Below are 57,671 nucleotides of genomic sequence, written 5' to 3' on the forward strand. Positions count from 1 at the left end.
GCTCAAGATCGCCGATATCTCGGTGCAGTCCGGCAACTATCTCGCCGCCATCGATATCTATCATAAATTACTTCAGAAAAATCAGTTTGATACGGATGTTCTTTACGCGCTTGGGTCAACCTATCTGAAGGCCGGCGCCGGGGAGGAGGCGGTGTCGGTTTTTGAGACTCTCGAGGAGTTGTCGCCGGAGGATATCCGGCCCCGGCTCGGGCTTGGCCGGGCGCAGCTTTCTCTCTACCGGCCGGAGGCGGCGGCGCTCTATTTCGCCAGTGCCGCCGAACTCGAGGCGGAGAATATCGAGGCGCTCGGCGGTCTTGCCATCGCGAAGGATATGGCGGGCGCGCATGGGGCGGCGCGCGATCTCTATCATCGGGCGCTGGCCGTGGCGCCGGAAGATACCGCGCTTCGCAACAATCTCGCGCTGTCCTATCTGATGGCGGGAGAGTATGAGGCGGCGGTGGACGCCCTTTCCGACCTGGCCTTTGCGCCGCAATCGACAGCCGCCATCCGGCAGAATCTGGCCATGGCCTATGGTCTCAAGGGCGACCGGGAGGCGGCGGCGCGGATCGCGCGCATCGATCTTGACGCCGCGACGGTGGAAAACAACCTCAAATTCTACGGCCTGCTCCGGCGGATGCAGGACAAGGATCTGCTCCGGCGCTATCTGCTGCGGTCGGCACCGGACGGCGTGGCGGGATCATGAGGATTGACCACCAGTTGATCCGCCGGGCCATGGCGGATAGCCGCGCATCCCTGCCGGTGGAGCTTGCGGTGATCCTGCCGCTCGTTTTCGCGCTCATTTTCGCTATTGTGGACGCGAGCCGGTTGCTGCTCGCGCGCAGCCTCGCCGATGCCCTCGCGGTCGCCCTGTCGGAGGATATAAAACTGGAGACCCCGCCGGCGGTCCGCGCCGGCCTGACGGTCGCGGCGATCGAGGGGGAACTCGCCGCCCTGGTGCCCGCCTTCGCCGGGACGTTGATCGATGCCTCGCGCGTCCGCCTCACCGTGCAGAGCTATGACGATCTCGCGGCGCTTGCAGGGGGCAGTCCGAACGCCGGGGCGGCCCCCGGTGCGGCCGGCGGGATTACCGCCTACCGGCTGGATTATACCGTGCCGCTCATCACGCCCTTCGTGAATTATCTCTACAACTCCGGCGACGTGACCGGGACGGCTACCGTGGTGGTGAAGAATGGCCCGTGAGACGCCGCGGATCGGCCTTTCGTCCTTCCCCGCCGATCGCGGCGGCAGCGTCATGGTGGAGGTAGCGCTGTTCGTCCCGGCGATCATGTTCCTCCTGCTGGCCGGGGTGACGATGGTGAATGCGGTCATGCTTGTCCGGGCGACGGATCGCGCCGTCGCGCTGATTGCCGATGAATTCAGCCAGCGGCCCGCCATCGCCGACGCCGATATCGATGACGCCCTGACGGCGGCGATGGGGATGACCGGAACGGGAGGGTATCCGCTCGGCCTCCGGCTCGATATCCGGGCGGTCGAAATCACCCCGGACGCGACCTCTCTTCTCTGGTCCCGCAGCCGGGCGAGCGGCGGCAGTGCCTGCGCGCCCGCCGATGCGGCTTTTTCCGCGCCGGAGGGGGGCTATTCCGGCAGCGGGGTGCTGTATCTGCTGCAGGTCGATCTCTGCGCGACGCCGGGCGTCGGATTCTATCTCGCGGGCGCGCTCGGCGCTGCCGGTTTTACCGCTCACGGGCGCGCCGTCGCCATTGGCCGGACGGCGGCGCTTCGCGCCCTGAATTAGGCCTTCCATATGCCTTTTCTCGCCCATATCCGGAGATTTCAGCGCGCGGAGGACGGCACCGCGCTGCTGATTTTTGCGCTCGCCCTTTTTATCGTCATCGGGGGAATCGCCTTTACCCTCGATATGTCGCGCTTTCTCGCCGTCAAGTCGCGGCTGGCGATCGCGAGCGAAATGGCGGCGGTGGCGGCGGCGAAAAACCTCCGTTTCCTTGAGGCAGCGGAGGTGCAGCAGCTGGCGATCGAGACCGTTCAGGCCAATTTCCGGAATGTCAATCTGCTCGGCTATGCGGGCGAGACGCCGCCGCCGCCTGTCGTTCTCGTGACACCCGATCTTGCAAGCGGGGAAGTGACGGTGAGCGCGCAGGCGGCGGTGACGACGACCCTCCTGCGGGCGCTCTATTTTTTTGATGACGTCACCGTCGCGGCGGCGGTGACCGCGCGGCAGGACCGGCCGGAGGCGGAGATCGCCCTTGTGATCGAGGCATCGGATGCCTTTGCCGCCTCCGGCGCACTCACCGAAGTAACATCGGCGGCGCGCGACGTCATTGCCGCGCTCGAAGCCGGGACGGCAACCGGCGAGGCGATAAGCTGGGCCCTCGTGCCCTTCGGCAATGCCCTGGTCAATGTCGCCCCGCATAAGGAGTGGGTGACGCCGGGATTATGGCCGCTCAGTCTCCCGCCCGATATCCCGGGAACGACGGCCTGGACGGGCGACCTTGCGGAGGATCGCTGGTGCGTGGCGCCGCGCGCGGGCGCGAGCGGGGAGGAGGCGACACCGCCCGCCGGCGCGCCCTTTCCGCTGATCCTGACGCTCGATAGCGAGATCGATGCCGCTACGGGGCTTCCACATTTCACCAATGTAACGACGGCGGACTGCCGGGCGGAGCCTATTCTTTCGCTCGGCGCTGCGGCGGCGGTGAGTGCGGAACTCGGCCTCCTTGGCGGCAACGGCGATGCGGCCTATGGGCGCGCGATGCTGTGGGCGGAACGGCTGCTGTCGCCGCTCTGGCAGGGGATCTGGACCGCCGATCCGGCCCATCCGGCGGCCTATGACGCCGCGGATATATCAAAGGTTGTTTTGCTCATCGCCGGGTCCGCCGCGACGGATACGACGGAGAATGCCCGGCTCGCGTCGGTCTGCACCCGGATGAAGGGGAACGGCATCACGATCTATGTCATCGACTATCTGGCGCCGGAGCCGGCGGCCACGGTGTTTGCCGCCTGCGCAACGACGGCGGGGCATTATTTTCGCGTCTCCGATGCCGCAAGCCTTCGAAACGCCGCCTTTTCAATCGCCAAGTTTCTGACTGTCGTGCGCTTTCCGGGCTAGCGCGGGCCAGTCGTTGGGGGTGATGAAATAGCGTCCGGCGTTGGCGAGGATTTCACCGCCCTCATCACGGAACAGCGCGACAAGTTGCGGCGCGGACCGCCGTCCGAACGCCGCCTGCATGGCGGTGGCCAGCCGGTCCGGGCCGCCGGACATCGCCTCGTCCCGGTAAAACCAGGGGGTGATCCAGCGTTTCTTCTCCAGCAGGAGGAAGTGATCGAACCCGGGCAGGGCGCCGCTCCCAATCTCCGGCAAAGTCAGCCAATGGCCGGAAAAACTATCGGGCGCGATGCGGTCGGGCATTTGCGGCGCTGCGCGCAGGCGGGCCAGCGGATGGAAGAGGCACCCCTTGACGAAGGGCTGCGAGAGAACCGTTTCGATCCCGAGGCGCGAGAGGGTGGATTTCGTCGCCGCGCGTTCGGGAAGTGTGAGCTGATGGCCGAACAGCCGGTCGAGTTTCCGATCCAGCCTGTCCTTCAGCATCGGGCCCATATAGCTCGCCTCGTTCCCGCCATTCCCGATATTGAGGTAGAATTTGACGGCCAGCTCCCAATGATAGGCGACGGCGCCATGAAGAAACAGGAGATCGATCTCCCCAAGGGTCCGCTTGTCGTCCGAGATGCGGATATTGCTGCCGAGAAGCGTGACGGCCGGCAGGTTTTCCAGCCAGAAAATCATCAACCTCTCGAAATAGCGCCCGAGATTGAGCGGGCCCGCCGCCTCGAGATATGCGAGCAGGGGCGCGGGATCGGCGGTGAGGCGGGCCAGGAGTTCCCCGGTTTCCGGCAGCGCTGCAAGGGCGGGCTCTGGCGGGGATTTCAGCAAAAAGGGCGCGGAAATCACCCATTCAAGATCGCGAAGGGCGAAGGGAACGAGGGTGCCGGGCCGCTCCGTCATCATCCATAAAGGCTGTAGAACATGCGGAGCGAAGTGACGAACAGGAAGAAGGCGAAAGCCTTTTTCAGCAGGTTCGCATTGATCTGATGGGCGATTTTCGCACCCAGCGGCGCACAGAGGGCGGCGAGCGGAAAGATCATCAGAAAGCCGAGGATATTGACATAGCCGATATTCCCGGGCGGCAGGTTGTCCGCATCCAGCCCCGAGATCAGGAAACCGATGGTCCCCGGCACCGCGATGATCAGGCCGATGGCCGCGGCGGTGCCGACGGCCTTGCGGATAGGGTAGTTGAAGATCGTCAGTACCGGAACGGTAAAGGTGCCGCCGCCGATCCCCATCATCGCCGAGAATCCGCCGATAAAGAGGGCAATCAGTTCCTTGATCGGGGATTTCGGCAGGCCGTCGGCGAGATGCGCATTTTCGGGGCGGAACGCCATATTCGCGGCGACCAGCAGCGCGAGGACCGCAAAAACGAGGGTCAGTACGCCCGCGTTCGAAAAGCTCGCCGTCACCGTGCCGATGATGACGCCGATGAAGATGACCGGCCCCCAGCTTTTCAAAAGCGCCATGTCGATCGCGCCCTTCTTGTAATGGGAGCGCGCGGAGGAGATCGAGGTCGGGATGATGGTCGCGAGCGAGGTGCCGATGGCGACATGGATGCGGATCGCGTCGTCAACGCCAAAAAACGGCAGGATATTATAGAGCACCGGCACGATGACGATGCCGCCGCCGACGCCGAGCAGCCCGGCGAGCAATCCCCCGAGAATGCCCGTCGCCGCCATCCCGGCAAGAAGACCGATCAGCAGCGGCGTCGAGATATCCGCGAAGATGGTCATGAGCTTTTCAACAGGTCGCGGATCACCAGCTCCAGCTTGTTGAGGCTATTGCAGGTCTCCGCCTTCGTGCAATAGGGCGCGATGCGGAGCATTTCCGAATCTCCCGAACCCCAGATCGATTTCCGCTCCGGATTGAGCCAGATGACGCGTTTCGCCCGCTGCTTGATCTCCTTCAGGATATCGATGCGCGGATCGGCGCCATTGGACCGCCCGTCGCCGAGGAAGATGACGGTCGTGCGGTTGTCGATATCATCGAAGCAGAGTTCCTTGAAATCCTCGAGCGCGCGGCCGTAATCCGTGGAGCGACCGCCGTATTTGTCGATGGCGAGGGGTATCGCCTCTTCCGGTCCGAGGCGGTCGAATTCGCCGGTAATCTCGCCGAGATCGCCGGAAAAGGCGAAGGAGCGGACCTTCGGCAGCACCTCGTTGAGGCTGTAAAGGAAGAGCAGCAGGAAGCGGGCGACCGAGGCAACGGAGCCGGAAACGTCGCAGATCGCCAGCACCTTCGGGCGGTCCTTGTGCTTCTGCTTCCAGTGGGTTTCGAACAGGATGCCGTCATAGGCGACATTGCGCCGCATCGTCTTGCGGATATCGAGATGGCCGCGGTTCTTCACCTTGCGCACCCGCGAATTGAGGTCGGTCAGCCGCTTCGCCATGCGCCGGACCAGATCGCGCATATATTTGAAATCGCGATGCTCGACCGCCGACAGCCGGACATTTTTGAGGATATCCTGACGGAACTGCTTGGCCTTGCCGCTGCTGGTGAAGGCGAGCTGCCGGTCGACCAGATCGCGGACGGAATCAAAGAGGATTTCGAGCCGGCCGGCGAGGCCATCGGCGCCGTCCTCATCGCCCTCCTTGCGGCGGCGGAAGATTTCCCGGTTAACCTCCTCAAGGCCCATGCTCTCCATAATGCGCCGGGTAAAGAGCCCGCGCTGGGTCATGAGAACGATATTACGAAGATTGACGGCGTTGGCCGCCGCCGTCATCGCCAGGGTGAGTTCCGTGCGGTCGTTGCGTTCCAGCATAACGAGCAGGGACGCCGCTGAGGCGCCCTGGCTCTGCTCGCCTGAGAGGCCGCCGCCACCTTCACCGCCGCCCGATACCGGATTGGCGCTTGCCGGATCGTTGTTCGGATCGCTGCCCTCCGGCGGTGTCTCCCCGTTTTCGGGCGAAGGCGGGCTGTCCTCCGCCGTGTCCTCCGCCTGCGCCCCGGGGGCGAGATCGGGATCGATATTGTAGCTGAAAAACTCGTCGAAGCAGCGGTCGAAATTCTCGTGCTCCTCGATGGTTTTCGCCATCACCTGGGCAAGCGCCACCTTCAGGAGGCCGCGATCCTTGTAGCCGAACAGCCGCACCGTCTCGGCGGCATCGACGCTCTCGCTGATCGATACCGGCACATCGGAATAGCGGAGCATCTCGACAAAATCGGCGAGCGCCTTGTCCATCAGCGGACTTCTTTTTGCGCCGCCGCGATGAATTTCGGGACTTCGCTATGCATATTGTCGATATCCTCCTCGAACTTGAGCAGCATATTGAGCGTATTGCGCACCAGATCGGTGTCCAGCTTCTCCGCATGCAGAAGGAGCAGCGTGCGCGCCCAATCGATTGTCTCGCTGACCGCCGGAAGTTTTTTGAGATCCTGCGTGCGAAGCTGCTGGACGAAGGAGACGAGCTGGTTGCGCAAATTCTCTTCCAGTTCCGGCACCCGCGTCTGGATGATCCGCCGTTCCAGCGCCGCATCGGGGAAGGGGATATAAAGATGCAGGCAGCGGCGTTTCAGCGCGTCGCTCATCTCGCGGGTATTGTTACTGGTGAGGAAGACGAGCGGCTTGGTTTTTGCCTTGATCGTGCCGATCTCGGGCACCGAAATCTGGTAATCGGAGAGGATTTCCAGCAGATAGGCCTCGAACTCATGGTCCGACTTGTCGATCTCGTCGATCAGGAGGACGGTCTTCACCTCCGATTTCAGCGCCTGCAGCAGCGGCCGCGCCTCCAGGAATTTTTCCGAATAGAAACTGTCGCCGAACTGGTGCAGCTTGTCCATGGATTGCTCGAGCCCGACCGCATCCTCTAAAAGATCGCCGAGTTTTTCCTTCAGGATCTGGGTATAGAGCAGCTGCTTGCCGTATTTCCATTCATACAGCGCCTTGGATTCGTCCAGCCCCTCATAGCATTGCAGGCGGATCAGCGGCGCGCCCAGAATTTCCGACGCGGCCTTCGCGAGTTCCGTCTTGCCGACGCCGGGCGGCCCCTCGACCAGGATCGGCTTGTCCAGCTTCTGCGATAGATAGATGGACGTGGCGATATGACGATCGCAGATATAGCCTGCTGTCTCAAATCCGTCTTTGATCAGGTCGATGGCGGTTGTGGGGTCTTTATCTATGAATGTCACGTCGCAGTTCCGTTGTTATTCTTATTGTTCGTTCTGTAAAAAAGATTACCTATTCCATAGCAGGCTCGCCCGCGCTTTGCCAGTGCTATCCAACTGGACAGGCGGGGCGGGGCGCTGTAAAACAGCGGGCCTGACTTGATTAACGGAAAAATTGGCGCCCCGGCCCAAGGTGATGGTGTTCGCAAGATGAGTACAACTAAAGAAATCCGCAGCTCCTTTCTGGACTATTTCGCGAAGAACGGCCATGAAAAGGTGGAGAGCTCGCCGCTGGTGCCGCGCAATGATCCGACCTTGCTGTTCACCAATGCCGGCATGGTGCAGTTCAAGAATGTCTTCACCGGACAGGAAAAGCGGCCCTATAACCGCGCGGTAACGACGCAGAAATGCGTCCGCGCGGGCGGCAAGCATAACGACCTTGAAAATGTCGGTTATACCGCGCGCCATCACACCTTTTTCGAGATGCTGGGGAACTTCTCCTTCGGCGATTATTTCAAGGATCGCGCGATCGAGCTTGCCTGGAACCTGCTCACCAGGGAATTCGGCCTGCCCAAGGATAAGCTGCTGGTCACCGTCTATCATGACGATGACGAGGCGGCGGGGCACTGGAAAAAGATCGCCGGCCTGCCGGACGAGAAAATCATCCGCATCGCCACCTCCGATAATTTCTGGTCGATGGGCGATACCGGTCCGTGCGGGCCTTGCTCCGAGATTTTCTTTGATCACGGAGAAGGGATTCCCGGCGGCCCGCCCGGCAGCGCCGATGAGGATGGGGATCGCTTCATCGAGATCTGGAACCTCGTGTTCATGCAGTTCGAGCAGTTCGCCGAGGGGCGCCGCGAGAATCTCCCGCGTCCGTCCATCGACACCGGCATGGGGCTGGAGCGGATTACCGCCGTCCTCCAGGGCAAGCATGACAATTACGATATTGACCTGATGCGCCATATCATCGAAGCCTCGGCGGAGGTATCGGGCGTCGATCCGGACGGGGAGTTCAAGGTCTCCCACCGGGTGATCGCCGATCACCTGCGCTCGTCTTCCTTCCTTGTCGCCGATGGCGTGCTGCCATCGAACGAGGGACGGGGATATGTGCTCCGCCGGATCATGCGCCGCGCCATGCGCCATGCGCATATGCTGGGCGCAAAAGACCCGATGGTCTATAAACTCGTGCCGACGCTGGTGGACGAGATGGGCGATGCCTTTCCCGAACTCAAACGCGCGCAGTCGCTGATTACCGAAACCTTGAAGCTGGAGGAAAGCCGCTTCAAGGAAACCCTCGATCGCGGTTTGAAACTGCTCGGCGATGCGACGGGCAAGCTGGGCGGGAATGATCCGCTTCCGGGCGATGTCGCCTTCAAGCTCTATGATACCTACGGCTTCCCGCTTGATCTCACGAAGGATATCCTGCGCGGCCAGAACCGCGACCTTGATGAGGCCGGCTTCGATGCCGCCATGAAGAAACAGAAGGAGGCCGCCCGCGCCGCCTGGTCCGGCTCCGGCGAAGCCGCGACGGATGCGCTCTGGTTCGACCTCCATGAAAAGCTCGGCGCCACCGAATTTCTCGGCTACCAGACAGAGGTTGCCGAGGGCAAGGTCCAGGCGATCATCAAGGACGGCGAAGAGGTTGAGAAGGCCGCCCAGGGTGATGAGGTGAAAGTCGTCCTCAACCAGACGTCCTTCTACGGCGAGAGCGGCGGTCAGGAAGGCGACCACGGGATGCTCAAGATCCAGGACGGTTTCGCCATGGTCGTCAAGGACACCCAGAAGAAACAGGACCTGTATATCCATGTCGGCCAGATCGCCAAGGGCGAGCTGACGGTCGGCGACGTCGTCGAAACCCATGTCGATCACCGCCGCCGGTCGCGCCTGCGCGCCCATCATTCGGCGACCCATCTGCTGCATGAGGCGCTGCGCCAGACGCTTGGGCCCCATGTGACGCAGAAAGGCTCGCTGGTGGCCGAGGACCGCCTGCGCTTCGACTTTTCGCACCAGAAGCCGGTGACGGAGGCCGAACTGGCGGAGATCGAGCGGGCGGTGAACGACCGCATTCGCCTCAATGCCGATGTCGAGGTTCAATTGTCGACGCCGGAGGAGGCGATCAAAGCCGGTGCGATGGCGCTGTTCGGCGAGAAATACGGCGATGAAGTGCGCGTTGTCTCCATGGGCGGGCCGGATGCGCACAAGGGGGCGGGCCGGAATTACTCGACGGAACTCTGCGGCGGCACCCATGTCGGGCGCACCGGCGATATCGGCTTTCTCAAGATCGTCAGCGAAGGCGGCCTTGCCGCCGGCGTCCGCCGGATCGAGGCCGTGGCAGGAGAAGCCGCACTCGACTATGTCAATGCCCGCGAGAAACTGCTGAGCGAGGCGGCGGCGACCCTGAAAATCGCGCCGCAGGAACTTGGCAACCGCCTTCACGGCCTTCTGGAAGAACGCAAGAAGCTGGAGCGCGAACTCGCCGATACCCGCAAGAAGCTGGTGAGCGGCGGGGGCGGCGGCGCAGCGGAGGCACCCGAGCAGGTCGGTGATGTCGCCCTGATGGCGCGGCTGCTCTCCGATGTGCCGCCGAAGGACCTGAAGCCCATGGCCGACGAGATCAAGAAGCAGCTGAAAAGCGGCGTCATCGTCCTGATCAGCAGCAACGAGGGCAAGGCCTCCATCGTCGTCAGCGTGACGGAGGATCTGACCGGGCGGATAAGCGCGGTCGATCTGGTGCGCGCGGGCTCCGAGGCGCTGGGCGGCAAGGGCGGCGGTGGCCGTCCCGACATGGCGCAGGCCGGCGGACCGGACGCAAGCAAAGGCGAGGATGCCGTCACCGCAATCAAGGGCCTGATCGCGAAACAGGCGTCCGGCGAAGTTGCGGCGGGCTGACGCTCAGGAATAATGGACAAATAAAAAAATCCGGCAGGCGCGTGTCCCGCCGGATTGTACGCGACCGGTTAATCGACAATGCTGCCCCGCGTCCATCGGGGTAGAATGGGGCGGGGCAGCACGCCTCCCTTTGACTTGCCGGCAGCCAGTAACTCTCTGACTAACCGGTAAAGCGCCATTTGATGGTTGGTTGTGGCCAAAAAGGGGCGTTTTCGAGGTTATTTTATGACGCCCAAATTTCGCGACGCCGCTTGATATCGGGCGAAATCACTACATATAAAAGACGCCTGTAAAGGGTTGTTTGGGGTTGTGTGATGAACTATTTCAAGACCGGATTACTGATTGCCGCGATAACGGCGCTGTTCCTGGCTGTCGGCTTTCTGCTCGGCGGGGCGCAGGGCATGCTGATCGCCCTCGTGATCGCGATCGCCATGAACGGCTTCGCCTACTGGAATTCCGACAAGATGGTCCTCAAGATGTATGGCGCCCGACAGGTGACCATGAGCGACGCGCCGGAGCTTGTCGGCCTGGTCAAGGAGCTGGCGGATCGTGCGGGCCTGCCGATGCCGAAGGTCTTCATCATGGACAATCCGCAGCCCAACGCCTTCGCGACGGGGCGGAACCCGGAGAATGGTGCCGTTGCCGTCACCCGCGGTATCCTGAAAATCCTGACCCGGGAGGAGCTCGCCGGCGTTCTCGCCCATGAGCTTGCGCATATCAAGAACCGCGATACCCTGACCATGACGGTGACCGCGACGATCGCCGGCGCGATCAGCATGCTCGCCAATTTCGCGTTTTTCTTCGGCGGCAGTCGCGATAACCGCGGCGGGATCATCGGCACCCTCGCCATCATGATCCTCGCGCCGCTCGGCGCCATGCTGGTGCAGATGGCGATCAGCCGGACGCGGGAATATTCGGCCGACCATACAGGCAGCGAGATTTGCGGAAATCCGGAATGGCTGGCAAGCGCGCTTCAGAAACTGGAGCGGGGCGCGCGCGGGATCGAGAATGTCCAGGCGGAGCGTAATCCGGCCTCTGCCAGCCTGTTCATTGTCAATCCGTTGCATGGACAGGGGGCGGATAACCTGTTCTCGACCCATCCCGCGACGGCGAACCGCGTCGCCCGGCTGATGGAGCTGGCGAAAACGATCGTGCCGACCCGGACAAGCCGCCCGTCGGCAAGCCGCTACGCGAGGCCCGACAGCGGCGGAACATCTGCGCCGCGCGGAACGACGCCCTATACGGACAGACCGGCGGGCAAGGCACCGAAGAAGGGGCCCTGGGGCTGATTACTTGATTGTTTTCGGCGATTTCACGAGCGCGCGCGTCAGGAAGCGGCTTAAGTGGTTGACATATTCCTCCCGGCTCTGTCCCTTGCGGTAGGCCATCGGCGCGGAGAACTGGATCAATCCCATCATCGCATGGCCGATCAGGTCCGGATCGATATCCTCATATAGTTCGCCATTCTTGCAGCCATTTCGCAGTTGCCCGATAAAGCCGGCGGCGAAGCGGCTGCGGACTTCCTTCGAGGTCGAGTCCGTCGGGTCGAACACCTTGGTATCGACAAGGGCGGAGCGCAGCAATCCCGGGTTCTGTTCGGCAAACTCCTGAATGGCGGTCAGGCTGTAGCGGATATATTCCTCGAACGTATCGACCTTCGGAATGCGCGAATGCACATAGGAATGCAGATCCTCCTGCGCGCTACTGGCGAAGGCGAGGAAGATTTCCCGCTTGTCCGTATAATGACTGTAAAAGGTGCCATGGGCGACATCCGCCTCCTTGGCGATATCCTGCGGCCGCGTTTCGTGATACCCTTTACTGACGAAGAGCTTGCGGGCCGCCGCCAGCAGCCGGTTGCGCTTCTCTTCTTTTCTCTTGCTGGCTCGGTCGGTTGCCACCGCGACGTCTGTAGAATGGTTCATGGCGCGTTCCACCTTGTTATTTTTTTATTTTTTTCGCGTCTACTGCTGGCAATTGTGACGACAATTTGTCAATATTCCAACAATAACAGTCCGAACTATAAAATAGAACAAAAAAAACACGGAGTTTGTTCACCATATGCCGTCAACTATACCATTTCGGCCATTTCATCGGCCGTCGCCGGATATTTCGGTCACCAGTAACCGCGATGGAAGCCGGGTTGTCAAGAGCAATATCCCGCTTGGCGAGTATGAATCCAACATTGCCATGTATTTTCGGCGGGCTGCGTCGGCGTTTCCGGACCGCGCCTTTCTGGTGCAATGCTCGCCGGACGGTAACTGGCCGGAGCTGAGCTACCGGAAAATCAGGGAGGAGGCGGACCGCATCAGCAGCCATCTGCTGGCCCGCGGATTCGGGCCGGAGAAATCCGTGATGATCCTTTCGGGCAACAGTTTCGCCCATGCGGCGCTGAAAGTCGGCGCGGTGCAGGCGGGCATTCCCGTGACCGCCGTTTCCCCCTCCTATTCGCTGCTTGGCGCCGATTTCACGAAGCTAAAATATTCCGTGGAATTAACTGAGCCGGGCCTGATCTTCGCCGAGGATGGCGATATGTATGAGGCGGCGCTGTCGGCGCTCGATCTTTCCGGGATCGAGGTGGTGACGGTGACCGGCAATCCCCATGGCGGCCTCCGCTACAGCGATATGCTCGGCGCGCTTGACGCGGCGGCGGTCGAGGCGGCCTTCTCGGCGGTGACGCATGATACGCTCGCCATGATCCTCTTTACCTCCGGCTCCACCGGCATGCCGAAGGCGGTGCCGAACACCCACCGGATGCTCTGCGCGGCTCAGAAGACGCTGGAACTGATCTCGGAGGCGCCGGACCCGGTAAACGATCCGGCCCGCGTGCTCGACTGGCTGCCCTGGCATCATACCTATGGCGGCACGGTCAATTTCTTCAGCATTGCGCGTTCCTGCGGGACTTTGTTCCTCGATGACGGCAAGCCGACGCCGGGCCTTTTCGGCCGCACCATCGAGAATTTGAAGAAGATCTCGCCCTCGCGCTTCAGCACGGTGCCGGCGGCCTACAGCTATCTCGCCGACCGCATGGAGGAGGATGAGGAACTCGGCCATGCCTTCTTCAAGAACCTCAAGATTTGCCAATATGGCGGCGCGGCGCTGTCGCAGGAAATGTTCGAACGGATGCAGCAGCTGGCCATCAAATACACCGGCTTGCGTATTCCCTTCGGTACCGGCTGGGGCTCGACGGAGACAACGGGGACCGGCACGGCGGTGCATTGGAACAGCGAGAAGGTCGGGCTGATCGGCCTGCCGACGCCGGGCATTACCGTGAAAATCCTCCCCGTCGGCGAGAAGCTCGAAATCCGCATCAAGGGGCCGAATGTCCATACGGGATATTACAAGCGGCCCGACCTGACGGCGCAATTTTTTGATGAGGAAGGCTACTATTGCATCGGGGATGCGGTGAAATGGGTCGATCCCGACAAACCGGAGGCGGGCATGGTGTTCGACGGCCGCGTCGCCGAGGATTTCAAGCTGGCGAACGGCACCTGGGTCAGCACGGGCTCGCTCCGGCTGTCGCTGATCGATGCGCTCAATCCGCTCGCGCGCGACGTGGTGATCGCCGGGCATGACCGCGACGAGATCGGCATCATGATCCTGCTGACCGAGGCGGTGCAGGCAAAATATACGGCGCGCGACGGCGCGATTTCCGCCGATGGCAAACGGATTATCGCGCCCGCGCTGATTGAGGCTGTTCAGGAGAAACTCAGTCGCTATAATCAGGACAATCCGTCCCCGAGCCGGCGGGTGGGAAAAGCCCTGATCATGGCGGAACCGCTTTCGGTGGATAAAAACGAGATAACGGACAAGCAATATATCAACCAGGGAGCCGTTCTTTCACATCGTGCCGATCTTGTCGCCCGCCTGTTCGTCGATACCCTCGACCAGGATATAATTAACCTAAATAAAAACATAGAGATGAAAGGCATTTCAAATGTCAGCAATGAACAAGCAAATCCTGCTTAAATCGCGCCCCGTCGGGGAACCGACTGCCGATAATTTCCAATTGGTGGAAACGCCGGCGCCGACGCCCGGTCCGGGCCAGTTCCGCGTCAAGGTCATCTATATGTCGCTCGACCCCTATATGCGTGGCCGGATGGGCGCGGAGAAAAGCTATGCCGCCAATGCGGAGCTTGGCCAGGTCATGGTCGGCGGCGGCGTTGGTGTTGTCGAGGACTCCAATAACGACCAGTTCAAGACCGGTGATTATGTGATGTGCGGAACCGGCTGGCAGAGCTATTGCCTGTCCGACGGCACCGGGGTGATGAAGCTCAATCCGGATCAGGCGCCGATCTCGACCGGTGTCGGGGTTCTCGGCATGCCGGGGCTTACCGCCTATTACGGCCTGCTGGAGATCGGCAAGCCGCAGGCAGGCGAGACGGTGGTGGTCGCCGCCGCATCGGGCGCGGTCGGCAGCGTGGTCGGCCAGATCGCCCGGATCAAGGGCTGCCGCGCCATCGGCATTGCCGGATCGGCGGAAAAATGCGCCTTCGTGGTCGATGAACTCGGCTTCGATGCCTGCCTCAACTACAAGGACGCGGATTTTAAGGAAAAGCTCGCCGCCGCATGCCCGGACGGGATCGACGTCTATTTCGAGAATGTCGGCGGCAAGGTGTTCGAGGCGGTGCTGCCGTTGCTCAATGATGATTCCCGCATGCCGGTCTGCGGCCTGATCTCGCAGTATAACATGACGGATTTGCCGCAGGGCACGAACATGCTGCCGGCGCTGATGCGCTCGGTTCTGACCCATCGGATCCTGATCCAGGGTTTCATCATTTCCTATCACTTCCATCATCTGCCGGCCTTCCTCAAGGATGTCAGCGGCTGGATCCGGGAGGGGAAACTCAAATACCGCGAGGATATCGTCGAGGGCATCGAGAAGGCGCCGGAGGCCTTCATGGGCCTGCTCAAGGGCAAGAATTTCGGCAAGCTGCTGGTCCGGGTCTCCGACGATCCGACACGAAAATAACTGGTCAGACAAGAAACCGTAAAAAGAAGGAATAGAAAAATGACGGCCATCAATGAGTTTGTGACATATGAGGCGAAGGGAACGGTCGGCGTCGTCACCGTCAACAGTCCGCCCGTGAACGCGCTGAGCCAAGGGGTTCGCGCCGGGATCAAGGGCGGGATCGAAGCGGCGGTCGCGGACGGGTCGGTCAATGCCGTTGTGCTTGCCTGCGCCGGGCGGACCTTTATCGCCGGGGCGGATATCACCGAATTCGGCAAGCCGCCGAAAGAGCCGGGGCTGAATGTGGTGATTTCCACCATCGAAAGTTCCAGCAAGCCGGTGGTCGCCGCCATTCATGGCACGGCGCTCGGCGGCGGGCTGGAGACGGCGCTCGGCTGTCATTACCGGGTTGCGGTGCCGTCCGCGAAAGTCGGCCTGCCCGAAGTGAAGCTTGGCATCCTGCCGGGGGCTGGCGGGACGCAGCGGCTGCCGCGCGTTGTCGGCGTGCAGAAGGCGCTTGAATTCATCACTTCGGGCGTACATGTGCCGGCGAAGCAAGCCTTTGCCGCCGGGCTGATCGATGAGATGATTGACGGTGACCTGACCGAAGGCGCCATTGCTTTCGCCAAAAAGGTCGTTGCGGAGGGTCGCCCGCTGGTCAAGATCAGCGAGCAGAATGACAAGCTGGAGGAGGCCAGGAAGAACCCGGCCATCTTCGATGAGTTCCGCAAAGCCAACGCCCGCAAGTTCCGGGGGTTCGAAGCGCCGGAAAACTGCATCAAGGCGATTGAAGCCGCGGTAAATCTTCCCTTCGCTGACGGCCTGAAGCGGGAACGCGAGCTGTTCATGGAATTGATGAGCGGCGAGCAGGCCAAGGCGCAGCAGTATTTCTTCTTCGCCGAACGGCAGGCCAACAAGATCCCGGATGTGCCGAAAGACACCCCGCTGATTGATATCAAGACGGCGGGCATCGTCGGCGCCGGCACCATGGGCGGCGGCATCGCCATGAACTTCCTGCAGGCCGGCATTCCGGTGACGATTGTGGAGACGTCCCAGGAGGCGCTCGACAAGGGTATCGGCGTCATCAAGTCGAACTATGCGGCGACCGTCTCCAAGGGTCGGCTCAAGCAGGAGGCGATGGATAAATATATGTCCCTGCTGACGGGCTCGACCAGTCTTGAGGATTTGAAAGACGCCGATATTGTCATCGAGGCGATTTTCGAGAATATGGACGTCAAGAAAGAGGTGTTCGGCAAGCTCGACAAGATCTGCAAGCAGGGCGCTATCCTCGCGACCAACACCTCGACCCTCGATATCGACGAGATCGGCACGGCGACGAGCCGTCCGGACTATGTCATCGGCCTGCATTTCTTCTCGCCCGCCAATGTGATGCGGCTGCTTGAGGAGGTGCGGACCAAGAAGACCAGCGCCACCGTCATGGCGACCTGCATGGCGCTTGCCAAGAAGATCGGCAAGGTGCCGGTGATGGTCGGGGTCTGCGAGGGCTTCGTCGGCAACCGCATGCTGGCGAAACGCGGCGAGCAGGCAAGCCAGCTGATCCTCGAGGGCGCGAAACTCGAGGATGTCGACCGCGTGCTCTATGATTTCGGCTTCCCCATGGGGCCGTTCGCCATGTCGGACCTTGCGGGCAATGACGTCGGCTGGCGCATCCGCCAGGGCAAGGGCGTCAAGAGCCCGGTTGCCGATGCGATCTGCGAGCTTGGCCGCTTCGGCCAGAAGACGGGCGATGGCTATTATCACTATGAGAAGGGCAGCCGTACACCGCAGCCGGACCCGATCGTCGAGGAGATTATCGTCAAGGCGGCCCGCGACGCCGGGATCAACCGCCGTCAGGTGTCGGATGAGGAAATCCTCAAGCGCTGCGTCTATCCGATGATCAACGAGGCGGCGAAAATCCTGGAAGAAGGGATCGCGACCCGCGCCAGCGATATCGACGTGATCTGGGTTTATGGCTACGGCTGGCCGATCTATCGCGGCGGGCCGATGCGCTACGCGGATCATATCGGGCTTGAGAATATCTATAACGACCTGCTGAAGTTCAAGGCGGAGCATGGGGATGAATGGACCCCGGCGCCGCTTCTTGAACGGCTGGTCAAGGAAGGTAAAAGCTTCAAGGACCTCTAGGCCTTCACGCGACGGAAAAGCCCCGCCCTGGTGCGGGGCTTTTTTATGTCGCCGTCGTTCCCCCTGATTTCCGCGCCAGGTAAAGCACCGGGATCAGCGCGAGCGCGAAGAAGAGGCAGGCGATCAGGAAACAGTCATGGAAGGTGAGCGTCATGGTTTCCACCAGCTGCGCCGGGGTCAAGGCTGCGCCGGCGTTTCCGGCGAGGAATTCGCTCCCGTAATGGGCGGAGCGGGCGGTGATCAGCAGGGCGATGATATTCACCCCGATGGTACCGCCCAGCATGCGGCAGAAGTTGAGCGCGCCGGAGGCCTGCGGCACCTGCGGACCCTGTACGCTGGAGAGGGCGAGGGTGCTGTTGGCCGGCAGCAGAAGCCCGAGCGCCCCGCGGCTCACGACCACCCAGCCGGCAATCATCCAGAAGCCGCTGAGCGCATTGGCGTAGGTGAGGGCGTAGGTCGAGATGACGAACAGGATCACCCCCGCGAGCAATAGCCGGTAGGCGGGCATCCGGTCGACGAGGCGCCCGGCAATCGGCGAGACGAGGGCGAGCACGAGCCCGCCGGGCAACAGCAGGAGCCCGGCCTCCGTCGCGTCGCTGAGCTGCACCGTCCGTGCAAAAAGCGGCAGCATATAGATGCTGGAAAACATGCCCGCGCTGACGATGGCGCCGATGATAACCGTCGCGGTGAACTGCAGGTTGCGGAACATGGCAAGATGCAGGAGCGGTGCCTTGCTTTTCCTCTCACGCAGGATAAAGAGCGCGAAGGCGACGAGCGCGGTCGCGAGGAAGATGACCACCCGGACATCGAGGAAGGAATAGAACTGGCTGTTCGAGAGGCCGGTCAGCAAAGCCCCGACGGTCACCGCGATGAGCAGGAAGCTGATATAGTTGAACCGGGTCGATCCCTGGTTGTCGTCGCGGTCGGGGAGGAATATCCATCCGGCAATGGTGGCGAACAGCGACAGCGGCAGCGCCGCCGTAAAGGTGAAATGCCAGTCCAGGTTATCGGTAATAATGCCGCCGATGGTCGGCCCGAGGGCGGGGCCGAGAACGATAACCATGCTGAAGACGCCAAGGGCGGAGCCGCGCCGGTTCTCCGGGAACAGCATGAAGACGAGCGCCATGGAGAGCGGCTGGATAATGCCCGCGCCCGCGCCCTGCAGAATCCGGGCGAAAATCAGCAGGTTAAACGCCGGGGCGAACTGGCCGATCATGCAGCCGGTGAAGAACAGGATGGAGGCGATCAGGAAGGTTTTCCGCGCGCCGATATTCTGCAATAACCAGGCGGAGGCCAGCATGCAGACCGAATTCGCACAGAGGAATCCCGTCGACATCCATTGCGCCGAGGCCTGCGTCACGTTGTAGTCCGCCATGATGTTGGTCAGCGCCACGTTGATCATGGTGGAGGAGAAGATCGCCGCAAGCAGGCCGAAAATCACCGCAAGAACCGCGAACCATTTGTAGCGCGCGCCGTGTTTTTGCTCCAGTCGTTCCGTGCGCTCGCTCGGCATCTTAGTCGGCAAATTCGTCGCGGATTTTCTGGTTATGCTCGCCGAGAGCCGGGATCGGTCCGAATTCCTGCGCCTGGCCTTCAAGATGGATCGGCGAGGCGGGCATGCTCACCGGCCCTTCCGGGCTTTCGACCACGATACGGTCAAGCTGCGGATGCGTTGAGAGGTCGGCGACTGAATTGACGGCACCGAAGGCGATGCGCCCTGCCTTGAGCCGCTCGACGACCTCGTCGCGTGTGAGGGTTTTGAAGACCGAGTTGATCGCCTCATGCAGCGCGGGTCGGTTCGCTACCCGAAGATTGTTCGATTGAAATCGCGGATCGGTCGCCAGCTCAGGCTTGTGAAGTCCATGCTCGCAGAGGTTCCGGAACTCGGTCTCGTTCTGGATGGAGATAACGACGGCACCGCCCTCGCGCGTCTCGAAGGCTTCGTAAGGCGCGATGGACGGATGGGCGAGACCGACACGGCCCGGCGCCTTTCCGCCGTAATCGTGATGGAGGAGGGGGACGGCCATCCAGTCGGCCATGCCCGCAAACAACGTCGAATTGACGGCGCGGCCCTTGCCCGTCCGGTCGCGCTCGTAAAGCGCCTCGAGGACGCTGATAAGACCATGCATGCCGGTCGCGATATCGCAGACGGAGACGCCCGCCCGGCTCGGACTGTCCGCCGTGCCGGTAATCGAGGCAAGGCCGGATTCGCACTGCACCAGCATGTCATAGGCCTTCATCTTGGCATAAGGGCCCTCCGCGCCATAGCCGGAGATATCGACGGTGATCAGGCGCGGGTTGGCGCTGCGCAGTGTCTCGTGGTCGAGACCATAACGCCCGACAACGCCGGGCGCGAGATTCTGGATAAAGACATCGGCCTTTGAAATCATTTTTTTGAGAAGCGCGAGATCCTCCGCTTCCTTGATGTCGAGCTGGACCGATTCCTTGCCGCGGTTCAGCCAGACGAAATAGGCGCTCTGGCCGTTGACGACCGAATCCAGCGTGCGGGCGAAATCGCCCTCCGGCCGTTCGATCTTGATAACGCGCGCCCCGGCATCGGCGAGGCGGCAGGAGAGATAGGGGGCGGCAACCGCCTGTTCGAGGGAGACGACGAGAATTCCGTCAAGTGGGCCGGACATGATACTCTTCTTTATTGTTTGTTTGAGGCTCCCCTATCTATGCCCCGCAATCGGGATTTAATCAATAGGGGCGCGCACCTATCCGGTCCAGATGGCAAGCGTCCGGCTGAGATGCGCGTAGGGCGCGCCGTTCTCCTCATGCCAGGCGTTGAACGCGGCCTGCACCGCCGCCTGGTCTTTCTTGGAGGTCATTTTCCCCTTGGCGACGCCAAGCCTGTTGAGCGCCGTCACCACGTCCGCCGTCAGGATAAAGCCGTCCTTGCCCATCATGCGGACGAAATAGGGGCCCGAATTGCCGCCGAGCTGCTTGAAGCGTTTCTTGATATCCTCATAGAGCCCGATGATGTCACTCGACGGCCAGTCGGCAAGATAATTGCCGATGGAGCCGAACTCCTTTTGCAGCTCGACCATGGCGAGGGCGTTATGATGGGTCGCGCGGATCTTGCCGAGATGGCGGATGATCGCCGGGTTGTCCATCAGCCCCGCGATATCATCCTCGCTCATGAAGGCGACCTTGGCGGGCTCGAAGCCATGAAAGGCATCCTCGAAGGCCGGCCATTTGTTCCGCACCATGGTCTGGTTGAGGCCGGTCGAGAAAATGCGAAAAGACATGTCGGAAAAGCTTTGCGCGGGATTTATTTTTCTAAGCTCCGCGTCCGGTTTGATGTCCGGCATCCGGGCCGCGAGCTCAGACGCCCCGCCCGCATTCTCTTGCGCTTTCGCGCGGATTTCCGCAAAGGATATCATCCATAGCCTCCCGCTCGCTTTCATCCCGCGGCCAGCTTATCGATTTCCCGTCAGGCGATAAAGCCGTTTTTGCTGATCGGCAATTCGCGGATGCGTTCCCCGGTCGCCGCGAACAGGGCATTGGCGAGGGCCGGGGCTATGGGCGGGGTTGCAACTTCGCCGATACCGCCCAGCCGCCGCCCGCTCTGCGCCAGATGCACCTCGATCTCCGGGCAGCCCGCAAGGCGGACCATCTCGTAATCGGGGAAATTGCTGTTGACCACGGCGCCCCCCTCGATCTCGATCTCGCCGTAGAGCGCGGCGGTCAGGCCGAACAGGATCCCGCCCTCCATCTGCGCGGTTACCGTGTCGGGATTGACGACCGCGCCGCAATCGACGACGCAATAGACCTTGTCGACCGTCACTTCCTTGCTGCCGTTCGCCGTCACCTCGACGACCTGACCGACGATGGAGGAGAAGGATTCGTGCAGCGCGACGCCGCGTCCGCGCCCGGGTGGCAGCGGTTCCGACCAGCGGCTCACCTCGGCGAGCTTTCTCAGGACATCGGCGAAATCCCGATGCCCCTCAAGATGGGCGAGGCGGAATTCAATCGGGTCCTTGCCGGCGGCATGGGCCATTTCATCCATAAAGGATTCGGTAAAAAAGGCGTTATAGGAATGGCCGACGCTCCGCCAGAAGCCGACCGGGATGGGCAGCTTGACCGGCACATGATCGACCATGCGGTTGGCGAATTCATAGGGAATATCCGCCGCGCCCTCGCTCGTTGTGTTGTCCGGCATGTCCATTGCCGCCCAGGGCAGCAGCCGTTCGGTGAAGGAGCCGGAAACCGACTGGCTGGCTATCCGGTTCGCCCAGCCGGTAATCCTGCCGTCCGGGCCGAGTGCCCCGTCGAACCGGCTGACGGCGGCGGGGCGGTAGATATCATGCTGGATGTCATTCTCCCGCGTCCAGATCAGCTTGACCGGACGCCCCTTCACCGCCTTGGCGATGGTCACCGCCAGATAGACAAGATCGATCTCGGCGCGCCGCCCGAAACCGCCGCCGAGCAGCGTGGTATGCACGGTCACATTCTCCGCCGGGACATCGGCGAATTTCTCGGCGAACCATTTGACGAGGGTCGGCGCCTGATTGGGCATCCAGATCTCGACGCCGGTTTCCGTGACCTTCGCCGTGCAGTTCATCGGCTCCATGCAGGCATGGGCGAGGAAGGGGGCTTTATAGACCGCGTGAACCGGCTGGGCGGAGGCCGTGATTGCCGCCGCCGCATCGCCGTCTTCCGAATAGACGCGCGCATCGTCGCTGTCGAGGCTTTCTTCCAGAAGCGTGAGGATACCGGCGGAGGAATAGTCCTTCGCCGGACCGTCGTTGAAGCTGGCGGGTAGCGCCTCGACGGCGGTTTTCGCCCGCCAGAAACTGTTGGCGACGACGGCAACGCCGATATCGAAGGGCACGACCGCGATCACGCCCGGCATCCCCCGAACCGCCTCTGCGTCATGGGAGGCGAGGGTGCCGCCGAAGACCGGCGCTAGCTTGACGGCGGCATGGGCCATGCCCTCCACCTCGACATCGACGCCGAAGACCGCCGTCCCGTCGACCTTCTCCGGGATATCGACGCGCATTTGCGGTTTGCCGATCAGTTTGAAGTCGCGGCTGTCCTTGAGTGTCGGGGTGGTCGTCACGGCCTCGGACGCGGCCCGTTCGACGAAATCGCCGAAACCGCCCGAGGCGCCGCTTGCTGCATGGCTGATCACGCCGTTCTCGACCGTTATCTCACCCGCCGGCACATCCCAGTCGCGCGCGGCGGCCTGCACCAGCATCGCCTTCGCCGTCGCCCCTGCCTCGCGCATCGGGATCCAGGCATCGCGCACCGACGTGCTGCCGCCGGTCGCCTGAACGCCGAGGGTGCGGGCGACTTTCGCCATGCCCCAGGCGCCGACCGTCTCCTCGCCCTGGTGATGTCCGTCGGAGAAGGGAAGGGAATCCTTGATCATCGTGATATTGGCGTAGATATCGGCGATGGGCGCCTGTTCGACGACGATATCATCGAAATTCGCCTCCATTTCCTCGGCGACCAGCATGGCGAGCGCCGTATAGACGCCCTGTCCCATCTCGGCGCGCGGGACGGCGACGGTGACGATCCCGTTCCGGTCCACCTTGACCCAGGCGTTGAGCGCAATCTCCCCCTCCTCGGTGGTGGCGGTGAGGGCGGCGTTGTCCGGTTCGCCCTCGCGGAGGAAGCCATAGCCGACGGCGAGGGCGCCGCCGACAAGAATGCCGCCGACCAGGAATTTGCGCCGGGAAACGTTAAGCTTGGCCATGTCAGTCCCCTCCCTGCAGTTGGGCGGCGCGCTTTATCGCCTTCTTGATGCGCGGATAGGTGCCGCAGCGGCAGATATTGGTGATGCTTTCAGCGATGTCGTCATCGCTCGGCGCGGGATTTTCCGCGAGCAGGGCGGAGACCGCCATGATCATGCCCGACTGGCAATAGCCGCATTGCGGGACCTGTTCCTCGATCCAGGCCTGCTGCACCGCCGAAAGTTTATCGCCGCCGATGCCTTCGATGGTGGTGATTTTCGCGCCCACCGCGTCGGCGACGGGATAGCTGCAGGAGCGCACGGGCGCGCCGTCCAGATGCACCGTGCAGGCGCCGCAGGCGGCAATGCCGCAGCCGAACTTGGTGCCCTTCAGATTGACGGTGTCGCGGAGCACCCAGAGCAGGGGCGTGTCGTCTTCCACGTCGACGTCATATGAGGCGCCGTTGATGTCGAGTTTCAGCATGATCTCTCCCGTAGTGGCCGGTGGCGGCTGGTCCTTAAGGGCAATATAGGAAGATTTTGCGCGAGCGGTAATGCTAATTCACGATTGCCCGGCTCAGGAAGCGGTCTCGCCGATCGCCTTCAGGAAGGCGGGGCCGTATTTTTCCTGCTTGCTGCGCCCGACGCCCTGAAGCTCGCCAAAGGCGGTCAGCGACTGCGGGCGCAGTTGCGCCATCTCGATCAAGGTGCGGTCATGGAAAATGACATAGGGCGGCACATTCTGTTCCTTGGCGAGATTGAGCCGCACGGACTTGAGATAGGAGAAGAGCGCCTCCTCCTCCTTGCTGGCGAATTTGCGCGAGGCGGCGGCGGGTTTCTGTTTTGGTGCGCGCGCCGGGCTCTTCTTGAGCTCCAGCGGTATCTCGCCCTTGAGGACGGGCCGGCAGCTTTCATCGAGCGACAGGCCGCCATATCCTTCCGCATCCACGTTGATCAGGCCGAGGGCGAGCAGCTGGCGGAAGATCGACTGCCAGTCGGCGCGGCTGACGCTTTTGCCCATTCCGTAGGTGCTGAGCCGGTCATGGCCGAATTTTGCAATCTTGTCGGTTTCCGCGCCGAGCAGGATATCGATGATATGGCCCGCGCCGAACATCTCGCCGCTCCGGTAGATGGTGGAAAGCGCCATCTGCGCCGCCTCGGTGGCATCGAACAGCGCCGGCGGCTCCAGGCAGTTGTCGCAATTGCCGCAGGTTTCGGGCGGCGATTCGCCGAAATATTTGAGGATCAGGTGGCGGCGGCAGAGCGCGCTCTCGCAGAACTGCAGCAGCGATTCGAGCTTGCCGCGGTCGAGCTGCTGTTGCTGAAGCGTCTTGTCCGGATTGCGCATCAGCGATTTCAGCTTGGCGACATCCTGCAGCCCATAGGCGAGCCAGGCATCGGCGGGCAGGCCGTCGCGCCCTGCGCGCCCCGTCTCCTGATAATAGCTTTCCATATTCTTCGGCAAATCGAGATGGGCGACGAAGCGCACGTCCGGCTTGTCGATGCCCATGCCGAAGGCGATGGTGGCGACGATGATGACTGCATCCTCCTTCAGGAAGCGCGCCTGCGTCTCGCGCCGGACCTCCGGGTCGAGCCCGGCATGATAGGGCAGCGCGATGCGGCCACTCGCCGCGATTTTCCCCGCGACCTGCTCAACTTTCCGCCGCGACATGCAATAGACGATGCCCGCATCCTCCGCATGTTCGGACTTGATGAAATCAAGCAGTTGCGAGACCCCGTTCGTCTTCGCCGTCAAGCGGTAGCAGATATTCGGCCGGTCAAACCCGGCGCGGAAGATCCGCCCGTAGCCAAGGCCGAGACGCTCGATGATATCCTTTTCCGTCGGCGCATCGGCCGTCGCGGTCAGCGCCAGCCGCGGTACATTGGGAAAGGCCTCCTTCAGCACGGTGAGGCGAAGATATTCGGGGCGGAAGTCATGCCCCCATTGGGAAACGCAATGCGCCTCGTCAATGGCGAAGAGGGATATCTCAATGCGCGAGAGAAGCTCGAGGAAGCCGCCAGAAAAAAGCCGCTCCGGCGCGATATAGAGAAGCTTGAGCTCGCCCTTCAGCAGCTGTTCGCGCACCAAAGCCTGTTCCTCCGGCGCATGGGCGGAATTGAGTGCCGCTGCGGCAACGCCGAGTTGCTGCAAGGCCTCCACCTGGTTCTGCATTAGCGCGATCAGCGGCGAGATGACGATGGCCGTCCCCTCCATGCAGAGCGCCGGGATCTGGTAGCAGAGCGACTTGCCGCCGCCCGTCGGCATCAGGACGAGGGCGTCGCCCTTGTTGATGACATGATCGATGATATCGGCCTGCTCACCGCGGAAGGCGGGATAGCCGAAAACAGTGGTGAGGAAATGAACCGGATTACGCGACATACCCCTTTATACAACCATCCGCCCGTTGTTCAATGGACGAATGGAGGCGGAGGGTCATTCACGGTCGTCCGCCGGGCGCCAGCCGCGCTGCTTGAGCTGTTCCTTGAGCGCCTGGATCTCGAGCGCGGCCTCGGCCAGCAGATGCTTGAGGCGCCGGTTCTCCTCATCGACCTTTTTGAGCCGGTCCATCTCCTCGGCGCCGCTTCTCTCCGCCCGCTTTTTCCAGCGGTAGATCGTCGCCTTCGATATCCTGTGTTTTCTGGCGGCCTCCTCGACCGTCTGGCCGTCGGCCAGTTCCTGAAGGATCATCCTGACCTCCTGCGGGGTGTAGTATTTGCGTTCCATGAGAGAACGTCCTCAATTGAAGGGTTTCTAGCGTGCCATCATGTCTCGGCTTTCCGGCTCCGTTTCATGTCACTGTCCTCTAGGTTTCTCTTCTCGCTATTGCTGCTGCTTGCCAAGTTCGTTGACGACCGCCTGCAGCGCGGCGAGGTTTTCGGGGATTGCGCTGCCCGCGAGAAGTTCCTGCGAGGCCTTGGCCGCCGCCGCCGGATCGGTGCTCAGGAGCTGCTTGGAGGCTGCGATGGTAATGGCGTTATGGATGGAATAGCTGTGCTGCTGCTGGGAATTCACGTTTTGAAGGGCCAGCCCGATGGTATGGGCCATCTGCTGATAGAGGATGGCCATTGCCTCGGCAGGTGCATCGCCCAGCACGCTCAAGTTCGTCTGCGCGATGGATCCTGTTATCTGGCTGTTCACATAGGACTCTGAGGTCATTGCCGCTCTCCTGGCTGTCTTCTTGAAAATCCGGATCTTCTGGCGTTGTCAAAGCCTTATTTCCGTATCGGTGTCTGCGGTGGTGCCGGGGTTGCCGGCGCCGCGGCGGCCATATGCGCGGCATGGATATGGGCCGGGGCATGGCGGCGGTGCAGGCCGGCGTGGGATCCGCCGCCCGCGAGCAGCCCGGCCGTATTCCGCGCCGCCGACGCGGAGGAGAGCGCCAGGAGCGACTGCAGGTTCTGCGCAGTCGAGGCGAGGCTGAGGCTGTACATGTTCTGCTGGTTGGCGACGGCATTCTGCATGGCCGTTCCGGCGGCCTGCGCCGTCGTCTGGTAGAGCGAGCCGATCGACTGCGCCGGGGCAAGGCCGATGTTCATCACATTCGCCTGGGTTATGGCATCGGTGATCTGGCTGTTCACCGATCTGACATGGCCTGAAGATTTTTGTGCTGTCATGGAACTATCCTGTTATCAAGGCGTCCGGCGGGTCGGATACTGCGCGCGAGGCGGCTGGCAATGCGCGCAGTATCCGGAAACCCATGGAGAAGACGGGGCTTCTCACGCCGTCGGGATCATGTGTTAAATTTCGGGGCGTTGGAATTCTGGTCCTTGAAGCTGGCCAGAACGCCCTTCAGCGACGCCATGGTTTCCGCGACCGGGTTGCCGCTCAGGATTTCCTGGGTCGACTTGCCCTCCGCCGCGACGTCGAGCGTGTAGAGCAGGCTGACGGCGCCGGTGACGACGGCGGAATCGATGGAATTCTTGTGCTGCTGGTTGGCGACCATATTCTGCATCGACATACCTGTTGACTGGGCCATCATCTGGTAAAGCATGCCCATGGATTCGGCGGGCGCATCGCCCAGAACCTTGACGTTCGTTTGTGTGACAGCATCCGTAATCTGGCTGTTCATCCAAGTGTTGTCCGCCATTATTCAACTCCTTTAGTTTTCAGTTCGTGAGAAAATTCAAATCAGAATGCGCGGGCGGCGGCCTGAAGTGAGGTGAGCGCCTCGGCGACCGGGTTGCCCCCGAGAATTTCCGAGGTGGCTTTCGCGTCGGTCGAGGTGGCCATGGCGTAGAGCACGTTCGTGCCCTGCGTCGTCACCGCCAGATCGACGGTGTTGGCGCCCTGCTGGTTCGAGACGGCATTCTGCATACTGGCGCCGACCACCTGGGCGAAGACCTGGTAGGCATTCGCCATGGCGATTGCGGGTGCATCCCCCAGAACGCCAACATTTGATTGGGTAACTGAATCGGTTATCTGGGCATTGACTGGTGTATCCCCTGGCATGGGTCATTCTCCTTTGCAAATATCAGGACAGGTTTCCTGTTAAGTGGATTGTTGGGGTTTAGACTGTTGTTCGGATTGCGCTTTCTTCAACTCGACGATGATAGCCCGAAGCGCGGAGACTATTTCGGCGTTTACATTGCCTGACAGGATTTCCTGGGTCGCCTTCGCCTCGGACGAACTGTCCATGCTGTAGAGCCTGGCGATTCCCTGGGTGACGATGGCGTTGTCGATGGTGTTCATGTTCTGCTGGTTGGCGACCGCGTTCTGCATGGACACACCGACGGCCTGCGCCATCATCTGGTATACCGTGCCCATCGACTGGGCCGGCGCACCGCCGATCACCGCAAGGTTCGTTTGTGTCACGGCGTCGGTTATTTGGCTGTTGACGGGTGTGTCGTTTGCCATCGGCTATACCTCTTTCCTTCCTGTCATTGACGATCGAGAGAGGGGGTTCCTCTTTCAATATGCTGAAGACGCCCGCTCTTGAGAAAATGTGACGCGGGCATGAGATTTTCTTGCGATGGATGCGAATTCTCGCACCTCACATGAGACGAATTCGCATCGGAAAGCTGCGGCGGCGCGGGCGGTGCGCGCAGGTTCCGGCGCGGTTGCGGGCGCCGGGTAATCGCCATGCGGGGCGGATAACTGGCGGAATTCCGGGGGTTTTCAGGCCGCTTCGGTGCGGGAGAGGCGGGCGGCTGCACTCCGCCGGGCGGGTCCTGTCCGGCAGGGGCCGCGCGCGGGCGGCGGAATGGGGCAGGGGCCGCGTGTCACGCTGTACCTGTCAAGGCAACCGGCCGCAGGGGCCGGGGAAAGAGGCGCGGGGTGCCGCTTTCCCGTGTCCGTCGATTATCCGCCCATCTGTTTGACGATCTGGTCCATGGCGGCGGCGGTGGCGGCGACGGCATCGGCGGTGATGCCGGCGATTTCCTGGCTGGTTTGCGCGGCAAGGGCGGTGCCGCCCGCGCTGGTGACCGCGTTGAGGCTGGTGACGGCGGCCTGGGTCTGGGCGTTCAGCGCCTGGGTGATGGCGGCGGCCTGCGCATTGTAGGATTCGCCGATCGTCGCCTTCTGGGCGCTGATCGACACCGCCTCGGCGTTCTTGAGCGCCGTCAACGCTGCCGCGCCGGCATTGGTGACGCTGTTCATCAGGTTCGAATTCGCCGTTGCATTTTCCAGCGCGAGACCGGAGGAATGGGCGACGAACTGGTACAGAAGTCCCATGGCGAAGGTCGCGCTGTCTTCGATTTTGGCGGGGGCGGGGGATCCGCCGGAGGAGGAGGAAGTGGCCATTGTTGTTATCCGTTAAATAAATGAATGAAATATGCTTACTTAAAGTTGTCAAAGTGATTTTACGCCGCCGGCGTCGTGCTCGTCTCGCCGCCGGTTTCCTTGGCGCTGTCGCCGGTGGCTTTGGCGTCCGTGGATCCGTCCGTCGTGGCCGGTGATCCCGACGCGGCGCCGGTGGTTCCGGTCCCGCTGGCGGCATCGCTCTCTGCGGACGGTGCCGGGGCGGCCGCCGGATTGGTTGCAAGGGTGAGAAGCTTCTGCAGATAGTCGAGCCGTTCCGTCGGCGTCAGCTTTTCAACCTGGTCGGCAAATCCGTTGCGCAGCAATCCCGACGTTCCGGCGGCCACGGCGGCCGCGCCGAGAATATTGAGATGCTGCTGGTTGGCGACCGCATTTTGCGACGCCATTCCGGCGGCATGGGCAAGATTAAGATACATCGTCGCCATGGATTTCGCAGTAGAACTGCCGAGCAGTATTTCGTTGGTTGAAATAATAGAGTTTTTTATTTGGTCATCGGAGGCGGAATCGGTCATTTTCTAAATCCTGTTTAAATATGGTTTTAATTATAATTTACAAATATAGATTCTTGCCGTGAAAATACAACTAATAATATTATAATTAGGAGAATAATATCAACTAATATTTCTATTTTTACTATTTTATTCTTAGGCGCGCATACACCCGTAATTAATAAATAAAAAAGTAAAATGCACTTTAAAAGTGCTGAATTACCGCCCAAATGAAAGAGCATCGACGGGTGGAAAGAGTGACAGGCCGCCCTTTAGTCAGTTTTGCATTTACAAAAATCCAATTCTTCTAGGGGGGGCAGCCGTGAATCCGCTGAGGCATCAAATTCAACCTGAACCGGAACTTTCCACACCAAAAAACTGCATCACCAACAACCTGCCCTTTCCCGTCCGACTGTCCGTCTCGACCTTGAGCGCCGAAGTTCCTGTGCCAGCCCCATGTGATGCCGAACATCCGGAGGGGACCACAGACTCTCCGGAAACGGACGGCGAGATCATCGATTTCTGGACCGCCTGGCACTCTCATAAGGATTATTTGCTTCGCCTCAGCATGATGTGGATGAATGTCAGTGCCGCCGATGCGGAGGACGCCTTCAGCGATGCGACCATCCGCGCCTATGAGAAATACGCCGCCCATGCGCCGCAGATCAGCAACGAAAGGGCCTGGTTCGCCCGGCTGCTCCATAACATCTGCATCGATCGCCACTGCGCCAACAAGCGGATCCGCAATCTCTATGAGAAGGTGAAGGAAATCAGCGCCATCGACCTCGCCGCCGTCGAGACCCGGCAGATGACGCCGGAGGGGAGCCTGCTCAATTCGGAACTCGGCGCCCGCCTTCGCGCGGCGATCGAGGAGTTGCCCGAACGGCTGCGGGTCCCGGTCATTCTCCGGCTTGTGCAGGGGGAGGATTATGACGATATCGCCCGCAAGCTCGGGATTTCCAACGATAATGTCCGAAAACGGGTGCAGCAGGGGCGGTTTCTCTTGCGCGAAATGCTCGGGTCCCTTCGCGACTGATTGTTGTTCGCCGACGAAATTTTTCACTTCCCTATCGACAGCGCCCCGCCAAATCGGGTAACGATTAAGTGAGTACTTTCGGCCTTGCGCCGTTCTCAAGTAGCTGGGGAGCTATTTTCAATGACAGAAGGTATCGGTCTGCGCGACAAACGCGCGGACACTTCGCCCATTGTCTCGGACGAAGTCAAATACACGACCTGCTATATGTGCGCTTGCCGTTGCGGGATAAAGGTCCATCTGAAGGACGGCCAGGTTCGCTATATCGAGGGCAACCCCGATCATCCGGTGAACCGCGGCGTTCTCTGCGCCAAGGGCTCGGCCGGGATCATGCAGCAGAATTCACCGGCGAAGCTGCAAAAGCCGCTGCTCCGTGTGGGCGAGCGGGGCGAGGGACGGTTCCGCGAAATCGAATGGGAAGAGGCGCTTTCGCTCGCCGCCGAATGGCTGGGCGAGGTGCGGGCAAAGGATCCCGCGCGGCTCGCCTTCTTCACCGGGCGCGATCAGTCGCAGAGCTTTACCGGCTGGTGGGCAAAACAGTTCGGGACGCGGAATTTTGCCGCCCATGGCGGCTTCTGCTCGGTCAATATGGCCGCCGCCGGTCTCTACAGCATCGGCGGTTCCTTCTGGGAATTTGGCGAGCCGGACTGGGACCTGACGAAATATTTCCTGATGTTCGGCGTCGCCGAGGATCATGACAGCAATCCCATCAAGATCGGTCTTGGCAAGCTGAAGACGCGGGGCGATGCGAAGTTCGTCTCCGTCAATCCGGTGCGCAGCGGCTATTCCGCCATCGCCGATGAATGGATCGGCATTACGCCGGGCACCGACGGTCTGTTGGTCATGGCGCTGATCCATGAACTGCTGGCCGCCGAGAAGATCGACTGGGATTATCTGAAGCGCTACACCAACGCGCCCTGGCTGGTCATCCAGGCGCCGGGCGCCGAGAATGACGGCCTGTTCGCCCGTGATCGGAACGGAAGCCCGCTGGTCGCGACGAAAGACGGCGGCCTCGTCGCCTCCGACGATCCCGCGGCTGATCCGGTTCTCGTCGGTGACTATCGGCTTCCCTCCGGCGAGAGGGCGGTGCCGGCCTTCCAGCTGATGGCGGCGCGCTATCTTGGCGAGGACTGCTCCCCCGACGCTGTCGCCGACCGGACCGGGGTTCCGGCCGCGACGATCCGGCGGCTTGCCGCAGAGATCGCTGAGGTGGCGTTCGCGCAGGAAATCACCCTCGATATCCCCTGGACCGACTGGGCGGGGCGTCGCCAAGAGAAAATGATCGGGCGACCGGTCTCCATGCATGCGATGCGCGGGATTTCCGCCCATTCGAACGGTTTTCACACCTGCCGCGCCATTCATCTATTGCAGATGATCCTGGGCACCGTTGATGTGCCGGGCGGCTTCCGCCACAAGCCACCCTTTCCGAAGCCCTGCCCGCCGGGACCGACCCCAGCGGGCAAGGAAACGCGCGCCAACACGCCGCTTGACGGCATGCCGCTCGGCTTTCCCAAGGGGCCGGAGGATCTGCTGGTCGACGCGGAGGGCAATCCGCTCCGCATCGACAAGGCCTATAGCTGGGAATATCCGATTGCCGCCCATGGCCTGATGCACAGCGTCATTCAAAATGCCTGGGCGGGCGATCCGCAGGAAATCGACGTCTTGTTCATGTATATGTCGAACATGGGCTGGAACAGCGCCATGAACGTGCCCGATACCGTCCGCAATCTCACCGACAAGAACCCGGACGGCAGCTATAAAATCCCGAAATTCATCTATTCCGACGCCTATTCGTCCGAAACCGTGGCCTATGCCGATCTGGTGCTGCCCGACACCACCTATCTGGAACGCTGGGACTGCATTTCCCTGCTGGACCGGCCGATCTCAAGCGCCCATGGCGCGGCCGATGCGATCCGCCAGCCGGTTCTGGCGCTCGATCGCGATGTCCGTCCGTTTCAGGATGTGTTGCTCGATCTCGGCGTCCGGCTGGCGCTGCCGGGCATGGCGGCGGAAGATGGTTCGGCGCTCTATCCCGGCGGCTATGCGGATTATATGGTCCGCCATGAACGCGGCGACGGGATCGGCCCGCTCGCCGGTTGGCGCGGGGAGGGCGGATCGGGGCAGGGGCGCGGCGCGCCGAATCCGCATCAGCTCGACGCCTATATCGCCAATGGCTGCTTCTGGGAGAAGAAATTCACGCCGGAGCAGTCCTACTACAAGTTCGCCAACCGGGCCTATCTGGCGGAAGCGAGCGAGATGGGCTGGATTCCCGATGCCGCGCCGGTAGTGATGGAAATCTACTCTGAGACATTGCAGAAATTCCGCCTTGCCGCGCGCGGGGTCGGCAAGGTTCAGCCGCCCGATCATCTGCGCGCCCGCATCGATGCCGTCTTCGATCCGCTGCCGATCTGGTATCCCGCGCTCGAGGAGGCGGGGATGGAGACGGAAGACTATCCGCTGCATGCGGTGACCCAGCGGCCGATGCATATGTATCACAGCTGGGGCAGTCAGAATGCCTGGCTCCGCCAGATTACGGCGCGCAACCCGTTGTTTATTCATGCCGCGACCGCGCGGGCAAAAGGCATCGAGGACGGCGACTGGATCTGGATCACCTCGCCGCATGGCCGGGTCAAGGGGCAGGCGAAGCTGATGCAGGGGGTCAATCCGCAGACGGTCTGGACCTGGAACGCCATCGGCAAGCGCAAGGGCGCGTGGAACCTGAAGGAGGATGCGCCGGAGGTCTCCAAGGGCTTCCTTCTCAATCACATCATTTCCGAACTCCTGCCCCCGAGGGAGGACGGCTATCGCTATTCCAATTCCGATCCGGTGACGGGGCAGGCGGCCTGGTACGATTTACGCGTCCGGATCGAGAAATGCGCCGCCGCCGACTGCGGCGAGACGGAACCCATGTTCGCGGCGCAGGACTGCGGCGGCCTTGCCGCGCCGCCGGACATGCTGCGCTACGGCGCCGATCTGAAGGGCGCGGCGAGCGGTCAGGCACCGCTTCCCGCGACGGACTGGATCGGTAACCGCCGGGAAAATGCCGACGACGGCGGTGTCCGTCCCGGCCATGGCAACCGGCTTCACGACCGGGAGAAAGAAGAAGAAAAAGAATGACGTCACTTCCCAAAAACCCGCCGAAAAAGAAGCTCGGCCTTGTCATCGATCTCGATATCTGCGTTGGCTGCCACGCCTGCGCGGTCAACTGCAAGGAATGGAATACGGGCGGCCATAGCGCGCCGCTGACCGACAGCGATCCCTACGGCGCCGATCCGACCGGCGTCTGGTTCAACCGCATCCATAGTTTCGAGGTGGAGAATGACCAGACCGGCGGGCGCACGGTCCATTTTCCGAAAAGCTGTCTGCATTGCGACGATGCGCCCTGCGTCACCGTCTGCCCGACCGGCGCATCCTACAAGCGCGAGGAAGATGGCATCGTGCTGGTCAATGCCGATCACTGTATCGGTTGCAAGCTTTGTTCCTGGGCCTGCCCCTACGGCGCGCGGGAATATGACGAGGATGCGGGGGTCATGAAGAAATGCACCCTCTGCGTCGACAAGATCTATAACCCGAACCTGCCCGAGGAATCCCGCGTTCCGGCCTGCGTCTCGACCTGCCCGGTGGGCGCGCGGTCCTTCGGCGATCTCGGCGATCCCGAATCGGACGTCAGCCGGCTGGTCGCCAAGCGCGGCGGCTATGACCTGATGCCCGAGCAGGACTGCAAGCCGACCAATAAGTACCTGCCGCCGCGCCCGAAAAGGACCGGCGCGGAGGGCGGATCGGCGGCCGCGCGCCTCACGCCCGTCGCCGACAGTTCCGCCGGCGTCCTCGCCCGCTGGGTCGACAAGTTTCTGTCCGCGTAAAGAGAGTTCCCGATGCATCCGGCAAAATCCGTTATTTTCTTCACGACAGCCTCCGGCGCGGGCTATGGCCTGCTGTTCCTCCTGATCGCCGGGGACCTCCTCGGTCTTGCGCCCGGCGGCTTCTGGCCGGCCTTCACCGGATATGCGGTGAGTTACGCCCTGATCACCGGCGGGTTGCTGTCCTCCACCTTTCACCTTGGCCATCCGGAGCGGGCCTGGCGGGCCCTGACGCAGTGGCGTTCCTCCTGGCTCAGCCGGGAAGGGGTGATGGCCGTTCTGACTTTCCTCCCGACCGGGCTCTATGCGCTGCATCAGCTGTTTTTCCCGGAGAGGATGCCGGGGATAACGGGGGTGATCGGCGTGATCGGGGCGATCTGCTGCATCGTCACGGTCTATTGCACGGCGATGATCTATGCCAGCCTCAAGCCCGTGCATGCCTGGTCGAACCGCTTTGTGCCGGCGGGATATCTGCTGCTCTCGCTGATGACCGGCGCCCTCGTTCTGAACGCGCTCTTTGCCCTTTTCGGGCCACCGAGTCCGGTCTTCCTGATCCTCGCGCTTCTCTCGCTGATCGCCGCCCTTGTCTGGAAGATATCCTACTGGCGCTTCCTCGATGGCACGAAAAGCCTCTCGACGCCGGAAAGCGCGACGGGCCTTGGTGAGTTCGGCCGGGTGAAACTGTTCGAGGCCCCGCATACGGAAGCGAACTACCTGATGAAGGAGATGGGCTTTCAGATCGCCCGCAAGCATGCGATGAAGCTGCGCCGGATCACGCTCACGCTCGCCTTCGTCCTGCCGCTCCTGCTGACGCTCCTCGCGCTGTTCGTGGGTGGAAGTCTGGCGGCGGCGGCGCTTATCCTCGCCCTCCTGAACGCCGCCATCGGCATCGTTACCGAACGCTGGCTGTTCTTCGCCGAGGCGCGGCATACGGTCGGCCTTTACTACGGCGCGGCCCACGCATAAAAAAGGCCGGCAAAGCCGGCCTTTTCCGCATTACTGCCAGTTGTCGCCGCTGCTAGCCAGCGCGTTTAAATTTCTGCTGGCGAGAAGGCGCAGATTTATGCTTCGCATTTGCAACCGGGTTCGCGGATTTGCGAGACTTAAATCCCGGTTTGCCTTTATTCTTGCTGACGGTATTCTTCGCGCGTTTGCGAAATGGCTTAACATCGCCCTCTGGTACCGCGTCACGGCGCCCGCCCGCAGGCCGTCCTTTTCGCCCCGGATGATACTTTTTCTGTTCGGGTTTGCTCGCGGGTGCGGGGAAAGGATGATCTTCATCGATTCGTACCTTTTGCTTGAGGATCTGTTCAATATTGCGGAGCAGGTTACGCTCGCGCGGCTCGCAGATGGAAATGGCGACGCCGGTTGCCCCGGCGCGGCCCGTACGTCCGACGCGGTGGATATAGTTTTCCGCTTCCATCGGCAGGTCATAGTTGATGACATGGGTGATGCCGGAAACGTCGATCCCGCGCGCGGCGACATCGGTCGCCACCAGAACCGAAAAACGGCCGTTCTTGAAGGAGCGGAGCGTGCGCTCGCGCGCGCGCTGATGCAGATCGCCATGGATCGCGGCGGTCTTGATTCCCTCGACCTCGGCCTCGATCTCGTTTGCGAGAACATCGCAGGTCGCCTTGGTGCGGACGAAAACGAGGACCCGTTCCTTGTCGCCAAGGGCGAGCAGATGCATGAGCAGGTCTTTCTTGTCATGCGCGCGCACCATCAGGACCGAATGATCGATCCCCTCGGCGACGGCGGTTTTCTGCTTCACCTCGACATATTCCGGCTCGCTCAGGAGTTTTTCCGACAGCTTGCGGATCCCCGGGCTCATGGTCGCGGAGAACATCACGGTCTGGTGTGCCTCCGGGAGTTTGTCGGAAATCAGCGTCACATCGTCGATGAAGCCCATGTCGAGCATGCGGTCCGCCTCATCGAGAATGAAGGTCTCGACATTATCGAGCTGAACCGTGCCGCGCTTCATATGGTCGAGCAGGCGGCCCGGCGTCGCGACAAGGATATCAACGCCGCGGACAAGCTGCTGGATCTGCGGGCCATAGGGCGCGCCGCCATAGACAACGGTGTGAAACAGCTTCATGCCGCGTGTGAAGACACGGATGCAAAGCCCGATCTGGTGGGCAAGTTCGCGTGTCGGGGCAAGAATTACGGCGGTCGGCTTGTTGGCCTTCGGCTTGCGTCGGTCATGCTGCAACCGCTGCAGGAGCGGGAGCACGAAGGCGGCCGTCTTGCCACCGCCGGTCTCGGCGATTCCCATCAGGTCGCGCCCGTCCATCAGCGCCGGAATGGTGCGCTTCTGAATCGCCGTCGGTTCGGTAAATCCCTGCTTGTCGATGGCACGCAGGAGCGGCCCAACCAGGTTGAGCTCGGTAAACTCGGTCATAAAACTATCGTCCTCACAAAAAACTGTCATTCGCCGCCACTCGGTGCAGGGCAGCCTTCAGGGCCAAAAAAGGTGAGAACCGTCTCTCCTTGACCCCGAGCCGATCATCTTTGACGAGGACCAGACTGTCAGCGACGCCTTCGCGCCGTGGAAATACCGTTCATATACCCGATGTTTGGTTCGCGCGGCCAAGGCCGTCGGCACCAGTCGCCAACACTTTCGTATTGTGCACTGCACATATGATTGGATTTGGCTAAAATGTCAAGGAATTATAAGGCACATGGTTAACAGCACCGCGCCGACCGGCGGTGCGGAAATAGCCCTTTTCATGGGGCGGCCAGTTTCCTAGTATGGCCGGACTTAACCATGTCGATATCCCGCGCATTACCGCCGGGAAATCGGAACCAAAGGGGTATTTATGGATTTACAACAAATAACGGACGAAATCGTCCTCATCGTCACGCAATACGGCCTCGATGTGATCGGCGCCCTGATCATCCTGATCGTCGGCTACATCATCTCGAAACGGGTGCCGAGCATCCTGATCCGCCTGATGGGCAAGCGCGGCATCGATCCGACGGTGAGCGGCTTCCTCGGCAGCCTGGCGCGGTTCGCGATCCTGGCGATCACCCTGCTGCTGGTGCTAGCGCAGTTCGGCGTGCAGACGGCCAGCCTGATCGCCGTTCTCGGCGCCGCCGGCCTGGCCATTGGTCTTGCGCTTCAGGGCACGCTCAGCAATGTCGCGGGCGGGGTGATGCTGCTGATCTTCCGGCCGATGAAGGTCGGGCAGTATGTCGAGGTGGCGGGCCATGGCGGCACGGTCAAGAGCATCAGCCTGTTCACCTCGGAACTGGCGACGCCGGATAATATCCAGATCATCATTCCCAATGGCTCGGTCTGGGGCAGCGCCATCCGCAATTTCAGCTTCCATCCGACGCGCCGCATGGACCTTGTGGTCGGCATTTCCTATGACGATGATATCGACAAGGCGCGGGGCATCATCGACCGGCTGATTCAGGCCGACGAGCGCTCGCTGAAGGAGCCGGCGCATGTGATCGAAGTGATCGAGCTTGCCGACAGTTCAGTCAATTTCACCGTCCGCGTCTGGTGTGAAAACGCCAATTACTTCCCGCTCAAATTCGCCCTTACCAAGGCGATCAAGCAGACGTTCGACAAGGAAGGGATTTCCATTCCCTATCCGCAGCGCGACGTGCATCTGATCAAGGAAGACTGACCGGCAGACCGCTCCGGGCGTTCCGGGGCGGTTTTCTACCCCTCGTAATGGCTCATCCCGTATTTCTTCCAGAAAAAGGTGCGGGCGCTGACCAGGAAGGCCGTGCTCCAGCCGAAGAGGATAATCCCGCTCACCGCCTGAAGCGAGGAGGTCAGGTTCCATCTGTCGCTGAGCACGACATCCCCGTAGCCGAGCGTCGTATAGGTCACGGTGGAGAAATAGATCGCCTCGCTCATCCCGCTGAGCTCGCCGCTCATATAATAGAAAAATCCCCAGATCCAGGCTTCGATCGTATGCGCCGCAAACAGGCCGATCACGATCACAACCATGATCGCCACATGGCCATATATCGGCAATCGCCGGTCCCATTTCGGGCCGATATTCTTCAACCGGCGGAGCAACAGCTCCAGGCAGATCGCATGATTGATCACGCAAAGGACGATCAGCACGGTCCCGACGAAAAGCTGGATGAACATGAGGCTTTCTCCTGTGACGCATTAATGACGGGTGAGTTTACCCTGCCGCCCGGATCATGTCCGCCGCTTTTTCGCCGATCATGATGGTCGGCGCGTTGGTGTTGCCGCCGATCACCGTCGGCATGATCGACGCATCGGCAATCCGGAGGCCCTCGATCCCGTGGACCTTCAGCGACGGATCGACCACCGCCAGCGGATCGGTGCCCATCTTGCAGGTGCCGACCGGGTGGTAGACCGTGTCGGCGCGGCTGCGGATCGCGTCGATGATCGCAGCATCTGAGGCCATGTCGACGGGATAGAGGGGCTTGCCGCGATAGGCATCGAAGGCGGGCGCGTCGAAAATCTTCTGCGTTATCTTGACGCCCCTGACCAGCGTATCGACATCCTCCTGCTCGGCCAGGAAGTTCGGATCGATGAGCGGCGGGGCGAGGGGGTCGGCGCTGTTGAGCTCGACATGGCCGCGGCTTTTCGGCCTGAGCACGCAGACATGGCAGCTATAGCCATGGCCGAGAAGGGTTTTGCGCGCATGATCATCGAGCGGGCCGATGACGAAATGAAGCTGGATATCCGGGCGTTCCAGCGACGGGTCGGTTTTCAGAAAGCCGCCGCGTTCGGCAATGGGGGAGGAGATCATGCCCGTGCGCCTCTTGCGCCATTCGAAAATACCGGCGATGAGATCCAGGCCGCCACCCAGGGAAATCCCCATGGTCTCGCGGGAGTTTGATTTATACGCCACTATATAGTCGATATGATCCTGCAGGTTTTGCCCAACCCCGGGCAGCTCATGCAGGACCTCTATGCCGTGCTTTTTTAATTCCATCGCCGGGCCGATGCCGGAAAGCATCAACAGCTGCGGGGAGGCAAAGGCGCCGCCCGCGAGGATCACCTCTTTTGCCGCCCTGACCTCCGCCGTCTTGCCGTCCTTCACATAGGTGATGCCGGTGGCCTTCCTGCCCTCCATCAGGATTTTACTCGCCTGCGCGCCGGTCATCACATGCAGATTGGGGCGCTTGAGGTTGGGCGTGAGATATCCCTTTGCCGCGCTCCATCGCTCGCCGTTCTTCTGCGTCACCTGATAGGCGCCGAGGCCTTCCTGAACCGGGCCGTTGAAATCCCGGTTCGTCGGCATCTGCACCTGCATCGCCGCATCCATGAAGACATCGCTGATCGGCATGTTGGCGCGCAGGTCCGCGACATTGAGCGGCCCGCCGGTGCCGTGATAGTCATCGGCGCCGCGCTCGTTATTCTCGGCCCGTTTGAAATAGGGGAGCACGTCTCTATAGGACCAGCCGGGATTGCCGAGCGCCGCCCAGTCGTCATAATCGCCGGGATGGCCGCGCACATAGAGCATGGCGTTGATCGAGCTCGACCCGCCGAGGGTTTTGCCGCGCGGCTGATATCCCTTGCGGCCCTTGAGGCCCGGCTGCGGTACGGTCTCGAATGCCCAGTTGTACATCTTGCGCGGCAGGATCGCGGCGACGCCGATCGGCGCATGGATCAGGATGCTCTTGTCCGGGCCGCCAGCCTCGAGCAGGCAGACCTGCGTCTTCGGGTCTTCCGTGAGGCGGCTGGCGACCACGGATCCGCCCGAGCCGCTTCCCACCACGATATAGTCATACATATTTCCGTCCCTCCCTGTTTATTTGCGGGTTTGGACCCGCGTTTTTTATTTCTCCTCCGCCAGGTTGCGGAGCTCGCTGATCACGGCGCGGGCGAATTCATTGATGCGCAGTTCCGGATAGTCCGCCGTCGCCTCAAGCAGTGAATTCACGTCCTTCTCCAGGATGCCGATGGTATTGACGATGGAATAGCCTTCCTTCGCCCAGGAGATTTTGCCGATATTATCGCCGAACCAGGTGGCGCCGGAGCTGGTCTTCGCAACCTCCAGCAGCGTATCGCGCGAAAAGCCGAGGGCGTCCGCCGCCTCCAGTACCTCGCGCACCGCGATTGTCGAGGTGGCCGCGAGCATATTGTTGAGCACCTTGCACATCATGCCCTGACCAAGCGGGCCGAGATGATTGATGTCGTTGCCCATGGCCTTGAAGGCTGGCATCAGCGGATCGATCGCCGCCCTATCGCCGCCCAGCATGAAGGTGAGCGTGCCCTGCACCGCGCGATAGGGCGCGCCGGACATCGGCGCATCGATCAGGGCCGTCTCGGCGGGTATCCGCGCGCGCAGTTCGGCGATCATCTTGGGCGAGAGGGTGGAACTGATGATCAGGGTCCGGGGCGGCGTATCGCCAGAGAAAAGCCCGTTGGCCCCGAAACAGAGGTCCTCGGTCTGGGGGAAATCGCGGACGACGGAGATCACCGCCGGTGAGCGGGCGGCGAGGGTGGCGGCGTCCGGCGTCATGCGGGGGGCGAAATCGCCGAATTCCGCCGCCGGCCGGATATCGTAACCGACGACGTCGAAGCCCGCCTTTACGAGACATCTCGCCATCGGCAATCCCATCGCGCCGCATCCCGCTACACCGATTGTTCCTGCCATGATACTCACTCCCCTGCTTTTTTGGACTATACCCCTTTGAAGGGCGCGCGTCATCCGTTTGTAAGGTGATCCCGCGCACGGTATGCCGATAAATTGGACCCGTCATGATGATCAAACTGGCTCTTTTTTCCGGACCAATTCTGCGGCATTATCAGGCTGACCATATTTTGCGTTTTTGCCACAAGGATGATGTGATGACCCAAGAACTTGCCAGCGTCTGCCCGTTTGACTGCCCCGATACCTGCAGCCTCACCGTCACGGTCGAGGCGGGCAAGGTCGCGAAGGTGCGCGGCTCCATGGCCAATCCGATTACCAACGGGGTCGTCTGCAACAAGGTCGCGCGCTATTACCCGGAATTCGTGCATGGCAAGAACCGCCTGACCCATCCGTTGAAACGGGTTGGCCCCAAGGGCGGGGAGGAATTCGAGCGGATCACCTGGGACGAGGCGCTTGATATCATCCATGAGCGCATGTCCGCGATCATCGCCGAGCATGGACCGCAGGCGATCATGCCCTATAACTATGCCGGGCCGCATGGCCTGCTGGCGATGGGATCGATGGATATGCGGTTTTTCCATCGTCTCGGCGCGACGCTTCTGTTCCGCCGGGCACTCTGCGGCGGCGTCAAATCGGAAGCCTTCCGGGGAACCTTCGGCCTTGCCGGCGCGATGCAGCCCGAGCAGGTCGAGGCGGCGAAGCTGATCGTCGTCTGGGGCAACAATGTCACCTACTGCAACCTTCATCTCTCGCCGATCATCAAGCGGGCGAAGGCACGGGGGGCGAAGCTGGTCGTCATCGATCCCAAGCGCATCAAGATCGCCGAGCAGGCGGATATGTATCTCGCGGTGCGCCCGGGCATGGATATCATCCTTGCTTTTGCGATCGCGGTGGAGCTGGAGCGCATCGGCGCCTTCGACCCCGCCTTCATCGATGAGCATGTGTTGGGCGCAGAAGAATTCATGGCGGAGGCGCGCAAATACACGATTGAGGAATCGTCTGAGCTTTGCGGCGTATCCGTCGATGAAATCAGGGCTTTTGCACAGCTTTACAAGGACGGTAATCCGGCGGCGATCTCGGTCGGCAACGGGATCGAGCGCAACCGCAACGGCGGCAATGGCATCCGCGCCATTTTCGCGCTGCCGGCGCTCGCCGGAAAATTCGGCGTGCGCGGCGGCGGCATCGTCGGCGGGTCTGGCAACCTGTTCCCCAAGACCATCGCCAAATTGCAGCGCCCGGACCTGCTGCCCGAAGGGACCCGCACGCTCAACATCATCGATATCGGCCGCCATCTGGTCGAGCAGGACCTCGATATCCCCTTGAAGGGCCTGTTTATCTATAACCATAACCCGGTCGTTGTCGCGCCGGACCAGAATGTCACCAAGGCGGGGCTGGCGCGCGAGGATATTTTCTCCGTCGGCTGCGATATCGCTATGACCGACAGCATGAAATATTGCGACGTCATCCTGCCCGCGGCGACCCATTTCGAACATGAGGATATCTTCTGCGCCTATGGCCAGCCTTATTTGCAGCGGGCGGAACCGGTGATTGATCCGGTTGGGGAATCGCTCCCCAACACCGAGATTTTCCGGCGGCTCGCGGCGCGTTTCGGCTTTAACGAGGATATTTTCAAGGCGACCGACAAGGAGCTGATCGACGATGCCATCGATAATGAGGATCCGCGCCTGAAAGGCTATCGCCCAAGCGAAATTCCCGTCGGCACCGCGCTCTCCATGGAACGTGGCGGCGAGGAAACCATCCTTTTCAAGAATGCGATGCCGGCAACGCCGAGCGGCAGGATCGAGCTGAAATCAAGTTATCTCCGCGAAACGTTCGGCCAGGAAATCCCGGTCTATCATCCGGTGGAGACAACCTATCCCTTCGCGCTTGTCACGCCCTCTTCGAACAAGATGATCACCTCGACCTTCGGCGGGGTGAAGGCGAATGACGACACGCCCGAGCTTGAAATGCATCCCGAGGATGCGACGGCGCGCGGCTTTACCGACGGCATGCGGGTGAAGGTATATAATGACCTTGGCGAGGTGTTCCTGCCGCTGAAAATCAGTGACAATGTCCGCCCCGGCGTGCTCTATTCGCCGAAAGGCTCCTGGTTCAGGACGACACCCAACAACCAGACCGTCTCGGCGCTCGCCCCGACCTTCAAGGCGGACCTGTCCGAAGGGGCCTGCTTCAACGACTGCAAGGTTGAGGTTGTCGCGGCCTGAGACGATGTGAAGGACGAAGTATCGATGGAAACCAAGAAACTCCGGGCCAGCGGCGGCTGTCTTTGCGGCGGAATCCGCTTCGAGATTTACCAGCCGCTCCGCCCCGTCGTCGTCTGCCATTGCAAGCAGTGCCGGCAGACGGCGGGCTATCTGAACGGCTTTACCGTTTGCCTCCCGGAAAATCTGATCCTCACGCGGGAGGAGACGCTGACCTGGTATGAAAGCTCCGCCGAGGCCAAGCGCGGTTTCTGCAACAAATGCGGATCCAGTATTTTCTGGACCTACAAGGCGGGCGGCAATATGGGGATCGCGCCGGGATCGCTCGATGAGCCGACGAACCTCAGGACCGCCATGCATATCTATACCGAGTTTGCCGGCGATTATTATGAGCTGAACGACGATCTTCCTAAGCGCCCCGGCCAGCGTCATGACGACGATATTCTGGAGCCCGGATGAATAAATTCTGGCCATGCCCGCCCGCCTTCCGCTAAACAGGTGAGGCATCCGGTCGGGAGGGACGATGGATCAGGACAGCCAGGACTTTCTGAAACGCCTGTTTGACGCGGCGGTCGCCGCCGCCGATCCGCTCGTGACGCTCAAAGCCCATCTTCCCAAACCGCCGAAAGGCCGGACCATCGTGATCGGCGCCGGAAAGGCCGCCGCCTCCATGGCCAAGGCGGTGGAGGCGAACTGGCCCGGCCCGCTTGAAGGTCTCGTCATCACCCGTTACGGCCATGGCCTGCCGCTAGAAAAAATAAAGGTGGTGGAGGCGGGGCATCCAGTCCCTGACCGTCAGGGGCAGGAAGCAGCGACCGAGATTCTCCGCCTGCTGGAAGGTCTCAGCGAAGAAGATCTGGTGCTCTGCCTGATTTCGGGCGGCGGCTCGTCCCTGCTCGCCAAACCCGGGGAGGGGATCACGCTCGCGGAGAAGAAAGCCCTGACGCAGGCCCTGCTGGCCTCCGGGGCGAATATCACCGAGATGAACACTCTCAGGAAGCATCTCTCCGCCATCAAGGGCGGGCGGCTCGCCGTTGCGGCCTATCCCGCGAAGATCGTCACCCTGATGATTTCCGATGTGCCGGGGGATGATCCGGCGGTGATCGCGTCCGGCCCGACGGTGCCCGATCCGACGACTTCCGCCGATGCCCGCGCCGTCCTCGAAAAATACCGGATCGATATCCCGCCCTCCCTCGACGCCTTTCTCGAGAGCGCGGCGCCCCAAACACCGCCCGCCTCGCATCCCGCCTTCGCCAGGGCGGAGACGATCATGATCGCGACGCCGCAGGCCTCGCTCGAAGCGGCGGCGGCGCTTGCGGCCTCAGAAGGAATCACGCCGGTCATCCTCGGCGACAGTATCGAGGGGGAGGCAAGGGATGTGGCCGCCGTCATGGCCGCCATCGCGCGTCAGGTAAAACTCCATGACCAGCCGGCGGCAAAACCCTGCGTGCTCCTCTCCGGCGGCGAGACGACGGTGACGGTCAAAAGCGATCAGGGAAAACCGGGACGGGGCGGGCGCAACTGCGAATTCCTGCTCGCCCTCGCGCTGCATCTGGGCGGCCTGTCGAAAATTCACGCCATCGCCTGCGATACCGACGGGATCGACGGGACGGAGGATAACGCCGGCGCCATCATCACGCCCGATATTCTGAAACAGGCGGCGGCGATGAAACTGGATGCAAAATCCTGTCTTGCCCGCCATGACAGCTACAGCCTGTTCGCGGCGCTTGACTGTCTCGTCAGGACCGGCCCGACAAGAACCAATGTGAATGATTTCCGGGCGATCCTGATCCTGTAGCTAAATCTGCTTGCCCATCAGCACGACGAGGAGGGCGCGCGCCTCTTCCGCGCCGGTATTCGCAATCTCATGCGGCTGGTCGGCGGCATAGCGGGCCGTCTCGCCGGGGCGCACCACCTCCGTCTCGATCCCCGCCTGCACCGTCAGTTCCCCGGCAAAAACCGTGAGATGCTCCGTCGTCCGGGCGGTATGCGGATTAGAGGTCATCTTGCCGCCCGGCTTGATCGTGACATCATACCATTCCATATCATTAACAAGGCTCGCCGGTCCCAGCACCTTCAGGCTGTACTGGCCCTTCGCATCGTTGAGGACGGGAATCGACGCGCCGCTGATGACGGTGAGGCTGTGGGTCGGGTCATCGCCGCGCACGATATCGTCGATGGTGACGCCAAGCGCCTCGGCCAGCCGCCAGACGGTGGCCAGGGTCGGGTTGGTCTCGTTCCGCTCGATCTGCGAGAGCATCGACTTCGACACGCCGCAGACGGCGGCCAGCTGATCCAGGGTGAGATGCTTCTCTTTGCGCAGGCGGTTGACGGTGGCGCCCACGGCCGGGGGATTATTTAATGGTTCTGACATTTTTCCGATTGACAGGAAATAAATCCAATATATTTTACGAAGTACAGTATAACGGATTTTAATCCAATTGCTAGAGAAATAGGTGTCCCATGTTCACAATAGCCAAAACCGAAGCCGCCCGCGGCATCTGGTCCGCGTTCAAAGAACCCTTAAGCGAACCGGCGCGCGGCATGGTCATGGTGGACGTGATTGCCGCCGGCATTTGCGGCACCGACTATCACATCTATAGCTGGGATGCCTGGTCGGCGGGGCGGATCAAGACGCCGATGACCATCGGCCATGAATTCGTCGGGCGCATCTCGGCGATTGGGGAGGGCGTCACCGGCTATTCGATCGGCGACCGGGTTTCCGCCGAATGTCATATCGCCTGCGGGGAATGCCATTTCTGCCGCACGGGCAATGCCCATATCTGCGAGAAAACGAGCATTCTCGGCGTCGATCGCCCCGGCGCCTTCGCCGAGCAGGTGGAAGTGCCCGCGAGCAATCTCTGGCGCGTGCCGGACGCGATCCCTGACAAACATGCCGCCGTCTTCGATCCGGTCGGCAACGCCATGCATATGGTCGCGACCGCGAAGGTGACGGCGAAGAATGTTCTTATTGTCGGCGGCGGCCCTATCGGTCTTTTTGCCGCGGCCATCGCCAAGGCGCATGGCGCGCGCACCGTTGCGCTGCAGGAGCCGAACCAGGCCCGCGCCGCGATCGCCAAAAGCCTCGATCTCGATCTCGTCGTCAACCCGCGCGATCCCGGCGCATCCGAGGAAATTCTCGCGCTCACCGGCGGCCATGGCCCGGAAGTCGTACTGGAGGTGAGCGGCAACGGCAAGGCGCTCAATGCGGCGCTCGATATCGCCGCGCCGGGCGCGACATTTGCGCTTCTGGGCATTCCCGCCGGACTGGTCGAGCTCGACCTCGGTGCCAAGGTGGTGATGAAGGGGGTCAGCCTGATCGGCATCACCGGGCGGCGGATGTATGAGACCTGGTATCAGGTCGAGGCCTTCATGCTGAAAAATCCCGATCTCATGGACAAGGTGATTACCCATGTCTTGCCCGCGACGGACTTCGCCCATGGTTTCGAGTTGATGGACGAGGGGGCCTGCGGCAAGATCGTCCTTGATTTCGCAGATGTGAACCAAAGGTTGCCGATATGACCAACAAATTACTCCAACGGCTGACGGACGAGCTGTTCGCGGCGGACCAGGCGGGCACCTACAAGCGCCTCAAGGTGATCGAGAGCCCGATCAGCGACCGCATCAAACTCAAAGGCGACGGCGAGGTGACGCTGCTCTCCTCCAACGACTATCTCGGCTTCGCCAATCACCCCGAAGTCGTCGAGGCGGCGCGCGCGGCGCTGCTGCACTATGGCGCGAGCACGGCCTCGGTGCGCTTCATCTGCGGCACGCAGGATGTGCATCAGACCCTGGAAGCCGATCTCGCCCGTTTTCACGGGACCGAGGCGGCGCTCACCTATTCCTCCTGCTGGGCGGTGAATACGGGGCTGTTCGCGGCAATCTGCGGGACGGGGGATGTGATCCTCTCCGATGAGCTTAATCACGCGAGCCTGATCGACGGCATTCGCGCGACGGCGAAGGATGTTGTGCGCGGTGTTTATAAGCATAGCGATATGGCGGATCTGGAAGCGAAACTTAAGGCGCATGTGGACGCGCCGTCGCGGCTGATCGTCACCGACGGGGTGTTCTCCATGGAAGGGGATATCGCGCCGCTCGATAAGATCGTTGCGCTTGCGGAAAAATATGACGCGCTGATCGTTCTTGATGATTCCCATGGGCTCGGGGTGATGGGGGCGACCGGTCACGGCACGGCGGAGCATTTCGGCGTCATGGACAAGATCGATATCTTCACCGGCACCCTCGGCAAGGCGCTGGGCGCGGGCACGGGCGGTTTCGTTGCGGGACCGAAGGCGGTCACGGAAACTTTGATCCAGAAATCGCGCCCGCATCTCTTCTCCAACGCGCTGCCGGCCAGTGTCGCGGCGGCGGGCAGCAAGTCGCTGGAGCTTCTGGAACATCATCCCGAACGGGTCGAGGCTCTGCAGGCGAAGGCGGCGAATTTCCGCGCGCGCCTGAAAGAGCTGGGTTTGAGCCCGCTTGATGGCGACAGCGCCGTCGTGCCGGTCATCGTCGGCGAGACGGCCACCGCCATCCGCCTCGCGGGCGAGCTTTTGGACAAGGGCATCTTCGTCACCGGTTTCGGCTTCCCCGTTGTGCCCGAGGGCGAGGCGCGGCTGCGTTTCCAGGTCTCCCACGCCCATAGCGAGGAGGAGCTAGAGACCGCCGCGCTGGCGCTGCGCGACTGTCTCAACGCTGCATCCGCCGCCTGAAATCAATGGCGAACTTGTATTAATCGGCGTCGCCCTTTAAACAGGGAGGGGAACGGGAGCCATTTATACTGGCTCCCTTACTTTTGCAAATGACGAAACCGGGCGGTGATGGCGGGACAACAGGCGTATGACTATGTGATCATCGGCGCGGGCTCTGCCGGAGCCGTGCTGGCGAACCGCCTGAGCGAGCATCCGGAAGTGTCCGTCCTCCTGCTGGAGGCGGGCGGGCGCGGCCCCTGGTGGGACTGGCGCATCCATATGCCGTCGGCCCTGAGCTACCCCATGCATTCGCCCAAACTCGCCTGGCAATATTACACCGAACCGCAGGAACATCTGAACGGCCGGAAAATCTACTGGCCGCGCGGCAAGGTGCTGGGCGGTTCCTCCGCCATTAACGGCATGTGCTATGTGCGCGGCAATGCGCTCGATTACGACGGCTGGGCGGCGGATCCGGGGCTAGCGGACTGGTCCTATGCCGATTGCCTGCCCTATTTCCAAAAGGCCGAGACCTATGATCGCGGGGCGGATGATTATCGCGGCGGCGACGGCCCGCTCCATGTCTCCGTCGGGCGCTGCGACAACCCGCTCTATCACGCCTGGATGGAGGCGGGGCAACAGGCGGGCTATCCCTTCACCGAGGATATGAACGGGTTCCAGCAGGAAGGTGTCGGTCGCATGGACATGACCGTGCATCAGGGCAAACGCTGGAGTACGGCGCTCGCCTATCTGATGCCCGCAATGGACCGTAAAAACCTGACCATCCTGACCGGCGCCAGCACCCGCCGCATCCTGTTTGAGAACTCAACGGCAACCGGCGTTGAATACAGCCGTGGCGGTATCCTCCACAAAGTGACCGCGGTGCGCGAGGTGATCTCGGCCGCAGGCGCGATCAATTCGCCGCATCTGCTGATGATCTCCGGCATCGGCCCGGCGGATGAGCTTAAAAAGCATGACCTGCCCGTCGTTGCCGACCTGCCCGGCGTCGGGCAGAATATGCAGGACCATCTGGAGCTTTATGTGCAACAGGAATGCACGCAACCGATCACGCTCTACAAGGTGATGTCGCCGCTCGCCAAACTGAAGGTCGGGCTGGAATGGATGCTGTTCAAAAAGGGCCTCGGCGCGACCAATCATTTCGAGGCGGGCGGCTTTATCCGCAGCGAGCCCGGCATCGAATATCCGAATTTGCAATATCACTTCCTACCCATGGCCGTGCGCTATGATGGCGGCAACCCGACGGATCGGCACGGCTATCAGGCCCATGTCGGGCCGATGCGCTCGACCAGCCGGGGATATATGACGCTCCGGAGCGGGAATATCGAGGAGGCGCCAATCCTCCAGCCGAACTACTGCGAGACGGAGCAGGACCGCCGCGAACTGCGCGACGGGGTGAAGCTGACGCGGGAGATATTTGCGCAGGCCGGTTTCGATCCCTATCGCGGGGCGGAGCTGGCGCCGGGGCCAGAGGTCAAGACCGATGCCGAGATCGACGCCTTTGTCCGCGAAACCGTCGAGACAGCCTATCACCCGAGCTGCACCTGCAAGATGGGCAGCGACGAGAAGGCCGTCGTCAATGGCGCGGGGAAGGTGCATGGCATCGAGAATTTGCGCGTGGTGGACAGCTCCATCATGCCGCATATCACCAGCGGGAATCTGAATGCGCCAACCATCATGATGGCGGAGAAACTGGCGGATAAAATCAAGGGCGTCGCGCCGCTTCCCAAAAGCAGCGCCCCTGTCTATCGGGCGGCAAATTGGCAGACCAGCCAGCGGTAACGGAAAATGCCGGCCCAGATATAAGGAATTGGAATGAGCAGACCGAAAAAACTATCACTCTATATCGACGGCAAGCCTGCCAAGGCGATTTCCGGCAAAAGCTTCACAAATTACAACCCGGCGACGGGCGCGAAGCTGTCCGAGGTGGAGCAGGCGGGCCGCCGTGATATCGAAAAGGCGGTGCAGGCGGCCCGGCGGGGATTTCAGGAATGGTCCGCCCTGCCGGGGATCGAGCGCGGACGGGTTCTCAAGAAAGCGGCGGCAATCCTGCGCGAACGCCGGATGGAACTCGCCGAGATCGAGGTCAAGGATACCGGCAAGCCGATCGCCGAGGCGCCCGAGGCCGATATCGACAGCGGCGCCGATGCGCTGGAATTCTTCGGCGGGCTCGCCGCCGATATCAAGGGGGAGCATCACGATCTCGGCCCCGGCGCCTTCGCCTATTCACGGCGTGAACCGCTCGGCATTTGCGCCGGGATCGGGGCCTGGAACTATCCGCTGCAGATCGCCTGCTGGAAAACCGCGCCGGCGCTCGCCGCCGGGAACGCGATGATCTTCAAACCGTCCGAACTCACACCGACCAACGCGGTGAAGCTCGCCGAGATATTGACCGAGGCGGGGCTGCCGAAGGGGGTCTTCAACGTCGTCCATGGCATGGGGGAGACGGGCCATTACATCGCCAGCCATCCGGATATCGACAAGATTTCCTTCACCGGCTCCGTGCCGACGGGGCGCAAGGTGCTCGCCGATGCGGCGGGATCGGTCAAGAAAGTGACCATGGAACTTGGCGGCAAATCGCCGCTCATCGTGTTCGAGGACAGCCAGATCCATAACGCCGTCTCGGCGGCGATGAACGCGAATTTCTATACACAGGGGGAAATCTGCTCGAACGGGACGCGGGTCTATGTGCATGAGGATATCCATGACGCCTTCGTCTCCATCCTGAAAAGCCGGACCGAGGCCATGGTGATCGGCGATCCGATGGACCCGGCGACCCATGTCGGCTCCCTGATCAGCGGCGATCATCTGGAAAAGGTCATGGAATATGTCCGCCTCGGGATCGAGGAGGGGGCGCATCTCGTCTCGGGCGGCGAGAAGGTCACCGTCAAGGGCTGCGAGAAGGGGCATTTCATCTCGCCCGCCATCTTCACCGCCTGCCAGGACGACATGCGTATCTGCCGCGAGGAAATTTTCGGCCCCGTCATGTCGATCATGACCTTCCGCGACGAGGATGAGGTCGTGGCGCGCGCCAATGATACGGAATTCGGCCTCGCCGCCGGGGTGTTCACGCAGAATCTGGCCCGCGCCCATCGGGTCGTGGCAAGATTGCGGGCCGGAACCTGCTGGATCAACAACTATAACCTGACGCCCGTGGGCGTGCCCTTCGGCGGCTACAAGCAGTCGGGGATCGGGCGCGAAAATGCGGCCGTGGCGCTCGATCATTTTACGCAGCTGAAGTCCGTCTATGTCGAGCTCGGCGACGTCGAGAGCAGCTACTAGCGCCTTTTGGCATGGCTGCCATTCGCGCGGCGGCGATTGACAGGACCGGCAGGCCGGGTAAAAAGGGAATTCCTTCAGTCGTTTGAGCAGTCCCCTATGGAAGCCTGGATTCCCATCACCATCTTCGCGGCCTTCTTTCAGAATGTCCGCACGGCCCTACAGAAATCCCTCAAGGGCCGGCTCAGCACGGGCGGGGCGACCTATGTGCGCTTTCTCTATGGTGCGCCGTTTGCGCTTCTTTATATTCTCGGGATCGCCCAGTTCACGGACCTGCCCATACCGGCGCCGACCGGGACCTTTGCCATGTTCGCCGCCATCGGCGGGCTGACGCAGATCCTCGCGACCGGGCTGCTCGTCGCGCTATTCAGCCTGAAGAACTTCGCCGTCGGCACCACCTATTCGAAGACCGAGACGGTGCAGGCCGCGGTTTTCGGCATCGTCATCCTCGGCGAGCATGTGGGCATGGGTGCGACCCTCGCCATCGCCATCAGTTTCATTGGTATCTTGCTGATTTCCATGTCCTCAAGTGCCTTTACCTTCCGTGATTTCTTCTCGGGCTGGACCAGCAAGGCGGCGGGCTATGGCCTTCTGTCCGGCGCGCTGTTTGGTGTTTCCGCCGTGTCCTACCGTGCGGCGGCGCTTGACCTCGGCGGGGAGGGGGCCATGGCGCAGGCGGCCTTCACGCTTGTCTGCGTGCTCTTCTTCCAGACCATCGTCATGAGCATCTACCTGCCGATCCGCGAGCCCGGCCAGTTGACGGCGGTGCTGAAAAACTGGCGCGTCGCGGTTCTTGTCGGGCTGACCGGGATGCTGGGCTCCGTCGGCTGGTTCACCGCGATGACCCTGCAGAACGCCGCCTATGTCCGCGCGCTGGGCCAGGTCGAGCTGGTGTTCACCTTCATCGCCTCCTATTTCTTCTTCAAGGAGAAGACAAACCGGATCGAGGCGGCGGGCATTCTCCTCATTGTTTTCGGCATCCTGCTTTTGTTGTTAGACTGATCGAAGAAAAAGTTACAATTTTTTGAAAAATTGACGGTTTCGCACTTTTTTTCTGTAAAATCATCGGCTATGCTCCATTTGCGTTGATATCAAACAATTGCGAGGTGGCCGTTGGGAACGCATTATTCCAGCCGTGAAATGATCGACAAGCTGATCGGTTTCGATACTGTCTCGCGCAATTCCAACATGGAACTGATCGATTTCGTTGCCGACTATCTCGAAAGTCACGGCATCAGTTCCACCCGCGTATTCAACGACGACAAGACAAAAGCCAATCTCTATGCGACGGTCGGCCCGATGATCGAGGGCGGCATCGTCCTCTCCGGCCATACAGACGTCGTCCCGGTCGAGGGGCAGCCCTGGTCCACCGATCCCTTCACCGTCGTCGAGAAGGACGGTCGCCTCTACGGGCGCGGCACGTCCGATATGAAAAGCTTTTCGGCCATCGCCCTTTCGAAGGTGCCGGAGATGATCGAGAAGGGACTGTCCTCGCCGATCCATTTCGCCCTGTCCTATGACGAGGAAGTCGGCTGCATCGGCGCCCCCCGCATGATCGAGCAGATTGCCGCCAACCTGCCGCGGCCGCGCGCCGTCATCGTCGGGGAGCCGACCATGATGGATATCGTCTCCGCGCATAAGGGGATCCTCACGCTGGTCACCACGGTGACGGGGCGGGAGGCCCATTCCAGCCTGGTCGAGGATGGGGTGAGCGCCGTCATGGTGGGCGCGAAATTGATCAGCTATATCACCGACATGATGGCGGAGAACAAGGCGCGGAGCGACGCCGACTGCCCGTTCTCCCCGCCCTATACGACGCTGACCTGTGGGGTTGTGAATGGCGGCACGGCGGGCAATATCATCGCCCGCGAATGCTCCTTCATGTGGGATATCCGGCATATTCCGGAAGATGACCCGATGATGTTCGTCAACCGTTTCATCGCCCATTGCGACGAAGAGGTGCTGCCGGGCCTTCGCAAAATCGCGCCGGAGGCGAGCATTGTTACCGAAATCCGCTCGAACGTCCCGGCGCTCAATCCCGAGGACAGCGGTGAGGCGGAGATGCTGGTCCGCTCGCTTACCGGCAAGAACACGGCAAGCGCGGTTTCCTACGCGGCCGAGGCCGGACAGTTCCAGCAGGCGGGGTTCTCGACCGTTCTCTGCGGTCCGGGCTCCATCGGCGTCGCCCACCAGCCCAATGAATATATCGACATTGCCCAGGTCAAGGCGGCTGAGGAATTCATGTCAAAACTGATCGACAGGCTCAGCCAATGAGGCAAATTGAATGCAATGGACAGGGATTGGACTATTCGCTAATCTCTTTGCCAGCATCCGTGAAGAAAAACAACAAATGCACGGTGAATAAGCGCCCGCGTACTGGGTGGTAATTTAGAACAATAGAGTAATCAAACCAAAGGGAGTTAACATGAAACTTAGGACAGGACTCTTTGCAGCAGTCGCGGTCGCCGCCCTTGCGGTAGCGGCCCCGGTGCAGGCGAAAACCTTTAAATTCGCGTTTCAGGGGGACTTGAGTTCTCTCGATCCGCATTCACTGAATGAATCCTTCCTGCTGGGCACGCTCGGCAATGTCTATGAAGGCCTCGTTCTCTATGATGATCAGATGAATGTCGTCCCGGGCCTCGCCGTTTCCTGGAAGACGCTGACGCCGACGACATGGGAATTCAAGCTCCGTCAGGGCGTCAAGTTCCATGGCGGCCAGGATTTCACCGCCGATGACGTGATCTTCTCCTGGCAGCGCGCCGGCTCGGAAGGTTCCGACCAGAAAGTCCGCGGCGCGGCGATCAGCAAGATCACCAAGGTCGATGATTACACCATCATCGCCGAAACCCCGGCACCGAACCCGATCCTCGTGCGCGATCTCGCCTTCCTCTACATCATGGACAAGGAATGGTCGGAAGAGCATGGCTCGACCAATGCGACCAGCGCCACCGGTGACGACAAGGGCAACTACGCCAACCTCAATGCCAACGGCACCGGCCCCTTCATGGTGGAAAGCCATCAGGCGGACATCAAGACCGTCATGAAGCGTAATGAGGGATACTGGAACAAGGACATTCCGACGAATGTGACGGAAGTGATCTTCACGCCAATCAAGGAAGCCCCGACCCGCGTTGCGGCCCTGATTTCCGGTGAAGTGGATCTCGTCTATCCGGTTCCGGTTCAGGACTGGGAACGTCTCGATGCGGCGAAGGGCGTGAAGGCTCTGGCCGGTCCGGAAGCCCGCACGATCTTCCTCGGCATGGACCAGATGCGCGATGAGCTTCTCTATTCCAACGTCAAGGGCAAGAACCCGTTCAAGGACCAGCGCGTCCGCGCGGCCTTCGCCCATGCCATCAATCTGGACGCCATCAAGGAAAAAGTGATGCGCGGAGCGGCAACGCCGACCGGCGAGATGGTGGCTCCGCAGATCAACGGCTTTGTTCCGGAGCTCAACACGCCCTACAGCTTCGATCCGGAAATGTCCAAGAAGCTGCTGGCCGAAGCCGGATATCCGGATGGCTTTGAAGTGACCATGGACTGCCCGAACAACCGCTATGTCAATGACGAGAAGATCTGTCAGGCGGTTACCTCGATGCTGGCGAAAGTTGGCGTGAAGGTCGATCTGCTGGCCCAGCCGAAGTCGAAATATTTCGGCAAGGTGCTGGAAACCGGTGGCTATGATACGAGCTTCTACCTGCTTGGCTGGACTCCCGGCACGATGGACGCGGAAAATGCTCTTTCCTCGCTGATCGTCTGTCAGAACAAGGAAACCAAGCGCGGCCTGTTCAACCTCGGCAACTACTGCAATGCGAAGGTTGACGAACTGACCGCCGCCATCGGCAGCGAGACCGATCAGGACAAGCGTAATGCGATGATCGAGGAAGCCTTCACGATCCTTAAGGACGAAGTTGGCTACCTGCCGATCCATCAGCAGCCGCTCTCCTGGGGTGTCAGCGATGGCGTGACCGTCAACCAGCGTGCGGATAACGCGCTCGACTACCGTTACGTCGTCGTTCACTAAATCCAGAGTCAGAGGGCCCGCTCAACCGAGCGGGCCTTCACTTTTTCTCCGTTCCCACGGTGATAAATAAATGATTTCCTTTATATTCAAGCGATTGCTGCAATCCATTGTCGTCATGTTGGCAGTCGCGTTGATCGCGTTCTCGATGTTCCGCTTTATCGGCGATCCCATCAATAACATGGTGGGGCAGGACACGACACAGGAGGAGCGCGAAGCGCTTGCCGAACGGCTCGGCCTCAACGATCCCTTCTTCGTGCAGTTCGGGCGCTTTGCGCTGCATGCCGCCGAAGGCGATTTCGGCATCTCCTATAAATATCGCGAGCCGGTCAGCACGCTGATCAAGGCGCGGCTGTCGGCGACGCTGGAACTTTCCTTCGTGGCCGCGGTGCTGACGCTGGTGGTCGGTATCCCGCTCGGCGTCTATACGGCGCTCAAGGGCAAGGGGCTGATCTCCAAGGGGATCATGACGTTATCCCTTGTCGGGGTGTCGCTGCCGACCTTCCTGATCGGTATTCTCCTTATTCTCCTGTTCGGCGTCATCTTGCGATGGCTACCCACCTTCGGGCGCGGAGATGTGGTGGCGATCGGCTGGTGGACGACGGGATTCCTGACCGCCTCGGGCATCAAATCCCTGATCCTTCCCTCGATCACGCTGGCGCTGTTCCAGATGACCCTGATCATGCGGCTGGTGCGCGCCGAAATGCTGGAGGTTCTCCGGACCGACTTTATCAAATTCGCCCGCGCGCGCGGCCTGCCGGACCGGTCGGTGCATTTCAAGCATGCGCTGAAAAACACGCTGGTGCCGGTGATTACCGTGACGGGGCTTCAGCTCGGCGCGCTGATCGCCTTCGCCATCATTACCGAAAGCGTGTTTCAATGGCCGGGCATGGGGCTTCTCTTTATCCAGGCGGTGTCCGATGTGGATATTCCCATCATGGCGGCCTATCTGGTGCTGATCGCCTTCTTCTTCGTCGTCATCAATATGATTGTCGATATCCTTTATTTCACCGTTGATCCGCGCCTGCGCGCAGACAGCGCGGCGTGAGGGACGGGCAATGACGGAAAATATTCAGCAAATCGAAAAATCCCGGCTGGAACGCATTTTCAGCAGCGATATCTGGTACAGCTTTTCCAGAAATCCGGTTGCGATCCTGTCGTTTATTGTCACGGTCGGGATGATCCTCGCGGCCATTTTCGCGCCGTTGATCGCGCCCCATGATCCGTTCAATCTCGCCGCCATCGACATCATGGACGCGAGCCTGCCACCGGCCTGGCAATCCTTCGGCGATCCGAAGTTCCTGCTCGGCACCGATGACCAGGGACGGGATATCCTCTCAACCATTCTTTACGGCGCGCGGATCTCGCTGATGGTCGGCTTTTCCTCGGTCATCTTCTCGATGGTCGTCGGCATCGCCCTCGGGCTGATCAGCGGCTATGTCGGTGGCCGGACCGATGCCTTCATCATGCGCATTGCCGATATCCAGCTCTCCTTTCCCGCCATCCTCATCGCGCTGCTGATCGATGGCGTTGCGCGCGGAATTGTCCCCAAGGAACTGCATGCGGATATCTCCATCTATGTGCTGATATTCGCCATTGGCGTCTCCGGCTGGGTGCAGTATGCGCGGACGGTGCGCGGCTCCACCCTGGTGGAGAAGAACAAGGAATATGTGCAGGCCGCCCGGGTGATCGGCATTCGCCCGGCGACGATCCTGCGCCGTCATATCCTGCCCAATGTAATGGGGCCGGTGATGGTGATCGCCACCATTCATCTCGCCATCGCGATCATTACCGAGGCGACGCTGTCCTTCCTCGGCGTGGGCGTGCCGCCGACGACGCCGTCGCTCGGCACCCTGATCCGTATCGGCAATGAATATCTGTTCTCCGGCGACTGGTGGATCACGATCTTCCCGGGCATCACCCTGGTGGTGCTGGTGCTCGCCGTCAATCTGCTGGGCGACTGGATGCGCGACGCCCTGAACCCGAAGCTGCGCTAGGGATGGCCATGGACTTACTGAATATCAACAACCTGCGGATCGAATTCCCGAGCCGGCACGGCACGGTCATTGCCGTTGATGACGTAACCCTGACGGTGCAGCCGGGCGAGGTGCTGGGCGTCGTCGGGGAGAGTGGCGCGGGCAAATCGACCATCGGCAATGCGGTCATCGGCCTCCTCGAGCCGCCGGGAGAAATGACGGGCGGGCATGTCCTGCTGAAATCCGAGCAGATCGATACCTTGAGCCCGGAAGCCAAGCGCAAGATCCGCGGCCGCCGTATCGGCATGATCTTCCAGGATCCGCTCACCTCTCTCGATCCGCTGCAAACGATCGAGCAGCAGCTTGTCGAGACCATCGACCTGCATCTCAAGCTCGGCGAGAAGAAATCGCAGGAACGCGCGGTCGATCTGTTGCGCCAGGTCGGCATTCCCGACCCTGAAAACCGCATCAAGAACTATCCGCACCAGTTTTCGGGCGGCATGCGCCAGCGTGTGGTGATCGCGCTCGCCCTCTGCGCGGAGCCGGAGGTCATCATCGCCGACGAGCCGACGACGGCACTCGACGTCTCGATCCAGGCGCAGATCCTCGAGCTCATGCGCCGCCTGTGCAAGGACAAGAAGGTCGGCATGCTGATCATTACCCATGACATGGGCGTGATCGCCGATATCACCGACCGCGTGGCGGTGATGTATCACGGCAAGCTGGTGGAGGAGGGGACGACCGCCAAGATCCTCGGCAATCCCGACCATCCCTATACCCAGAGCCTGATCAGCGCCGTGCCGCGCCCCGATGTCCGCCTCAAACGCTTTCCGATGGTCAATTATATCGAGGCAGAGAGCGAGCGGCCGAAGAATATCGATCTG

The 57,671-nt window shown here is 61.3% G+C and carries 51 protein-coding genes (2 of these 51 running past the window's edge); 27 read left to right on the forward strand and 24 right to left on the reverse strand.

Annotated features, from left to right (window positions below):
- The 4 genes in view from GQF03_RS08940 to GQF03_RS08955 are tightly spaced (at most 9 nt apart) and all read left to right on the forward strand, a layout consistent with a single transcriptional unit that may run on beyond the window.
- Positions 1–703, forward strand: partial view of a tetratricopeptide repeat protein gene (locus GQF03_RS08940; RefSeq protein ID WP_161338895.1) — the 3' portion only. The gene continues 119 nt to the left of window position 1, outside the view; only the last 703 of its 822 coding nucleotides appear in the window; the start codon falls outside the window, past its left edge; it ends in the stop codon at positions 701–703.
- Entirely contained in the window at positions 700–1,200 is a 501-nt protein-coding gene (locus GQF03_RS08945; protein ID WP_161338896.1) for a TadE family protein, read from the forward strand. Before GQF03_RS08940 ends, GQF03_RS08945 begins: the two co-directional genes overlap by 4 nt.
- The gene (locus tag GQF03_RS08950; protein WP_161338897.1) at positions 1,190–1,756 is read left to right on the forward strand and encodes a hypothetical protein; all 567 of its coding nucleotides are present in this window, start codon (positions 1,190–1,192) and stop codon (positions 1,754–1,756) included. The genes GQF03_RS08945 and GQF03_RS08950 overlap by 11 nt, the downstream gene beginning before the upstream one ends.
- A 9-nt stretch (positions 1,757–1,765) precedes the next feature.
- Positions 1,766–3,085 (forward strand): TadE/TadG family type IV pilus assembly protein, encoded by a 1,320-nt coding sequence (locus GQF03_RS08955; protein WP_161338898.1) that lies wholly within the window; start codon positions 1,766–1,768, stop codon positions 3,083–3,085.
- Here the strand turns inward: GQF03_RS08955 and GQF03_RS08960 are convergent.
- From GQF03_RS08960 to GQF03_RS08975, 4 genes are read right to left on the reverse strand one after another with little or no spacing between them, the layout of a single operon-like run.
- Positions 3,044–3,982: a DUF1853 family protein gene (locus GQF03_RS08960; protein WP_161338899.1), complete on the reverse strand. Its 939-nt coding sequence runs from the start codon at positions 3,980–3,982 to the stop codon at positions 3,044–3,046. The genes GQF03_RS08955 and GQF03_RS08960 overlap by 42 nt on opposite strands.
- Entirely contained in the window at positions 3,979–4,815 is an 837-nt protein-coding gene (locus tag GQF03_RS08965; RefSeq protein ID WP_161338900.1) for a sulfite exporter TauE/SafE family protein, read from the reverse strand. The genes GQF03_RS08960 and GQF03_RS08965 overlap by 4 nt, the downstream gene beginning before the upstream one ends.
- A complete protein-coding gene (locus GQF03_RS08970) occupies positions 4,812–6,263 on the reverse strand; it encodes a VWA domain-containing protein (protein ID WP_161338901.1) in 1,452 nt (483 codons plus the stop codon). The genes GQF03_RS08965 and GQF03_RS08970 overlap by 4 nt, the downstream gene beginning before the upstream one ends.
- Positions 6,263–7,201, reverse strand: coding sequence for an AAA family ATPase (locus GQF03_RS08975; protein WP_380744563.1), 939 nt, complete (start codon positions 7,199–7,201; stop codon positions 6,263–6,265). Before GQF03_RS08975 ends, GQF03_RS08970 begins: the two co-directional genes overlap by 1 nt.
- Before the next feature lie 195 nt (positions 7,202–7,396).
- Between GQF03_RS08975 and alaS the strand changes: the two genes are divergently transcribed.
- Positions 7,397–10,078, forward strand: a complete 2,682-nt coding sequence (gene alaS, locus GQF03_RS08980) for an alanine--tRNA ligase (RefSeq protein WP_161338903.1) — start codon at positions 7,397–7,399, stop codon at positions 10,076–10,078.
- Between the two features lie 314 nt (positions 10,079–10,392).
- On the forward strand, positions 10,393–11,367 hold the full coding sequence (gene htpX, locus GQF03_RS08985) for a zinc metalloprotease HtpX (protein ID WP_161338904.1): 975 nt from the start codon (positions 10,393–10,395) through the stop codon (positions 11,365–11,367).
- Here the strand turns inward: htpX and GQF03_RS08990 are convergent, their stop codons facing one another.
- Positions 11,368–12,000: a TetR/AcrR family transcriptional regulator gene (locus GQF03_RS08990; RefSeq protein ID WP_161338905.1), complete on the reverse strand. Its 633-nt coding sequence runs from the start codon at positions 11,998–12,000 to the stop codon at positions 11,368–11,370.
- 136 nt (positions 12,001–12,136) lie between these two features.
- Between GQF03_RS08990 and GQF03_RS08995 the strand changes: the two genes are divergently transcribed.
- The 3 genes from GQF03_RS08995 to GQF03_RS09005 are packed head-to-tail and all read left to right on the forward strand — an operon-like array spanning position 12,137 to position 17,171.
- Positions 12,137–14,044 (forward strand): AMP-binding protein, encoded by a 1,908-nt coding sequence (locus GQF03_RS08995; protein WP_161338906.1) that lies wholly within the window; start codon positions 12,137–12,139, stop codon positions 14,042–14,044.
- Positions 14,013–15,047, forward strand: coding sequence for an NADP-dependent oxidoreductase (locus GQF03_RS09000; RefSeq protein WP_161338907.1), 1,035 nt, complete (start codon positions 14,013–14,015; stop codon positions 15,045–15,047). The genes GQF03_RS08995 and GQF03_RS09000 overlap by 32 nt, the downstream gene beginning before the upstream one ends.
- Before the next feature lie 39 nt (positions 15,048–15,086).
- Complete coding sequence (locus tag GQF03_RS09005; RefSeq protein ID WP_161338908.1) at positions 15,087–17,171, forward strand: 3-hydroxyacyl-CoA dehydrogenase NAD-binding domain-containing protein; 2,085 nt, start codon at positions 15,087–15,089, stop codon at positions 17,169–17,171.
- Positions 17,172–17,214: 43 nt separating this feature from the next.
- Here GQF03_RS09005 and GQF03_RS09010 read toward each other — a convergent pair whose 3' ends face one another.
- The 14 genes from GQF03_RS09010 to GQF03_RS09075 all read right to left on the reverse strand — a co-directional run bounded on the left by GQF03_RS09010 (position 17,215) and on the right by GQF03_RS09075 (position 29,124).
- Complete coding sequence (locus tag GQF03_RS09010) at positions 17,215–18,684, reverse strand: DHA2 family efflux MFS transporter permease subunit (RefSeq protein WP_161338909.1); 1,470 nt, start codon at positions 18,682–18,684, stop codon at positions 17,215–17,217.
- A 1-nt stretch (position 18,685) separates the two neighbouring features.
- On the reverse strand, positions 18,686–19,810 hold the full coding sequence (locus GQF03_RS09015) for a CaiB/BaiF CoA transferase family protein (RefSeq protein WP_161338910.1): 1,125 nt from the start codon (positions 19,808–19,810) through the stop codon (positions 18,686–18,688).
- Positions 19,811–19,888: 78 nt separating this feature from the next.
- Positions 19,889–20,557, reverse strand: a complete 669-nt coding sequence (locus GQF03_RS09020) for a DNA-3-methyladenine glycosylase I (protein ID WP_161338911.1) — start codon at positions 20,555–20,557, stop codon at positions 19,889–19,891.
- A 50-nt stretch (positions 20,558–20,607) separates the two neighbouring features.
- Positions 20,608–22,875: a xanthine dehydrogenase family protein molybdopterin-binding subunit gene (locus GQF03_RS09025; RefSeq protein WP_161338912.1), complete on the reverse strand. Its 2,268-nt coding sequence runs from the start codon at positions 22,873–22,875 to the stop codon at positions 20,608–20,610.
- 1 nt (position 22,876) lies between these two features.
- Entirely contained in the window at positions 22,877–23,335 is a 459-nt protein-coding gene (locus tag GQF03_RS09030; RefSeq protein WP_161338913.1) for a (2Fe-2S)-binding protein, read from the reverse strand.
- Positions 23,336–23,428: 93 nt separating this feature from the next.
- Positions 23,429–25,231, reverse strand: a complete 1,803-nt coding sequence (recQ, locus tag GQF03_RS09035) for a DNA helicase RecQ (protein WP_161338914.1) — start codon at positions 25,229–25,231, stop codon at positions 23,429–23,431.
- 54 nt (positions 25,232–25,285) lie between these two features.
- On the reverse strand, positions 25,286–25,576 hold the full coding sequence (locus GQF03_RS09040; RefSeq protein WP_161338915.1) for a transposase: 291 nt from the start codon (positions 25,574–25,576) through the stop codon (positions 25,286–25,288).
- Positions 25,577–25,672: 96 nt separating this feature from the next.
- Positions 25,673–26,008, reverse strand: coding sequence for a RebB family R body protein (locus GQF03_RS09045; protein WP_161338916.1), 336 nt, complete (start codon positions 26,006–26,008; stop codon positions 25,673–25,675).
- Positions 26,009–26,064: 56 nt separating this feature from the next.
- Positions 26,065–26,466, reverse strand: coding sequence for a RebB family R body protein (locus GQF03_RS09050; RefSeq protein WP_161338917.1), 402 nt, complete (start codon positions 26,464–26,466; stop codon positions 26,065–26,067).
- 116 nt (positions 26,467–26,582) lie between these two features.
- Entirely contained in the window at positions 26,583–26,939 is a 357-nt protein-coding gene (locus tag GQF03_RS09055) for a RebB family R body protein (RefSeq protein ID WP_161338918.1), read from the reverse strand.
- 41 nt (positions 26,940–26,980) lie between these two features.
- A complete protein-coding gene (locus tag GQF03_RS09060) occupies positions 26,981–27,301 on the reverse strand; it encodes a RebB family R body protein (protein ID WP_161338919.1) in 321 nt (106 codons plus the stop codon).
- A gap of 39 nt (positions 27,302–27,340) precedes the next feature.
- Positions 27,341–27,706, reverse strand: a complete 366-nt coding sequence (locus GQF03_RS09065) for a RebB family R body protein (protein ID WP_161338920.1) — start codon at positions 27,704–27,706, stop codon at positions 27,341–27,343.
- Positions 27,707–28,150: 444 nt separating this feature from the next.
- A complete protein-coding gene (locus GQF03_RS09070; RefSeq protein WP_161338921.1) occupies positions 28,151–28,594 on the reverse strand; it encodes a RebB family R body protein in 444 nt (147 codons plus the stop codon).
- Between the two features lie 59 nt (positions 28,595–28,653).
- Entirely contained in the window at positions 28,654–29,124 is a 471-nt protein-coding gene (locus tag GQF03_RS09075; RefSeq protein ID WP_161338922.1) for a RebB family R body protein, read from the reverse strand.
- A 298-nt stretch (positions 29,125–29,422) separates the two neighbouring features.
- On the opposite strand from GQF03_RS09075, the gene GQF03_RS09080 reads away from it, so the two are divergent.
- The 4 genes from GQF03_RS09080 to GQF03_RS09095 all read left to right on the forward strand — a co-directional run bounded on the left by GQF03_RS09080 (position 29,423) and on the right by GQF03_RS09095 (position 34,959).
- The gene (locus tag GQF03_RS09080) at positions 29,423–30,136 is read left to right on the forward strand and encodes a sigma-70 family RNA polymerase sigma factor (protein WP_161338923.1); all 714 of its coding nucleotides are present in this window, start codon (positions 29,423–29,425) and stop codon (positions 30,134–30,136) included.
- 120 nt (positions 30,137–30,256) lie between these two features.
- A complete protein-coding gene (locus GQF03_RS09085) occupies positions 30,257–33,250 on the forward strand; it encodes a molybdopterin oxidoreductase family protein (protein ID WP_161338924.1) in 2,994 nt (997 codons plus the stop codon).
- On the forward strand, positions 33,247–33,996 hold the full coding sequence (locus GQF03_RS09090; protein ID WP_161338925.1) for a 4Fe-4S dicluster domain-containing protein: 750 nt from the start codon (positions 33,247–33,249) through the stop codon (positions 33,994–33,996). Before GQF03_RS09085 ends, GQF03_RS09090 begins: the two co-directional genes overlap by 4 nt.
- A 12-nt stretch (positions 33,997–34,008) precedes the next feature.
- Positions 34,009–34,959 carry a dimethyl sulfoxide reductase anchor subunit family protein gene (locus GQF03_RS09095; protein ID WP_161338926.1) on the forward strand — a complete coding sequence of 317 codons (951 nt, stop codon included), beginning with the start codon at positions 34,009–34,011 and terminating at the stop codon, positions 34,957–34,959.
- A 52-nt stretch (positions 34,960–35,011) separates the two neighbouring features.
- On the opposite strand, the gene GQF03_RS09100 is transcribed toward GQF03_RS09095, so the two are convergent.
- Positions 35,012–36,391 (reverse strand): DEAD/DEAH box helicase, encoded by a 1,380-nt coding sequence (locus GQF03_RS09100; RefSeq protein WP_161338927.1) that lies wholly within the window; start codon positions 36,389–36,391, stop codon positions 35,012–35,014.
- Positions 36,392–36,809: 418 nt separating this feature from the next.
- Between GQF03_RS09100 and GQF03_RS09105 the strand changes: the two genes are divergently transcribed.
- Positions 36,810–37,625, forward strand: coding sequence for a mechanosensitive ion channel family protein (locus tag GQF03_RS09105; protein WP_161338928.1), 816 nt, complete (start codon positions 36,810–36,812; stop codon positions 37,623–37,625).
- A gap of 35 nt (positions 37,626–37,660) precedes the next feature.
- On the opposite strand, the gene GQF03_RS09110 is transcribed toward GQF03_RS09105, so the two are convergent.
- The 3 genes from GQF03_RS09110 to GQF03_RS09120 are packed head-to-tail and all read right to left on the reverse strand — an operon-like array spanning position 37,661 to position 40,643.
- Positions 37,661–38,101: a potassium channel family protein gene (locus GQF03_RS09110; protein ID WP_161338929.1), complete on the reverse strand. Its 441-nt coding sequence runs from the start codon at positions 38,099–38,101 to the stop codon at positions 37,661–37,663.
- 37 nt (positions 38,102–38,138) lie between these two features.
- Positions 38,139–39,722: a GMC family oxidoreductase gene (locus tag GQF03_RS09115; protein ID WP_161338930.1), complete on the reverse strand. Its 1,584-nt coding sequence runs from the start codon at positions 39,720–39,722 to the stop codon at positions 38,139–38,141.
- 45 nt (positions 39,723–39,767) lie between these two features.
- Entirely contained in the window at positions 39,768–40,643 is an 876-nt protein-coding gene (locus GQF03_RS09120) for an NAD(P)-dependent oxidoreductase (RefSeq protein ID WP_380744524.1), read from the reverse strand.
- A 140-nt stretch (positions 40,644–40,783) separates the two neighbouring features.
- Between GQF03_RS09120 and GQF03_RS09125 the strand changes: the two genes are divergently transcribed.
- The 3 genes from GQF03_RS09125 to GQF03_RS09135 all read left to right on the forward strand — a co-directional run bounded on the left by GQF03_RS09125 (position 40,784) and on the right by GQF03_RS09135 (position 44,606).
- Positions 40,784–42,811: a molybdopterin-dependent oxidoreductase gene (locus GQF03_RS09125; RefSeq protein WP_161338932.1), complete on the forward strand. Its 2,028-nt coding sequence runs from the start codon at positions 40,784–40,786 to the stop codon at positions 42,809–42,811.
- Between the two features lie 6 nt (positions 42,812–42,817).
- On the forward strand, positions 42,818–43,267 hold the full coding sequence (locus GQF03_RS09130; protein WP_206376262.1) for a GFA family protein: 450 nt from the start codon (positions 42,818–42,820) through the stop codon (positions 43,265–43,267).
- Positions 43,268–43,331: 64 nt separating this feature from the next.
- Positions 43,332–44,606 carry a glycerate kinase type-2 family protein gene (locus GQF03_RS09135; protein WP_161338933.1) on the forward strand — a complete coding sequence of 425 codons (1,275 nt, stop codon included), beginning with the start codon at positions 43,332–43,334 and terminating at the stop codon, positions 44,604–44,606.
- On the opposite strand, the gene GQF03_RS09140 is transcribed toward GQF03_RS09135, so the two are convergent.
- A complete protein-coding gene (locus tag GQF03_RS09140) occupies positions 44,607–45,182 on the reverse strand; it encodes a helix-turn-helix domain-containing protein (RefSeq protein WP_161338934.1) in 576 nt (191 codons plus the stop codon).
- Between the two features lie 89 nt (positions 45,183–45,271).
- Here GQF03_RS09140 and tdh point away from each other — a divergent pair, with 89 nt between their 5' ends.
- The 10 genes from tdh to GQF03_RS19030 all read left to right on the forward strand — a co-directional run.
- Positions 45,272–46,330: an L-threonine 3-dehydrogenase gene (tdh, locus tag GQF03_RS09145; RefSeq protein ID WP_161338935.1), complete on the forward strand. Its 1,059-nt coding sequence runs from the start codon at positions 45,272–45,274 to the stop codon at positions 46,328–46,330.
- Positions 46,327–47,520, forward strand: coding sequence for a glycine C-acetyltransferase (locus GQF03_RS09150; protein WP_161338936.1), 1,194 nt, complete (start codon positions 46,327–46,329; stop codon positions 47,518–47,520). The genes tdh and GQF03_RS09150 overlap by 4 nt, the downstream gene beginning before the upstream one ends.
- A gap of 108 nt (positions 47,521–47,628) precedes the next feature.
- Positions 47,629–49,296, forward strand: a complete 1,668-nt coding sequence (betA, locus tag GQF03_RS09155) for a choline dehydrogenase (protein ID WP_161338937.1) — start codon at positions 47,629–47,631, stop codon at positions 49,294–49,296.
- 33 nt (positions 49,297–49,329) lie between these two features.
- Positions 49,330–50,796, forward strand: coding sequence for a betaine-aldehyde dehydrogenase (gene betB, locus GQF03_RS09160; protein ID WP_161338938.1), 1,467 nt, complete (start codon positions 49,330–49,332; stop codon positions 50,794–50,796).
- A 96-nt stretch (positions 50,797–50,892) separates the two neighbouring features.
- Complete coding sequence (locus GQF03_RS09165; protein ID WP_161338939.1) at positions 50,893–51,795, forward strand: DMT family transporter; 903 nt, start codon at positions 50,893–50,895, stop codon at positions 51,793–51,795.
- A gap of 111 nt (positions 51,796–51,906) precedes the next feature.
- On the forward strand, positions 51,907–53,067 hold the full coding sequence (gene argE / locus GQF03_RS09170) for an acetylornithine deacetylase (protein ID WP_206376261.1): 1,161 nt from the start codon (positions 51,907–51,909) through the stop codon (positions 53,065–53,067).
- Positions 53,068–53,218: 151 nt separating this feature from the next.
- Positions 53,219–54,814, forward strand: a complete 1,596-nt coding sequence (locus GQF03_RS09175; protein WP_161338940.1) for an ABC transporter substrate-binding protein — start codon at positions 53,219–53,221, stop codon at positions 54,812–54,814.
- 70 nt (positions 54,815–54,884) lie between these two features.
- On the forward strand, positions 54,885–55,859 hold the full coding sequence (locus GQF03_RS09180; protein WP_161338941.1) for an ABC transporter permease: 975 nt from the start codon (positions 54,885–54,887) through the stop codon (positions 55,857–55,859).
- A 10-nt stretch (positions 55,860–55,869) separates the two neighbouring features.
- Positions 55,870–56,808, forward strand: coding sequence for an ABC transporter permease (locus GQF03_RS09185; RefSeq protein ID WP_161338942.1), 939 nt, complete (start codon positions 55,870–55,872; stop codon positions 56,806–56,808).
- 8 nt (positions 56,809–56,816) lie between these two features.
- Positions 56,817–57,671, forward strand: partial view of an ABC transporter ATP-binding protein gene (locus GQF03_RS19030; RefSeq protein ID WP_161338943.1) — the beginning only. It continues 873 nt past the right edge of the window; the window shows 855 of its 1,728 coding nt (coding positions 1–855); it begins with the start codon at positions 56,817–56,819; the stop codon falls past the right edge of the window.

The organism is Sneathiella chungangensis, assembly GCF_009882935.1.
In the GTDB taxonomy this organism is placed as follows: domain Bacteria; phylum Pseudomonadota; class Alphaproteobacteria; order Sneathiellales; family Sneathiellaceae; genus Sneathiella; species Sneathiella chungangensis.

What these genes read in the sequence shown, in the direction of transcription:
- GQF03_RS08945 (WP_161338896.1), top strand. Translation starts at nt 700, where the DNA reads ATGAGGATTGACCACCAGTTGATCCGCCGGGCCATGGCGGATAGCCGC.
- GQF03_RS08950 (WP_161338897.1), top strand. Translation starts at nt 1,190, where the DNA reads ATGGCCCGTGAGACGCCGCGGATCGGCCTTTCGTCCTTCCCCGCCGAT.
- GQF03_RS08955 (WP_161338898.1), top strand. Translation starts at nt 1,766, where the DNA reads ATGCCTTTTCTCGCCCATATCCGGAGATTTCAGCGCGCGGAGGACGGC.
- GQF03_RS08960 (WP_161338899.1), bottom strand. Translation starts at nt 3,982, where the DNA reads ATGATGACGGAGCGGCCCGGCACCCTCGTTCCCTTCGCCCTTCGCGAT.
- GQF03_RS08965 (WP_161338900.1), bottom strand. Translation starts at nt 4,815, where the DNA reads ATGACCATCTTCGCGGATATCTCGACGCCGCTGCTGATCGGTCTTCTT.
- GQF03_RS08970 (WP_161338901.1), bottom strand. Translation starts at nt 6,263, where the DNA reads ATGGACAAGGCGCTCGCCGATTTTGTCGAGATGCTCCGCTATTCCGAT.
- alaS (WP_161338903.1), top strand. Translation starts at nt 7,397, where the DNA reads ATGAGTACAACTAAAGAAATCCGCAGCTCCTTTCTGGACTATTTCGCG.
- htpX (WP_161338904.1), top strand. Translation starts at nt 10,393, where the DNA reads ATGAACTATTTCAAGACCGGATTACTGATTGCCGCGATAACGGCGCTG.
- GQF03_RS08990 (WP_161338905.1), bottom strand. Translation starts at nt 12,000, where the DNA reads ATGAACCATTCTACAGACGTCGCGGTGGCAACCGACCGAGCCAGCAAG.
- GQF03_RS08995 (WP_161338906.1), top strand. Translation starts at nt 12,137, where the DNA reads ATGCCGTCAACTATACCATTTCGGCCATTTCATCGGCCGTCGCCGGAT.
- GQF03_RS09000 (WP_161338907.1), top strand. Translation starts at nt 14,013, where the DNA reads ATGTCAGCAATGAACAAGCAAATCCTGCTTAAATCGCGCCCCGTCGGG.
- GQF03_RS09005 (WP_161338908.1), top strand. Translation starts at nt 15,087, where the DNA reads ATGACGGCCATCAATGAGTTTGTGACATATGAGGCGAAGGGAACGGTC.
- GQF03_RS09010 (WP_161338909.1), bottom strand. Translation starts at nt 18,684, where the DNA reads ATGCCGAGCGAGCGCACGGAACGACTGGAGCAAAAACACGGCGCGCGC.
- GQF03_RS09015 (WP_161338910.1), bottom strand. Translation starts at nt 19,810, where the DNA reads ATGTCCGGCCCACTTGACGGAATTCTCGTCGTCTCCCTCGAACAGGCG.
- GQF03_RS09020 (WP_161338911.1), bottom strand. Translation starts at nt 20,557, where the DNA reads ATGATATCCTTTGCGGAAATCCGCGCGAAAGCGCAAGAGAATGCGGGC.
- GQF03_RS09025 (WP_161338912.1), bottom strand. Translation starts at nt 22,875, where the DNA reads ATGGCCAAGCTTAACGTTTCCCGGCGCAAATTCCTGGTCGGCGGCATT.
- GQF03_RS09030 (WP_161338913.1), bottom strand. Translation starts at nt 23,335, where the DNA reads ATGCTGAAACTCGACATCAACGGCGCCTCATATGACGTCGACGTGGAA.
- recQ (WP_161338914.1), bottom strand. Translation starts at nt 25,231, where the DNA reads ATGTCGCGTAATCCGGTTCATTTCCTCACCACTGTTTTCGGCTATCCC.
- GQF03_RS09040 (WP_161338915.1), bottom strand. Translation starts at nt 25,576, where the DNA reads ATGGAACGCAAATACTACACCCCGCAGGAGGTCAGGATGATCCTTCAG.
- GQF03_RS09045 (WP_161338916.1), bottom strand. Translation starts at nt 26,008, where the DNA reads ATGACCTCAGAGTCCTATGTGAACAGCCAGATAACAGGATCCATCGCG.
- GQF03_RS09050 (WP_161338917.1), bottom strand. Translation starts at nt 26,466, where the DNA reads ATGACAGCACAAAAATCTTCAGGCCATGTCAGATCGGTGAACAGCCAG.
- GQF03_RS09055 (WP_161338918.1), bottom strand. Translation starts at nt 26,939, where the DNA reads ATGGCGGACAACACTTGGATGAACAGCCAGATTACGGATGCTGTCACA.
- GQF03_RS09060 (WP_161338919.1), bottom strand. Translation starts at nt 27,301, where the DNA reads ATGCCAGGGGATACACCAGTCAATGCCCAGATAACCGATTCAGTTACC.
- GQF03_RS09065 (WP_161338920.1), bottom strand. Translation starts at nt 27,706, where the DNA reads ATGGCAAACGACACACCCGTCAACAGCCAAATAACCGACGCCGTGACA.
- GQF03_RS09070 (WP_161338921.1), bottom strand. Translation starts at nt 28,594, where the DNA reads ATGGCCACTTCCTCCTCCTCCGGCGGATCCCCCGCCCCCGCCAAAATC.
- GQF03_RS09075 (WP_161338922.1), bottom strand. Translation starts at nt 29,124, where the DNA reads ATGACCGATTCCGCCTCCGATGACCAAATAAAAAACTCTATTATTTCA.
- GQF03_RS09085 (WP_161338924.1), top strand. Translation starts at nt 30,257, where the DNA reads ATGACAGAAGGTATCGGTCTGCGCGACAAACGCGCGGACACTTCGCCC.
- GQF03_RS09090 (WP_161338925.1), top strand. Translation starts at nt 33,247, where the DNA reads ATGACGTCACTTCCCAAAAACCCGCCGAAAAAGAAGCTCGGCCTTGTC.
- GQF03_RS09095 (WP_161338926.1), top strand. Translation starts at nt 34,009, where the DNA reads ATGCATCCGGCAAAATCCGTTATTTTCTTCACGACAGCCTCCGGCGCG.
- GQF03_RS09100 (WP_161338927.1), bottom strand. Translation starts at nt 36,391, where the DNA reads ATGACCGAGTTTACCGAGCTCAACCTGGTTGGGCCGCTCCTGCGTGCC.
- GQF03_RS09105 (WP_161338928.1), top strand. Translation starts at nt 36,810, where the DNA reads ATGGATTTACAACAAATAACGGACGAAATCGTCCTCATCGTCACGCAA.
- GQF03_RS09110 (WP_161338929.1), bottom strand. Translation starts at nt 38,101, where the DNA reads ATGTTCATCCAGCTTTTCGTCGGGACCGTGCTGATCGTCCTTTGCGTG.
- GQF03_RS09115 (WP_161338930.1), bottom strand. Translation starts at nt 39,722, where the DNA reads ATGTATGACTATATCGTGGTGGGAAGCGGCTCGGGCGGATCCGTGGTC.
- GQF03_RS09120 (WP_380744524.1), bottom strand. Translation starts at nt 40,643, where the DNA reads ATGACGCGCGCCCTTCAAAGGGGTATAGTCCAAAAAAGCAGGGGAGTG.
- GQF03_RS09125 (WP_161338932.1), top strand. Translation starts at nt 40,784, where the DNA reads ATGACCCAAGAACTTGCCAGCGTCTGCCCGTTTGACTGCCCCGATACC.
- GQF03_RS09135 (WP_161338933.1), top strand. Translation starts at nt 43,332, where the DNA reads ATGGATCAGGACAGCCAGGACTTTCTGAAACGCCTGTTTGACGCGGCG.
- GQF03_RS09140 (WP_161338934.1), bottom strand. Translation starts at nt 45,182, where the DNA reads ATGTCAGAACCATTAAATAATCCCCCGGCCGTGGGCGCCACCGTCAAC.
- tdh (WP_161338935.1), top strand. Translation starts at nt 45,272, where the DNA reads ATGTTCACAATAGCCAAAACCGAAGCCGCCCGCGGCATCTGGTCCGCG.
- GQF03_RS09150 (WP_161338936.1), top strand. Translation starts at nt 46,327, where the DNA reads ATGACCAACAAATTACTCCAACGGCTGACGGACGAGCTGTTCGCGGCG.
- betA (WP_161338937.1), top strand. Translation starts at nt 47,629, where the DNA reads ATGGCGGGACAACAGGCGTATGACTATGTGATCATCGGCGCGGGCTCT.
- betB (WP_161338938.1), top strand. Translation starts at nt 49,330, where the DNA reads ATGAGCAGACCGAAAAAACTATCACTCTATATCGACGGCAAGCCTGCC.
- GQF03_RS09165 (WP_161338939.1), top strand. Translation starts at nt 50,893, where the DNA reads ATGGAAGCCTGGATTCCCATCACCATCTTCGCGGCCTTCTTTCAGAAT.
- GQF03_RS09175 (WP_161338940.1), top strand. Translation starts at nt 53,219, where the DNA reads ATGAAACTTAGGACAGGACTCTTTGCAGCAGTCGCGGTCGCCGCCCTT.
- GQF03_RS09180 (WP_161338941.1), top strand. Translation starts at nt 54,885, where the DNA reads ATGATTTCCTTTATATTCAAGCGATTGCTGCAATCCATTGTCGTCATG.
- GQF03_RS09185 (WP_161338942.1), top strand. Translation starts at nt 55,870, where the DNA reads ATGACGGAAAATATTCAGCAAATCGAAAAATCCCGGCTGGAACGCATT.